This window comes from Variovorax sp. S12S4 (assembly GCF_023195515.1).
Taxonomy (GTDB): Bacteria; Pseudomonadota; Gammaproteobacteria; order Burkholderiales; family Burkholderiaceae_C; genus Variovorax.
Window position 1 is genome coordinate 888,929 of record NZ_JALPKR020000002.1, and the last position, 56,732, is coordinate 945,660.

The 56,732-nt window shown below is 66.2% G+C and carries 53 protein-coding genes and 1 pseudogene (2 of these 54 running past the window's edge); 29 read left to right on the top strand and 25 right to left on the bottom strand.

Going from position 1 to position 56,732, the window contains the following annotated elements; all coding sequences use genetic code 11:
- Positions 1-155 carry the 3' end of an adenylate/guanylate cyclase domain-containing protein gene (locus M0765_RS04710; RefSeq protein ID WP_258502293.1) on the top strand. It extends 1,513 nt beyond the left edge of the window, so 155 of the gene's 1,668 nt are visible here — the last part of the coding sequence; its start codon lies off the left edge, out of view; it ends in the stop codon at positions 153-155.
- A gap of 119 nt (positions 156-274) precedes the next feature.
- Positions 275-631: an alpha/beta hydrolase gene (locus M0765_RS04715; RefSeq protein WP_126747094.1), complete on the top strand. Its 357-nt coding sequence runs from the start codon at positions 275-277 to the stop codon at positions 629-631.
- A gap of 9 nt (positions 632-640) precedes the next feature.
- On the opposite strand, the gene rtcA is transcribed toward M0765_RS04715, so the two are convergent.
- From rtcA to M0765_RS04750, 7 genes are all read right to left on the bottom strand, one after another.
- Complete coding sequence (rtcA, locus tag M0765_RS04720; RefSeq protein WP_258502296.1) at positions 641-1,678, bottom strand: RNA 3'-terminal phosphate cyclase; 1,038 nt, start codon at positions 1,676-1,678, stop codon at positions 641-643.
- Positions 1,675-2,532, bottom strand: a complete 858-nt coding sequence (locus tag M0765_RS04725) for a nucleotidyltransferase domain-containing protein (RefSeq protein ID WP_258502297.1) — start codon at positions 2,530-2,532, stop codon at positions 1,675-1,677. The genes rtcA and M0765_RS04725 overlap by 4 nt, the downstream gene beginning before the upstream one ends.
- 33 nt (positions 2,533-2,565) lie before the next feature.
- On the bottom strand, positions 2,566-3,534 hold the full coding sequence (locus M0765_RS04730; protein WP_258502298.1) for a ribonuclease Z: 969 nt from the start codon (positions 3,532-3,534) through the stop codon (positions 2,566-2,568).
- On the bottom strand, positions 3,528-4,232 hold the full coding sequence (locus M0765_RS04735) for a zinc-ribbon domain-containing protein (protein WP_258502299.1): 705 nt from the start codon (positions 4,230-4,232) through the stop codon (positions 3,528-3,530). Before M0765_RS04735 ends, M0765_RS04730 begins: the two co-directional genes overlap by 7 nt.
- Positions 4,213-4,803: a DUF6988 family protein gene (locus tag M0765_RS04740; protein WP_258502300.1), complete on the bottom strand. Its 591-nt coding sequence runs from the start codon at positions 4,801-4,803 to the stop codon at positions 4,213-4,215. The genes M0765_RS04735 and M0765_RS04740 overlap by 20 nt, the downstream gene beginning before the upstream one ends.
- 2 nt (positions 4,804-4,805) lie before the next feature.
- Positions 4,806-6,029, bottom strand: a complete 1,224-nt coding sequence (locus M0765_RS04745) for an RtcB family protein (RefSeq protein ID WP_126747099.1) — start codon at positions 6,027-6,029, stop codon at positions 4,806-4,808.
- A gap of 808 nt (positions 6,030-6,837) precedes the next feature.
- A complete protein-coding gene (locus M0765_RS04750) occupies positions 6,838-8,391 on the bottom strand; it encodes a vWA domain-containing protein (protein ID WP_258502301.1) in 1,554 nt (517 codons plus the stop codon).
- Positions 8,392-8,607: 216 nt separating this feature from the next.
- Between M0765_RS04750 and rtcR the strand changes: the two genes are divergently transcribed.
- The 4 genes from rtcR to M0765_RS04770 all read left to right on the top strand — a co-directional run bounded on the left by rtcR (position 8,608) and on the right by M0765_RS04770 (position 12,439).
- Positions 8,608-10,221: an RNA repair transcriptional activator RtcR gene (gene rtcR / locus M0765_RS04755; RefSeq protein WP_258502302.1), complete on the top strand. Its 1,614-nt coding sequence runs from the start codon at positions 8,608-8,610 to the stop codon at positions 10,219-10,221.
- Positions 10,222-10,265: 44 nt separating this feature from the next.
- Positions 10,266-11,108, top strand: coding sequence for an alpha/beta hydrolase (locus M0765_RS04760; protein WP_258502304.1), 843 nt, complete (start codon positions 10,266-10,268; stop codon positions 11,106-11,108).
- Positions 11,105-12,052, top strand: a complete 948-nt coding sequence (locus M0765_RS04765; protein ID WP_258502306.1) for an ornithine cyclodeaminase family protein — start codon at positions 11,105-11,107, stop codon at positions 12,050-12,052. Before M0765_RS04760 ends, M0765_RS04765 begins: the two co-directional genes overlap by 4 nt.
- Positions 12,053-12,187: 135 nt before the next feature.
- A complete protein-coding gene (locus M0765_RS04770; RefSeq protein ID WP_258502308.1) occupies positions 12,188-12,439 on the top strand; it encodes a hypothetical protein in 252 nt (83 codons plus the stop codon).
- A gap of 43 nt (positions 12,440-12,482) precedes the next feature.
- Here the strand turns inward: M0765_RS04770 and M0765_RS04775 are convergent, their stop codons facing one another.
- From M0765_RS04775 to M0765_RS04785, 3 genes are read right to left on the bottom strand one after another with little or no spacing between them, the layout of a single operon-like run.
- Positions 12,483-14,273 carry a cytochrome c biogenesis protein DipZ gene (locus M0765_RS04775; protein ID WP_258502310.1) on the bottom strand — a complete coding sequence of 597 codons (1,791 nt, stop codon included), beginning with the start codon at positions 14,271-14,273 and terminating at the stop codon, positions 12,483-12,485.
- A gap of 28 nt (positions 14,274-14,301) precedes the next feature.
- Entirely contained in the window at positions 14,302-15,678 is a 1,377-nt protein-coding gene (locus M0765_RS04780; protein WP_258502312.1) for an ATP-binding protein, read from the bottom strand.
- Positions 15,679-15,710: 32 nt separating this feature from the next.
- Positions 15,711-16,130, bottom strand: a complete 420-nt coding sequence (locus M0765_RS04785; protein ID WP_258502313.1) for an organic hydroperoxide resistance protein — start codon at positions 16,128-16,130, stop codon at positions 15,711-15,713.
- Between the two features lie 209 nt (positions 16,131-16,339).
- On the opposite strand from M0765_RS04785, the gene M0765_RS04790 reads away from it, so the two are divergent.
- The gene (locus M0765_RS04790; RefSeq protein ID WP_126747108.1) at positions 16,340-17,080 is read left to right on the top strand and encodes a response regulator; all 741 of its coding nucleotides are present in this window, start codon (positions 16,340-16,342) and stop codon (positions 17,078-17,080) included.
- An 87-nt stretch (positions 17,081-17,167) separates the two neighbouring features.
- On the opposite strand, the gene M0765_RS04795 is transcribed toward M0765_RS04790, so the two are convergent.
- Positions 17,168-17,752: a thioredoxin family protein gene (locus M0765_RS04795; protein WP_258502314.1), complete on the bottom strand. Its 585-nt coding sequence runs from the start codon at positions 17,750-17,752 to the stop codon at positions 17,168-17,170.
- A gap of 241 nt (positions 17,753-17,993) precedes the next feature.
- On the opposite strand from M0765_RS04795, the gene M0765_RS04800 reads away from it, so the two are divergent.
- Positions 17,994-18,227 carry a hypothetical protein gene (locus M0765_RS04800; RefSeq protein WP_258502315.1) on the top strand — a complete coding sequence of 78 codons (234 nt, stop codon included), beginning with the start codon at positions 17,994-17,996 and terminating at the stop codon, positions 18,225-18,227.
- Positions 18,228-18,237: 10 nt separating this feature from the next.
- Here M0765_RS04800 and soxR read toward each other — a convergent pair whose 3' ends face one another.
- From soxR to M0765_RS04820, 4 genes are all read right to left on the bottom strand, one after another.
- Complete coding sequence (gene soxR / locus M0765_RS04805; protein ID WP_258502316.1) at positions 18,238-18,726, bottom strand: redox-sensitive transcriptional activator SoxR; 489 nt, start codon at positions 18,724-18,726, stop codon at positions 18,238-18,240.
- Positions 18,727-18,823: 97 nt separating this feature from the next.
- Entirely contained in the window at positions 18,824-20,029 is a 1,206-nt protein-coding gene (gene pcaF / locus M0765_RS04810; protein ID WP_258502317.1) for a 3-oxoadipyl-CoA thiolase, read from the bottom strand.
- A 31-nt stretch (positions 20,030-20,060) separates the two neighbouring features.
- Positions 20,061-20,714 carry a 3-oxoacid CoA-transferase subunit B gene (locus M0765_RS04815; protein ID WP_258502318.1) on the bottom strand — a complete coding sequence of 218 codons (654 nt, stop codon included), beginning with the start codon at positions 20,712-20,714 and terminating at the stop codon, positions 20,061-20,063.
- A complete protein-coding gene (locus M0765_RS04820; protein ID WP_258502320.1) occupies positions 20,711-21,412 on the bottom strand; it encodes a 3-oxoacid CoA-transferase subunit A in 702 nt (233 codons plus the stop codon). The genes M0765_RS04815 and M0765_RS04820 overlap by 4 nt, the downstream gene beginning before the upstream one ends.
- 140 nt (positions 21,413-21,552) lie before the next feature.
- Here M0765_RS04820 and M0765_RS04825 point away from each other — a divergent pair, with 140 nt between their 5' ends.
- The gene (locus M0765_RS04825; protein WP_258502321.1) at positions 21,553-22,356 is read left to right on the top strand and encodes an IclR family transcriptional regulator domain-containing protein; all 804 of its coding nucleotides are present in this window, start codon (positions 21,553-21,555) and stop codon (positions 22,354-22,356) included.
- A 17-nt stretch (positions 22,357-22,373) separates the two neighbouring features.
- Here M0765_RS04825 and M0765_RS04830 read toward each other — a convergent pair whose 3' ends face one another.
- Complete coding sequence (locus tag M0765_RS04830; RefSeq protein ID WP_258502322.1) at positions 22,374-23,390, bottom strand: Bug family tripartite tricarboxylate transporter substrate binding protein; 1,017 nt, start codon at positions 23,388-23,390, stop codon at positions 22,374-22,376.
- Positions 23,391-23,629: 239 nt separating this feature from the next.
- On the opposite strand from M0765_RS04830, the gene M0765_RS04835 reads away from it, so the two are divergent.
- From M0765_RS04835 to M0765_RS04910, 16 genes are all read left to right on the top strand, one after another.
- Entirely contained in the window at positions 23,630-24,757 is a 1,128-nt protein-coding gene (locus tag M0765_RS04835) for a L,D-transpeptidase Cds6 family protein (protein ID WP_258502323.1), read from the top strand.
- Positions 24,757-26,184 carry a L,D-transpeptidase family protein gene (locus tag M0765_RS04840; RefSeq protein ID WP_258502324.1) on the top strand — a complete coding sequence of 476 codons (1,428 nt, stop codon included), beginning with the start codon at positions 24,757-24,759 and terminating at the stop codon, positions 26,182-26,184. Before M0765_RS04835 ends, M0765_RS04840 begins: the two co-directional genes overlap by 1 nt.
- 423 nt (positions 26,185-26,607) lie before the next feature.
- Positions 26,608-26,805, top strand: coding sequence for a Flp family type IVb pilin (locus M0765_RS04845; protein WP_258502325.1), 198 nt, complete (start codon positions 26,608-26,610; stop codon positions 26,803-26,805).
- Positions 26,806-26,820: 15 nt separating this feature from the next.
- Positions 26,821-27,321, top strand: a complete 501-nt coding sequence (locus tag M0765_RS04850; protein WP_258502326.1) for an A24 family peptidase — start codon at positions 26,821-26,823, stop codon at positions 27,319-27,321.
- 65 nt (positions 27,322-27,386) lie between these two features.
- Positions 27,387-28,433 (top strand): Flp pilus assembly protein CpaB, encoded by a 1,047-nt coding sequence (gene cpaB, locus M0765_RS04855; RefSeq protein WP_258502328.1) that lies wholly within the window; start codon positions 27,387-27,389, stop codon positions 28,431-28,433.
- Positions 28,430-29,797 carry a type II and III secretion system protein family protein gene (locus M0765_RS04860; RefSeq protein ID WP_258502329.1) on the top strand — a complete coding sequence of 456 codons (1,368 nt, stop codon included), beginning with the start codon at positions 28,430-28,432 and terminating at the stop codon, positions 29,795-29,797. The genes cpaB and M0765_RS04860 overlap by 4 nt, the downstream gene beginning before the upstream one ends.
- A gap of 35 nt (positions 29,798-29,832) precedes the next feature.
- Positions 29,833-31,119 (top strand): AAA family ATPase, encoded by a 1,287-nt coding sequence (locus tag M0765_RS04865; protein WP_258502330.1) that lies wholly within the window; start codon positions 29,833-29,835, stop codon positions 31,117-31,119.
- A 9-nt stretch (positions 31,120-31,128) separates the two neighbouring features.
- Positions 31,129-32,448, top strand: a complete 1,320-nt coding sequence (locus M0765_RS04870) for a CpaF family protein (protein ID WP_258502332.1) — start codon at positions 31,129-31,131, stop codon at positions 32,446-32,448.
- Between the two features lies 1 nt (position 32,449).
- Positions 32,450-33,439 carry a type II secretion system F family protein gene (locus tag M0765_RS04875; RefSeq protein WP_258508123.1) on the top strand — a complete coding sequence of 330 codons (990 nt, stop codon included), beginning with the start codon at positions 32,450-32,452 and terminating at the stop codon, positions 33,437-33,439.
- The gene (locus M0765_RS04880) at positions 33,436-34,401 is read left to right on the top strand and encodes a type II secretion system F family protein (protein WP_258502334.1); all 966 of its coding nucleotides are present in this window, start codon (positions 33,436-33,438) and stop codon (positions 34,399-34,401) included. Before M0765_RS04875 ends, M0765_RS04880 begins: the two co-directional genes overlap by 4 nt.
- Positions 34,398-35,333: a hypothetical protein gene (locus tag M0765_RS04885; RefSeq protein WP_258502335.1), complete on the top strand. Its 936-nt coding sequence runs from the start codon at positions 34,398-34,400 to the stop codon at positions 35,331-35,333. The genes M0765_RS04880 and M0765_RS04885 overlap by 4 nt, the downstream gene beginning before the upstream one ends.
- Positions 35,330-35,716, top strand: a complete 387-nt coding sequence (locus M0765_RS04890) for a DUF3613 domain-containing protein (RefSeq protein ID WP_258502336.1) — start codon at positions 35,330-35,332, stop codon at positions 35,714-35,716. Before M0765_RS04885 ends, M0765_RS04890 begins: the two co-directional genes overlap by 4 nt.
- 81 nt (positions 35,717-35,797) lie before the next feature.
- A complete protein-coding gene (locus tag M0765_RS04895; RefSeq protein ID WP_258502337.1) occupies positions 35,798-36,238 on the top strand; it encodes a TadE/TadG family type IV pilus assembly protein in 441 nt (146 codons plus the stop codon).
- Positions 36,239-36,267: 29 nt separating this feature from the next.
- Positions 36,268-36,723 carry a TadE/TadG family type IV pilus assembly protein gene (locus M0765_RS04900; RefSeq protein ID WP_258502339.1) on the top strand — a complete coding sequence of 152 codons (456 nt, stop codon included), beginning with the start codon at positions 36,268-36,270 and terminating at the stop codon, positions 36,721-36,723.
- A gap of 13 nt (positions 36,724-36,736) precedes the next feature.
- Complete coding sequence (locus M0765_RS04905; protein ID WP_258502341.1) at positions 36,737-38,803, top strand: TadG family pilus assembly protein; 2,067 nt, start codon at positions 36,737-36,739, stop codon at positions 38,801-38,803.
- Positions 38,800-40,251: a sigma 54-interacting transcriptional regulator gene (locus tag M0765_RS04910; RefSeq protein WP_258502343.1), complete on the top strand. Its 1,452-nt coding sequence runs from the start codon at positions 38,800-38,802 to the stop codon at positions 40,249-40,251. Before M0765_RS04905 ends, M0765_RS04910 begins: the two co-directional genes overlap by 4 nt.
- A 15-nt stretch (positions 40,252-40,266) precedes the next feature.
- Here M0765_RS04910 and M0765_RS04915 read toward each other — a convergent pair whose 3' ends face one another.
- The 7 genes and pseudogenes from M0765_RS04915 to M0765_RS04945 form a co-directional block, all read right to left on the bottom strand.
- The gene (locus M0765_RS04915) at positions 40,267-41,823 is read right to left on the bottom strand and encodes a TolC family protein (protein WP_258502344.1); all 1,557 of its coding nucleotides are present in this window, start codon (positions 41,821-41,823) and stop codon (positions 40,267-40,269) included.
- Positions 41,820-43,136 carry an HlyD family type I secretion periplasmic adaptor subunit gene (locus M0765_RS04920; protein ID WP_258502345.1) on the bottom strand — a complete coding sequence of 439 codons (1,317 nt, stop codon included), beginning with the start codon at positions 43,134-43,136 and terminating at the stop codon, positions 41,820-41,822. The genes M0765_RS04915 and M0765_RS04920 overlap by 4 nt, the downstream gene beginning before the upstream one ends.
- Before the next feature lie 34 nt (positions 43,137-43,170).
- Positions 43,171-45,015, bottom strand: a complete 1,845-nt coding sequence (locus M0765_RS04925) for a peptidase domain-containing ABC transporter (protein ID WP_258502346.1) — start codon at positions 45,013-45,015, stop codon at positions 43,171-43,173.
- Positions 45,016-45,088: 73 nt separating this feature from the next.
- Complete coding sequence (locus M0765_RS04930; protein WP_258502348.1) at positions 45,089-45,394, bottom strand: hypothetical protein; 306 nt, start codon at positions 45,392-45,394, stop codon at positions 45,089-45,091.
- Positions 45,391-48,468 carry a glutamate ligase domain-containing protein gene (locus tag M0765_RS04935; RefSeq protein ID WP_446751537.1) on the bottom strand — a complete coding sequence of 1,026 codons (3,078 nt, stop codon included), beginning with the start codon at positions 48,466-48,468 and terminating at the stop codon, positions 45,391-45,393. Before M0765_RS04935 ends, M0765_RS04930 begins: the two co-directional genes overlap by 4 nt.
- Before the next feature lie 107 nt (positions 48,469-48,575).
- A complete protein-coding gene (pal, locus tag M0765_RS04940; protein WP_258502351.1) occupies positions 48,576-49,079 on the bottom strand; it encodes a peptidoglycan-associated lipoprotein Pal in 504 nt (167 codons plus the stop codon).
- Between the two features lie 81 nt (positions 49,080-49,160).
- A pseudogene (locus M0765_RS04945) lies at positions 49,161-52,137 on the bottom strand (hypothetical protein).
- Between the two features lie 290 nt (positions 52,138-52,427).
- Between M0765_RS04945 and M0765_RS04950 the strand changes: the two are divergent.
- Positions 52,428-52,859, top strand: coding sequence for a DUF1841 family protein (locus M0765_RS04950; RefSeq protein ID WP_258502352.1), 432 nt, complete (start codon positions 52,428-52,430; stop codon positions 52,857-52,859).
- A gap of 104 nt (positions 52,860-52,963) precedes the next feature.
- Here the strand turns inward: M0765_RS04950 and M0765_RS04955 are convergent, their stop codons facing one another.
- Entirely contained in the window at positions 52,964-53,962 is a 999-nt protein-coding gene (locus tag M0765_RS04955) for a LysR substrate-binding domain-containing protein (protein WP_258502353.1), read from the bottom strand.
- Positions 53,963-54,070: 108 nt separating this feature from the next.
- Here M0765_RS04955 and pcaH point away from each other — a divergent pair, with 108 nt between their 5' ends.
- Positions 54,071-54,802, top strand: a complete 732-nt coding sequence (gene pcaH / locus M0765_RS04960) for a protocatechuate 3,4-dioxygenase subunit beta (protein ID WP_126747138.1) — start codon at positions 54,071-54,073, stop codon at positions 54,800-54,802.
- Positions 54,803-54,813: 11 nt separating this feature from the next.
- Positions 54,814-55,425, top strand: coding sequence for a protocatechuate 3,4-dioxygenase subunit alpha (gene pcaG / locus M0765_RS04965; protein WP_258502354.1), 612 nt, complete (start codon positions 54,814-54,816; stop codon positions 55,423-55,425).
- Between the two features lie 95 nt (positions 55,426-55,520).
- On the opposite strand, the gene M0765_RS04970 is transcribed toward pcaG, so the two are convergent.
- Positions 55,521-56,216: a c-type cytochrome gene (locus M0765_RS04970; RefSeq protein ID WP_258502355.1), complete on the bottom strand. Its 696-nt coding sequence runs from the start codon at positions 56,214-56,216 to the stop codon at positions 55,521-55,523.
- Positions 56,217-56,378: 162 nt separating this feature from the next.
- Between M0765_RS04970 and M0765_RS04975 the strand changes: the two genes are divergently transcribed.
- Positions 56,379-56,732, top strand: partial view of an AAA family ATPase gene (locus M0765_RS04975; protein ID WP_157615886.1) — the 5' end (the start) only. Its footprint extends 501 nt past the window's final position; the window shows 354 of its 855 coding nt (coding positions 1-354); the start codon lies at positions 56,379-56,381; the stop codon falls past the right edge of the window.

Sequence of the window (56,732 nt, forward strand, 5' to 3'; positions counted from 1 at the left end):
CCGCCGCATCGCGACTGGTGGTTTCGCTGTTCGCGGCGCAGCAGGCCGGCCTGGCGCACCCCGCGGAGCAGGTCGATACGCTGGTGGTGCGCGGGCGCTCCGAACCACTTGCGGTGATCTGTTCGCAGCACGCCCCCTTGGCAGCGCCCCTGTAGCAGTTGCCAAAAGCGGTGCGCAAACGCACAGCGCAGGCTGCGGCGCGGTTTCACACTGCATCTGTGGCAACGACGAATGTCCGCCGACCACACCACTTTCAGTCAAGGGGACTCTCACCATGAACACGAAGCAACTCATCGCCGTTTCCGCCGCCGCACTCGCCATGCTGGGCGCCGCGGGTGCACATGCCGAAACCTACGAAGGCGTGCAGGCCCTCACGTCGTACGCCAACCGTGCGGACGTGCAGGCCGAAGCCGTGGCCGCTGCGCGCGGCGGCAACACGTATTCGGACAGCGCCGCCGAGGGCGTGGTGGCCGTCCAATCCACGCTCGACCGCAACGCGGTGCGCGCCCAGGCCGTGGCCGCCGCGCACGATCCGCTGCAAAGCCTGGACCGCCGCGCCTTCTATCGCGACCAGGTGCCATCGGCTTACAGCAAGCCCGCCGTTTCGTTCACGCAGCAAGCCGGCCTGTAAGGCAACCGCTCAGGCCCGCGCCACCTTCACGGTGGCCGCGCCAGCGGCTTCTTCGATGGCATAGCGCACCGGCAGAAAGCGCTCGATCACCGCGCAATTGGTTCGCGTGTGCTCCGTTACCTCGCTGCAGGTGAAGGCGGCCGCACCGCCGCTTTGCCATGTCGCCAGGCCCAGCAGCAGCGCCAACTGGTCGGCCAAGTGCGGCCCCACGGCCGCCTGGCTCTTCTGGAAGTCGCGCAGCTCCCTCACCAGCGCATGCGCCACCTGCTCTGCGCTGAGCGTCTTTTCGCCGAAGGCCGTGAAAACCTCGGTCGCGTGCTCGTAGGCCAGCGTGGCGAGCAGCGCGTTGCCCGGCCCTTCGTTCTGCCGCGCCGTGCCGACGCGCAGTTGCTCGCCCGACCAGCCCATCGCCTTGCCCAGCGTTTCCAGCTCGCGCGCGGCAATGTGCCGTGCGAGCCCCGGCGCCAGGCACTCGGCGTGGCCCGACAGCAATGCGCCGCGCTCGACCAGGTCGAAGGGCTTCAGCCCATCGGCCGACGGAACGATGGTCACGTCGACCTCGCCGCCGCCGGCGGGATAAAAGCCGCAGCGGCGCAGCACCAGTTGCAGGTCCGCGCCCAGGCGGCGCACCAGCGGCGCAAAGGCGCGCTCCAGAAAGTGGAACGGCGGCGCCATTGGGTTGTGCGTGCCGCCGCGCAGCTGCACTCGGCTCGGCGTGCCGGCCAGCAGCAGCGGCGGCAGTACCGTTTGAAGCACCAGCATGCAGCTGCCCGCGCTCGCAATCGTGAAGCTGTAGTCGCCCGCACGCACCGGACCGGGCACGAAGCGCAGCGATTGCGATCCGAGCTCGGCCCCTTCGACCTGCGCGCCGCTGATCTCGGCCGCCGCGTTGACGCACGCGAGATGCTGCCGCATCAGGCCCGGCTTGGCGCGGCCCGCGCGAATCTTCTCGATGGAGACGGGCTGGCCCGTTGCCACCGACAGCGCGAGGCTGGTGCGCAGGATCTGGCCTCCGCCCTCGCCTTGAGAGCCGTCGAGTTCAATCATGCGCGGCCTCCTTTCTTCACTGCGGACGCGGCCGCGTCGAAGCGCAGCACGGTCTCGCAAAGAAACGCATCGAGCCCGGTGCCATCGGCCTGCGGCAGCGGCGTGACAGGTTCGGCTGCGTTGGCCGCCAGTTCGCTTTCGATAAACGCGTGAATGCCCGGCCAGCGCGGGCTGGTCGCCGCTTCGCCGGCGCGCATCTTCACTTCGAGCAGCGCGTTGATTTCTTCGATCAGCGCGGTGTCGCGCACGGGGTCGAGCGTTTTCTGCGCCAGGTCGGCAAAGCGCATCGGCGGCACCCCGGGCTGCGTGCGGATCCACCGCGCGGCCAGCAGCGGGCGCAGCACATAGAGGTATTTCTTGTAGCGCACCTCGTCGGCCTGCAGGTGCTCGCGGAAGTTCTTCTTTGCCATCGACGCGTAGTGATGCCAGCCGCGCGCGTTGGAGAACACCGCTTCGGAGAGCGCACGAAAACGCGGCATGGCCGCTTCGTCTTCGCGGTACACGACCGGCGAGCGCAGCCATTCGAGCAGCGTGGGGTTCGACTCGCGCATGAGGCCCAGCGCCTTGCGCAGGTCCCAGCCGTTCACGTCGAGGTCGCCACTGATCGGCAGCTCGATCACGTCACGCCGCGGGGTGACCGTGAGGTACCACGGCAGACGGTTCACGTAGATGAAGCGCACGTCGTAGTCGCTGTCGGGCGAGGCAAAGCCCCAGCCGCGGCTGCCGGATTCGCAGGCGAACAGCACCGTGACGTCGTGGCGCGTTTCGATGTCGCGCAGGGCATCCATGATCTGCACGCGCATGGCGGGATCGATGGGGTGCGCCGAGCGCAGGAATTCTTCTTTGTTGCTCATGAATAAAAATCTTCTTCTAGCCGCCGGATGTTCTCATTCATCCGATCGGGCACGGGTGACAGCCACGTTGCCGGCGCTGTCGAGTTCAAAAACGTCCAGGTCGTTGGCCAGGAATGCGTTGCCGCGGTAGTGGGCCTGGGTCTCCACCATCAACGCGGCCACGCCCTCTTCGTTCTGATGGCGCGGACTCACGTGCGTCAGCACCAGGTTGGGCACTTTGGCGGACTGCGCAAACTCCGCCAGCAGGCGCGCGGAGCTGTGCATGGGGCCGGGCCCGACCTTGTCGAGCGCTTCCTGCGTGTAGGTGGCCTCGTGCACCAGCAGTTGCGCACCTTCGCAGGCCGCGCGCAGCAGCGCGGGCTCGGCGTTGTCGCCTCCCAGCACAGCGCTTGCCGTGTCGATTTGCGTCTCGGCAAAGTCGGCACTGCGCAGCACCGCGCCGTTGAAAGGTACGTCTTCGCCGTTCTGCAGCGCGCGCCATGCGGGCCCGGGCGGCAGGCCGGCCGCACGCAAGGCGTCGGCCTTGAGCCGCACGCGCCGGGTTTGCACCTGCACGCGGTAGGCGTGGCTGGGCACCCGGTGCCGCAGCCCATGGCGCTCGATGCGCAGGCCCGGGGCTTCGTAGACCAGCGCCTCGGTTTCCAGATCGACATGCTCCACTTCGTACGGCAGATGCAGGTCCGTCAACCGGTGCGTGGTTTCGAACCACTGCCACACCGGCAGCGGCGCGACCAGCTTCAGCGGCTTGGTGCGCTTGCCCATGCCCGCGCTGGCGAGCAGGCCCGGCAAGCCGTAGCAATGGTCGCCGTGCACGTGCGTGATGCAGACCGCCGCCATGTCATGCAAGGACAGCCGCGTCTGCTGCAGCCGGTGCTGCGTGCCTTCGCCGCAATCGACAAGGAACCAGTCGGTGCCGAGCACGGTCTGCACCGCAAGGCCGGAGACGTTGCGCTGGCGCGTGGGGACTCCTGAGGACGTGCCCAGGAAGGTGAGCTTCAACATTCCCCGCTCTCCTCCTCGGCCCGGCGCGCCAGTGCCTTCGTTGCGGCATCCGCTGCTTCGCGTTCCCACGTTCCGTAGCTGCTCGTGCGGTTCGCTGCAAATGCCTGCAGCCGCTCGACCTGCTCGGGCCCGCCCCACTTACCCATGACTTCGATGGCGACTACGCGGAGGCTCCGCCACTTGCTTTGCAGGGCAGCTTCCACTTGCGCGAGCGCGTCGGCGCCAGGCTTTTGCACCGCAAGCGCGCGCAACCGGGCCACCTCCTCACCCAGCAGGTTGGCGCCTTCGTTCCGAAGCGCCGCATCACGCAAGGCGCGACGGGCCTGCCGGCATGCACGGCATCGCACGGCGTGGCTGTACACCGAGCCTTGCGCAACCTCATGCCACCACTTCTGCTGCTTTGCCGTCCACACCTCCTGGGCGCGGCAATCGCGGCAGGTGAAAGCCTGGTCGAGGTAGAAATCCGGCACCTCGCCGAAGGTGGTGTTGTAGTGCGCAAGCCGCGACTTGTCGGCCATGACCATGCCAGGCACGAGTCCGCCCGCCGAGAGCTGACGGGCGTCCTGCGTGCGCAGCTGCGCCTTCAGCGCGGCGGCGCGTTCGAGGCGGTGCGCCTTGATTTCGGCGCGGCGTTGCTTGTTGCTTTTCACGGTCAGAACCTCGCGCCGGAGATATCCCTCATCGACGCCGTATTGCACTCATCCTCTCCAAAGCTTCATGCGCAATCAATTGCTCATTGGCCATGACCGCTGCTTGTGCCAATGAACTCAGCGCTATCGAATCGACGAACTCCAAGATGCTCTCCACCTGCTCAGGCTCCTGACGCGCACAAATCTCCTCGTCGTTCCACTGCTGAAGAAGCTGCGCGATTCCTGTGTGCGTCAGATCGCATAGCTCGGAATAGTGCGCCCGATGGAAAGCCGACAGGATGTCAGGAGGGAGCTCGTCCGCGACTTCCAATGCAGCTACGATTTCTTTCTGAGGCGGCGGACTCCCGCCTGCAAGAAATGCCGCGACCGCCTCGTCCCCGGCAGCTCGGCTCAGCCACATCCCGCGGATGTAGGCATCCCAAGCACAACGCAAAAGTGCAGTTGCGGGCGCAATGAGACCTTCCTGATAAAGGCGCGAAACAGCGGCTTGGTGTTGCCACACTACGTAGTAGCAGGTAGCGGCGAACTCACTTCGGCCGTCTCTAACAACGCCGATGCCATCGAATTTCGATGCAATCCAATCCGCAATGTCACGGCTCTTTTTCAGTCGTTCATTCATTTTTACCCCTTCACGCAAACCACCTGCTTGAGCGTGTAAACCACCTCCACCAGGTCCTTCTGCGCTTCCATCACCGCGTCGATGTCCTTGTAGGCCATCGGAATCTCGTCGATCACGTCGGCGTCCTTGCGGCATTCGACGCCCTCGGTCGCGGCGATCTGGTCGGCAATGGTGAAGAGCTTCTTCGCCTTGGTGCGGCTCATCTTGCGGCCGGCACCGTGGCTGCAGCTCATGAAGCTCTCGGGGTTGCCCTTTCCGCGCACGATGTAGCTCTTGGCCCCCATGCTGCCTGGAATGATCCCGAGTTCGCCGGCCTTCGCGCTCACCGCACCCTTGCGCGTGACGAGCACGTCTTCGCCGAAGTGCGTTTCGCGGCTCACATAGTTGTGGTGGCAGTTCACCGCTTCCACATGCGCCTCGAACGGCTTTGCGATGACCTTGCGCGCGGCCGCGACCACGCGCTGCATCATCACCTCGCGGTTGGCACGCGCGAACTTCTGCGCCCAGCCCACCGCGCGCACGTAGTCGCCGAAGTACTTGGCGCCCTCCTCGAAGTACGCCAGGTCCTGGTCGGGCAGGTTGCGCTGGTGCAGCTCGGCGTCCTTCTTCGCGAGTTCGATGAAGTGCGTGCCGATGGCATTGCCCACGCCGCGCGAACCCGAGTGCAGCATGAACCACACCGCGCCCGCCTCGTCGAGGCACACCTCGATGAAGTGGTTGCCGGTACCCAGCGTGCCCAGGTGCTTGTGGTTGTTGGTGTTCTTCAGGCGCGGGTAGTCCTCGCAGATCAGGTCGAACTCATCCACCAGCCTGGCCCAGGCCGCATCGGTTTCGTCGGGCGGCGTTTCCCACGAGCCCTTGTCGCGGCCCATGCGCTTGGGGTTCGATCCGTGCGGCACGGCCTTTTCGATGGCCGAGCGCAGCGGGCCCAGGTTGTCGGGCAGGTCGCGCGCGTTCAGCGTGGTCTTGCACGCCATCATTCCGCAGCCGATGTCCACGCCCACCGCGGCCGGGATGATGGCCTTGAAGGTCGGAATCACCGAGCCCACGGTCGCGCCGATGCCGTAGTGCACGTCGGGCATGGCCGCGATGTGCTTGAACACGATGGGCAGGCGCGCCGCGTTCTCGAGCTGCTTCTGCGCCTCGTCTTCCACGGGCACGCCGTTCGTCCACATCTTGACCGGGACGCCGTTGGCTACTTCATGCAGTTTGTAGTTCTGTTCCATATTCTTTTCTCTCCGACTGTCTATCTATCTATTCTTACGACTGATGGTGGACACGGTGGGATTCGAACCCACATCAATACGGCGACCATGGTGTTTGAGTCCGATGGCCCAGTCGACGATTGGAAACGCGCGCCAGTGGCAGACCCGTCATCTGAGCCAGCACCTGCATCCTCAACCTTGCTCGTCAACCGGCTGGCCCGCCGCATCCGGTGCTACCCGGACTGCCGGCAATAACAACATTTTTGGCAGTGGCGCTCCCTTCTGTGCCTGCGTGCCCGATATACAAAAAAGAGGTGACGAGGAGCGACGGGTTGTGTACTGAGCTATCTGCCGAAACAGACCGGGGATTGAACCCGGGACCTTCACGGCCAAGACCATGACGCTCTATCCTGTAAACCCGCCTGCATTCACCTCAAAACAAAAAAAGCAGCGACAAAAATCGACGAAACGTTTTCGTGCTCTAACCACTGAGCTACGGTCTTTCGACCGGCGGGATTCGAACCCGCGACCCCGAGCGTTGAAGGCTGTAGTTCCGCCAGCATTCGCTGCAAAAAACAGTGCGACGAGGATGGCAAGACGTAGACCACGCCGGAGAACCGGCGCCGGGAGTCGAACCCTGGTCGCACCAATGTAGTCCTGCCTGCATTCGCACAAAACCGCTCTCATCCCCGTTCGGCGACAAACAATCGATGCGAGGAAGAACATGGTTGGATGTACTCGCATCTGCATTCGCCGAACGACGACGTTCAATTCATTTCGAGTCGGGCACCACAGGCCGAAGCCTGGGGCGTCCTCTCTTTTTCTTCTCTCAGATCGAAGTCTCTTCGATCACACCCACCCAGTGCTCGGCGCCCAGGCCGCCCGCGGCATACACCGCCAGCAGCTTGAACACTTCGTCGCTGAAGCCGCCGATGTTCAGCACATCGTCGCGCTCCTGCGCCTGGGTGGTCGCATAGGGCTGGATGTCGATGCACACCAGCCGCGCCTTCGGATTGCGCTGCTTGAACGCCTCCCACTCCTGCATGGTCGCGGTTCCACGGCCACGTGCAGCATCGGCCCACGATTCGTTGTCCGACACCAGCACCACCAGATCGGCTTGCGCCTTCTCCTTGTTCAGCAGCGCCAGCGGCGCGCTGCAAGAAGTTCCGCCGCCGCCCACCGCCGCCAGCTTGGCCGCGTTGGTCATCACCGAATCGCGTGGATTCAGCTTCAGCGGCACCACCTTCGTTTCGAAGGGCAGCACACGCGCATCCGCATTGCGGCGCAGCACGGCGGCAGCCACCAGCGCGGCCACGTCGATGCAGCGCACCGCCGAAGTCGCCGAACCGCGGTGGCCCGTCACCGGCGAGCTCATCGAGCCCGACACGTCGGGGCACACCACCACACGGCCCTCGAACACCGGCACGTTGGCCAGCGCGAGTTCCATCGCGTCCTGCAGCGCTTCCTTCACTGCAACCGGCACCTCGGCGCCTGTTGCGGTGTAGGCCGCCATCAGCTGGTACGGCAGCACGCGTGCCTTGGCCACGGCCTGCGGGTCACGCAGCTTGGCAGCCACCGCTTCCGCGAGGCCGGGCAGCTCGAACACGCCATGGCGGGCGAAGGTGTTCAGGTTCTGACGCACCATCTGCCACGATCCGCGCTGCGCGATCTGCGCCCAGGCCTGGGCGTCCAGCTCCAGCGCGGTCAGCATCTGGAATGGCACGTCGGGCACCGGTTGTGTCCGGTCGCGCTTGAAGCGTTCGAAAGCCTGCGTCACCGGAGGCAGCGCCTCCAGCGCATACGGACGATCGATCAGCCATGCGAACCATGCGGCGCGCCAGGCTTCGGCGGGCTTGGGGTGAACCATCTTCACCACGTCGGCCAGCGACGGCGTGTTGCCCACGGCGGCATTGAGCAGCTGCGCCTCGGTCGCATCGAGCAGCCATTGCTGCACAAGCTTCTTCGGACGCGTGCCGAGCGACTTGCGGCCCACCGCGCCGCTGCGCAGCATCTGCACGAAGTTGCGCAGCATCTTGCCGTTGTCGACCACGCGACCGAACACCTTGGCGAGCAGCGCCACGTCGCGCACGGCGAGCGTGGCGGCCAACAGCGCGGGCATGTCCTTCATGTGGCCGGCAGAGCGTGCATACACGGCCGTCTTGGCGACGAACACCGGATCGACTTCACGGGCCAGCGCCAGCACGGTGTCGAGCTGGTCCTGCGCCTGTGCATAGAAGGTGCTGTTCAGGCAGCCGGTGGCCGCGAGCTGCGCCAGCTGGTGCTTGGGCGACAGCACGTAGGCCGCGCCGCCCGCTTCGTTGAGCGTATTGGCCAAAGGCAGCAGTGCGCCGCGCAGGCTCTGGAAGAGTTGAAGGTTGACCATGTGACTTCTCCTTGTGGCGTTCTTTTTGTTCGTTCGCTTTATTGAATGTGTGATCCTTATTGCAACGGGTGTGCCAGCCAGCAGCCTCGTAGCGCCAGCCGAATTTAAGTTGTTGATTTAAAAAAGATTTTTCTGTTTTCCTGCTGCCCACACCAAATTCAGCAGACTCAAACGGACAGCAGTTCTTATAATTTTGGATAGTCATTTATCCAGATAATGAAGAAATCCACCGTCGTCATCGGTTTCCTCGGCACCCAGCTCGACGCCGGCCAAGGCACAGGCCGCTGGGAAAAATGGCGCCCGACCATCTCTCTTGCGCAGCACGAGGACATGGTCATCTCGCGCATGGAGCTGCTCTACACGCTCAAGCACAAGGCGCTGGCCGAGGTGGTCAAGGCCGACATCGCCACCGTCTCGCCGGAGACCACCGTCAACCTGGTGCCGCTCGACCTGGCGGACCCGTGGGATTTCGGCGAGGTGTACGCGCGCCTCTACGACTGGGCGCGCACCTACACCTTCGACACCGAACGCGAGCAGTACTGGACGCACATCACCACCGGCACGCACGTGGCGCAGATCTGCATGTTCCTGCTGGCCGAATCGCGGGTGATTCCGGGCGTGCTGGCGCAGACCTCGCCGCCCAAGCGGCAGCGCGCGGGCAACCCGGGCGAAGTAGCGCTGATCGACCTCGACCTGTCGCGCTACGACGCGATTGCGCGGCGCTTCGATGCCGAGCAGCGCGATGCGGTGGCCTTCCTGAAGAGCGGCATCGCCACGCGCAATGCGCGCTTCAATGCGCTCATCGACGAGATCGAACGCGTGGCGGTGCGATCGCGCGCGCCGATCTTGCTGGTGGGGCCGACCGGTGCGGGCAAGTCCTTCCTGGCGCGGCGCATGTTCGAACTGAAGCAGGCGCGGCACCAGATGACGGGGCCGTTCGTGGAAGTGAACTGCGCCACGCTGCGGGGCGACGGCGCCGCGTCCACATTGTTCGGCCACAAGAAGGGCGCGTTCACCGGCGCGGCGGGCGAGCGCGCGGGCCTGCTGCGCACTGCGCACCAGGGCGCGCTTTTTCTGGACGAGATCGGCGAGCTCGGCCTCGACGAACAGGCGATGCTGCTCAAGGCCATCGAAGAGAAGCGTTTCTTCCCGGTGGGCGCCGACAAGGAAGTGGAGAGCGACTTCCAGCTCATTGCCGGTACCAACCGCGACTTGCGCAGCGACGTGGCGGCCGGTCGCTTTCGCGAAGACCTGTTCGCGCGCATCAATCTCTGGACCTATGACCTGCCGGGCCTGGCAAAGCGGCCGGAAGACATCGAGCCCAACCTCGACCACCTGCTGGCCATTCACGCGGCCGAAAACAACCGCGTGGTGCGCTTCAACGCCGAGGCCCGCGCCGCCTACCTGCGGTTTGCGCAAAGCGCCGAGGCGCTGTGGTGCGGCAACTTTCGCGACCTGTCGGCCAGCGTGACGCGGCTCGCCACGCTGGCGGACGGCGGGCGCATTCCGGTCGCGCTGGTCGAAGCCGAGATTGCACGGCTTCGTTGGCTATGGAACCGCGAGAGCCCGAAAACCGATGGCAGTGGCGCCGAGGACGTGGACCTCGACGCATTGCTGGGCGATGAACGCGCGGCGGCGCTCGACCTGTTCGACCGGCTGCAATTGGAGGCGGTGGTGCGCGTGTGCCGTGAATCGCGCAGCCTGTCGGACGCGGGGCGGCAGCTTTTCCAGGCGTCGCGCGCGCAGCGCAGCGTGGTGAACGATGCCGACCGGCTCCGAAAGTACCTTGCGAAGCATGGGCTCGAGTGGAGCCGCATTGCCGCGGGCTGAGCTATCCTCCGCCGCAACTCCGCCGCACTGGCGACACCCCGCGCATGACACCCATGAACTGGAAGCTGGCCTTGCTCGCGCTGCCCGTGTTCCTCACCGGCTGTGTTCAGTCGATGTTCTATTACCCCGACCGGGTGCGCTACGAAACGCCCGATGCGCTGGGGCTGCGATATGAGGCGGTGCAATTTGCCAGCGCCGACGGCACGCGCCTGAGCGGCTGGTTCATTCCCGCCGCAAGCCGCCAGAACCCGAAGGATGCCAAGGGCACGGTGGTGCATTTCCACGGCAACGCGCAGAACATGTCCGCGCACTGGCGCTTCGTTGCGTGGCTGCCGAAGCAGGACTTCAACGTGTTCGTGTTCGACTACCGCGGCTATGGCGAGTCCGAAGGCAAGCCGGAGCCCAAGGGCGTGTTCGAGGATTCCAATGCCGCGCTGGACCATGTGCGCTCGCGCGCCGACATCGACCCCGGGCGCCTTTTCGTCTTCGGCCAGAGCCTGGGCGGCACCAACGCCGTGGCGGCGGTGGGTTCGGGCAACCGGGCCGGCGTGAAGGCAGCGGCCATCGAAGCGACCTTTTATTCGTACTCATCGATTGCCAGCGAAAAGCTCCCGGGCGCCGGCCTTCTGGTAACTGACGAATACGCCGCATCGAAGTACATCGCGGCCGTTTCGCCGATTCCGCTGCTGCTCATCCATGGCACGGCCGATGCGGTGATTCCGCATTCGCATTCGCGCCGCCTGCTCGAAGCCGCACGCGAGCCCAAGCGGCTGATCGAAGTGGCCGGTGCCGCTCATCTGGAGCCCATGACCCATCGCTTCGGCACCACTTACCAGCGCGCGCTGGTCGAATTCTTCGACGCCGCGCTGCAATCACGGCAACCATGAAGCACTTCGACGAAATCGCCACCCGCGAACCGCTGGCTTTTGCACGGCTCGTACCCGCGCTGCGAGCCGCCTTCGCCGCCGAGGCGCAGGTGCCACCGCGGCATGTGCACAGCATCGAGACGGCCGGCGGAAACAAGGGCACCGTGCTCATCATGCCGGCATGGAGCGACGCGGGGTTCCTCGGCATCAAGACCATCAACGTCTTTCCGGGCAACAGCGCGCGCGGCCTGCCCGGCCTGCATGCCACCTACGTGCTGTACGACGCGCGCACCGGCGTGCCGCTGGCGATGATGGACGGCAACGAGCTCACCGCGCGCCGCACGGCGGCCGCATCGGCGCTGGGCGCAGCGTTTCTGGCGCGGGCTGATGCACGCCGGCTGCTGGTGGTGGGCACCGGCCGCATCGCCAGGCTGCTGCCCGCCGCGCATGCGAGCGTGCGGCCCATCGACGAGGTGCAGGTGTGGAACCACCGGCCCGAAGGCGCCGAGGCCCTGGCCGCGCAGTGGCGCGAAGAGGGTTTGAATGCCCGTGCCGTCACCGCGCTCGAAGCGGCCGTGCGGCAAGCCGACATCGTGAGTTGCGCCACTCTCGCGACCGAGCCGCTGGTGCGCGGCGAATGGCTGAGCGCGGGCTCTCACCTGGACCTGATCGGCAGCTTCACCCCCGCCATGCGCGAGGCCGATGCCCGCTGCTTTGCGGGCGCGCGCACCTTCATCGACACCACCGAAGCATTGCAGAAAGCGGGCGAGCTGCTCGATGCAATGGCGGTCGGCACGCTGCGCGCCGATGAGGTGCAGGGCACGCTCGCCGCACTCTGCCGGGGCGAATGTGCGGGCCGCACAAGCAGCGGCGAGCGCACCGTTTTCAAGGCCGTGGGCAGCGCGCTCGAAGACCTGACGGCCTCCACGCTGGTCTGGCGGCATGCCGAATCGACGCCAGCCTAAGGCTTAAGGCCTAGAAAACCGCGGCTGTTTGCCGGCATGGATAGCCATTTACTGACAAGCACATACGTCAAGCGGCTGATGGCACGCGTCTTGCGCCATGGCTAATCTGATGCCCATATTCCAGAGGCCAGCCCCATGCTCACCATTCTTCAGAAAGCCACCATCCTCAGCAAAGCCGGTTTCGAGGTTCCCGCCTGCCCGGCCGAAGACCCGTCGGCAAACTCGACCAGCGTGGTTTCGCAAAAGATGCACGAATGGGGCAAGGCCATCGAGACGATGTACGTGGCCTACGTGGCAGCCCGCGCGGCCAAGAGCCTGCGGGACGCCGAAGAGTCGCGCCAGACGGACATGCTGCGGCGGCTTTCGTTGACCGCCTGGGCTGCGTAAGGCGCATTCGCCCTTTCGCCAGCCGCCCGGGCCGCGTCAGCGCTCAGCCGAAGGTGAACGCGTAGGCCTGCGCGCCCGCGTCCAGAAACTCGATCTCGAACAGCCTGTCTTTCCCGTCAGTCCCATTGGTGGCTTGGCGCACCAGCTGATAGAGCTTCTGCGCATCGACGACCCCATAGCCCTGCGCGTCGGTGTCGGCGCCATGATCCGCCAGCGGCGGCTTGCCATCCACCAGCACCCTGAAGCGCACCGGCTTGCCGTTGGCCGAGGGGCCGAGCACCAGGTGCAGGTCGCGCGCCTGAAAGCGATAGGCGATGCGGCCGTTCGCACTGTTGAGCACCGCGCGCTCGGCCTCCACGGTCCAGTCGCCGGCCAGCGCCCACTGATTGGTGCGCAGCGAAGAAGCCGCCTGGTAGACCTTTGCATGATCTCGCACCACACCGCCGGGCGAGGCAAAACCGTGCGCGCGCTCGTGGCCCAGGTAGGTTTCGCCGGACAAGGCGGGCTCGGGGCCGGGCTGTGCCTGGGTACCCTGGCCCGAGGGAGCGACCAGCCCGGCAGGCACGCGAGCCTGTCCGGCCTCGGCCAGCAGTTGCTGGATGACTTGTTCGGCCTTGTCGTAGCGGCCCTCGCCGAACTGGTGATGGCGGACACGGCCCTCGGCATCGACGAAGTAGAACGCGGGCCAGGCGCGGTTGCCGAAGGCGCGCCAGATCGCGAAGTCGTTGTCCGTGGCTACGGGAAAGCCGATGCCCAGGTCCTTGGTCGCGCGGCGCACGTTGGCCGAGCGTTTTTCGAACGCGAACTCCGGCGTGTGGACGCCCAGCACGACGAGGCCCGCGTCCTTGTACTTCTCGGCCCATGCATTCAGGTAGGGCAGCGTGCGCAGGCAGTTGATGCACGAATAGGTCCAGAAGTCGACCAGCACCACCTTGCCGCGCAGCGCCTCGGGCGTGAGCGGCGGGGAGTTGATCCATTCGGTGGCGCCGGCCAGAGAAGGAAAGTTGCCCTCGACCCTGAGTTCGCGCGCAGGCACGGCGGCCGGGCGGTTGTCCGACACCCGCACGAAGCCCGCGTCTTCCTGCGCGGCAACCGGCTCCCCATGCGGCTTGCCGGGCTTGATCTTGTCCACCAGCGCCTGCTCCAGCGCCGAGGTGGTGCCGACCGACAGGCGCGCGAGCAGGCCGGTGTCCAGCCCCAGCGCGATGGCGCCCACGCCCACCAGCACGGCCGCGCCGGCGGCTCGCCGCACCCATTCGCCGCCATGCAGCGACCGCTTCATGACCGAGAACACGCGCCCGCCGAACAGCAGCGCGGCCGCCAGCGACGTGCAGGCACCCGCGGCATAGGCCAGCAGCAGAAGCGAGGTACCCACGCTCGCGCCATTGAGCGCCGCGCCGGTCAGGATAAGGCCGAGGATCGGGCCCGCGCACGGTGCCCAGAGCAGGCCGGTGCCCACGCCCAGCATCAGCGGGGAAAACACCGCGCTCGGCGCCGCATTGCCTTGCGGCTCGGACATGCGCATGCCCAGCGCCACCAAGGGGCGGGTCATGCGGTCGGCGACGCTTGGAAACAGCAGCGTCACCCCGAACAGCGCGAGCATCGCAATGGCGGCATAGCGCCCGTACTCGTTGAGCGTGACGATCCAGCCGCCGCCCACCGCCGCCAGGGTGGCAACGGCGGCAAAGGCCAGCGCCATGCCCACCAGCATCGGCAGGCCGTGCGAGCGAAACGGGCGGTCGGCGCGTGCGAACACGAATGGCAGCACCGGCAGGATGCAGGGGCTCAATATGGTGAGCACCCCGCCCAGGTAGGCGATGAGGAGGATGAGCATGATCGGGGTCGTCCGTGAAAAGATGTGTTCAGTGCGCGGGCGCGGTGCCCAGCGTGAGCCGGGCTTCCAGCCCGCCTTCGGCGCGGTTGTTCAGCGTGAGCTCGGCGCCCATGGCCATGGCAAGCTGGTGCGCAATGGCCAGGCCCAGGCCGGTGCCGCCGGTGCTGCGGTTGCGCGAGCTCTCGACGCGGTAGAAGGGCTTGAGCACCGCTTCGAGCTCGTCGGGCGGAATGCCCGGTCCGTTGTCGAGCACGGCCACCACCAGCTTGCCGCCCTCGGCATGCACCTGCACGCGCACGTCGGTGCCGAACTTCAGCGCGTTGTCGATCAGGTTCATCAAGATCCTGCGCAGCGCGTTGGGTCGGCTCACGATGGGCGCGCCGGCCTTGCCTTCGAGCCGCACCTGCTGGCCCACGTCTTCATAGTCGGCCACCATGCTCTCGAGCAGCGCGTCGGCGTCGATGCGCAGCGGCGGCTCGGTCGCGCCGTGCAGCGTGCGTGCGTAGGTAACGCCCTCGCGCACAAGGGAGTTCATGGCGTCCAGGTCTTGCCGGAACTTCTCGCGGTCGTGCTCGTTGTCCATCAGGTCGGTGCGAAGGCGCATGCGCGTGATGGGCGTCTGCAGGTCGTGCGAAATGGCCGCCAAGATCTCGACGCGCTCGGCCATGTAGCCGGCGATGCGCTGCTGCATGGCGTTGAACGCGCGTGCCGCATGCGCAACTTCGCTGGGCCCGTCTTCCGCGAGCGCCTGGCCTTTGAGGTCAGGCCCGAGCTCATCGGCGGCGGCGGACAGTTGCGCAAGCGGCCGCGTGACCAGCCTCACCGCATACCATGCGCAAATGGCCAGCACCAGCAGTTGAACGACCAGCAGCCACATCACCCAGCCCGACACAGGCATGCCCACGCGCCTGGCATGCACCACCACGGTAGACCCATCACCCAGCCGCACCTGGATCTGCAGCCCCTCGGGCGGCCAGGCCACCTCTCCCACCTTGACGATCTCGAACGGGCGCATCGCTTCCACGATGGCGGCGGCAAACTGGCGCGAAGCGGGCGAGCCGGGCTCGGTACCCTCCGCGCTGCCGCCCAGCACAAAGCGGTAGTTGCGCCGCTCCAGCCGGTCGAGCCAGCTTGCGCGCTCGGCCGCGGGAAGGCGGTCGAGAATGGCGACCGAGCTGGCGATGTCGCGCTCGATGCCGATCATCATCAGCTCGCGAAGCGCCATGTTCCGCTCGTAGCGAATCGCGGCGAAAGTGAGCAGTTGCGCAACGGCCAGGCCCACCACGATGATCAGCGTCACGCGGTAGAACAGCGAACCCGGCAGCAGCCTGCGCCACCCCTTGGCGGCATTCGCGACATTCGCGGCACGGGCCGTGTTCGCAGAAGGGTTCGCAGGAGTGGGCATGGGCGCTTTCTTCTATGGGCGGCGTGACCGGGTCACACCAGGTTGATGGCAACGTCGATGTTGCCTCGTGTGGCCTTGGAGTATGGGCAGGTCTGGTGCGCCGCGTCGGTCAGGGCCTGTGCCACTTCGCGGTCCAGGCCCGGCAGGCTCACGTTCAGGCGCGCCTGCAAGAAATACTCGCCGCCGGCCATGCCCAGGTCGACTTCCGCGTCCACCGCCAGGTCGGACGGCAGCGTGACCTTCATCTTGCCGGCCGCCTTGCCCATGGCGCCGATGAAGCAGGCGGACCAGCCGGCGGCAAACAGCTGCTCGGGGTTGGTGCCGGCGCCGGCGCTGCCGGGCGAAGAAAGCTTGATGTCCAGGCGGCCGTCGGAGCTGCGCGCTTCGCCGTCGCGGCCGCCTGAAGAGGTGTGGGTCTTGCCGGTGTAGAGGACTTTTTCGATGCGGGTCATGGTGATTCCTTGATGGAGGTTGACATACGTTGGTTTGCGAACGAACGGATTGTTGGGCCGCCCCTGCCCTGCCAAACCGCATTGCGTATGCCTATGTATCCGCGCAAGAAATCAACACACTACGTTTCACTGTTCGCAGCCTTCGGGCGGCGGTGACGCTACATTGCGGCTGCGGCGCCTTCCGCGCCATCCTTCTCCTGTTCACTGCCATGACACCCAAGACTTCCGATCACATCCTCATCGTCGACGACGACCGGGAAATCCGCGAGCTGCTCACCACCTACCTGGTGAAGAACGGCCTGCGGGTGGTTGCGGTGCCCACCGGGCGGCACATGCGCGCCGCGCTCGAGGAGTCGGGCCCGTTCGACCTGATCATTCTGGATTTGATGCTGCCCGGCGAAGACGGGCTCACGCTGTGCCGGGACCTTCGCACCGGCAAGTACAAGGCCACGCCCATCCTCATGCTGACCGCACGCAGCGAGGAGGCCGACCGCATCCTGGGCCTGGAGATGGGCGCCGACGACTACCTGGCCAAGCCCTTTTCGGCGCGCGAACTGCTCGCGCGGCTGCGCGCCGTGATGCGCCGCACCCGCATGCTGCCTCCCAACATGAATGCCGCCGAGCCGGCGCAGAAGCTGGCGTTCGGCGAGTGGGAGGTCGACACCGTGGCGCGCCACCTCATCGACGAAAGCGGCGTGATGGTGGCGCTGAGCGGCGCCGAGTACCGGCTGCTGCGCGTGTTTCTGGACCACCCGCAAAAGGTGCTGAGCCGCGACCAGTTGCTGAGCCTGACCCAGGGCCGCGAGGCCGAGCTCTTCGAGCGGTCCATCGACCTGCTCGTGAGCCGGCTGCGGCAGCGGCTGCGCGACGATGCGCGCGAGCCGCGCTACATCAAGACCGTGCGGAGCGAAGGCTACGTCCTCGCTTCGTCGGTCGAGGCGAAAGACTGACCGACGCAATGCACTGGCAGTTGGTCGGGTTGCGCACCTCGTGCGCCACGCCGCCCGCAAAAAAAAGCAGCGCAAACCAGAGCTTCTTCATTTGGCGCTCCCGCCCGGCGCCGAGGCAGCGGCCGCAACGGCCGAAGGTTCCGCAAGCAGCGCCTGGATCTTCTTCTCGGTGGCGCCGTAGCTGCCTTCGCCAAAGTGCGAGTAGGCGATGCGCCCCTCCTTGTCGATCAGGTACACAGCGGGCCAGTACTGGTTGTTGAAGGCCCGCCAGGTGCCGTAGCTGTTGTCCTGCGCTACGGCGTGCTTGATCTGCAGGCGCTGGATGGCGTCCTTCACGTTCTTCGTCGATTTCTCGAACGCGAACTCGGGCGTGTGCACGCCCACCACGGTCAGGCCCTTGTCCTTGTACTTCTCGTGCCACTCCTTCACGTGCGGCAGGTGGTTGAGGCAGTTGATGCAGGTGTAGGTCCAGAAGTCGACCAGCACCACCTGGCCGCGCAGCGCTTCGAGCTTGAGCGGTGGCGAGTTGAGCCATGTGTCGATGTTCTGGAACTCCGGCGCGGGGCGCACCACGCCCGCGGGCGTGTCGCCGCCGAGCCGTGGCGCGGCAAACGTCAAGGCGCCCACCGATGCGGCAATGGCCGCACCGATGGCAATGAGGGAGAGCTTCATGGTGGTTCCTTCGTGCGATGCGCAAGGGCGCAGTTGATGACCTGTGGATTGTTTTTCGCCCACCGGCCACACGGCCCACATTGCGTATGCCACTGTGTCGAGATTGGGAAACCAACACACTACGTTGCACAACGACGGTCGCCCCGCGCCTGGCTTCGGAGCGCCGATCACCCATGAGTCGCAGGGCTTCTCGATCCGTCGGCTTGACCTCAAGTTAGGTTGAGGAAGCACATTGCGTCGCATGAACAGTGACCAGCAACCCTCCAGCCGTCCAGGCCGCATCGAGCAGGCGCTCGAAATCCATCGAAGCATTGCCGCATGCAATGAGTACCTTGCACGCAGCGACAACGTTCATTCGTTGACGGCGGCATTGATGCTGCCTTGCTACCGCGTCGAGTTCGGCCGGCTGACGCTCGCGATGTCTGCCGCGGAGAAGAACGAGCTGATGTCGTTGCTCCCCGCTGGGACGCAGTGACGCGGCGTTCTCAGTCTTGCGCGGGCTCGAGCCTGACCATCAGTCGGCGTGCGCCCGGCCCTTGCGATGCCAGCTTGTCGGCGGGATTGCGGAGGCGGCATCGGTCGATGGACAGGCAGCCGCAGCCGATGCAGTCGTCCAGCGTGTCGCGCAGCTTCTTGAGCTGGGCCATGCGCTCGTCCAGCTCTGCGCGCCACGCGGCCGAAAGCCGTGCCCAGTCGGCTCGGCTGGGCGCGGCGGAGGTGGGGAGCGTGGCAAGGGCGTCGGCAATGTCGGCCAGCGCAATGCCGACGCGCTGCGCCACGCGGATGAAGGCCACCCGCCGGAGTACGTCACGTGCATAGCGGCGGTGGTTGCTCGGCGCCCGATGGCTCGCAATGAGCCCCTTCGACTCGTAGAAATGAAGGGTGGACACGGGCACCCCACTGCGCTGCGCGACCTCGCCCACCGAAAGGGTGGCGGAAAAGTCGGGCGGTTCTGCTGGCTTGGATTTCTTCATCGAGACCTCTCGATCTCGACTTTAGTTGAGGTTTTTCTTCCCTCAAAAACCCGCGCGGCGAATCAGGCCACGCAGCAGACCGCGCAGCGGTGGTTCGTCAGACGCGTTCCAGGATCACGGCAATGCCCTGCCCCACGCCGATGCACATGGTGCACAGCGCATAGCGTCCGCCGCCCTTATGCAGCTGGTTCACCGCGGTGGTGGCAAGGCGCGCGCCGCTGGCGCCCAGCGGATGGCCGAGCGCAATGGCGCCGCCGTTGATGTTGACGCGCGCGTCGTCGTCCTTCAGGCCGAGCAGGCGCAGCACGGCAAGGCCCTGGGCCGCGAAGGCTTCGTTGAGTTCGATGACGTCGATCTGGTCGATGGTGAGGCCGGTGAGCGCCAGCACCTTTTGAGTGGCAGGCGCGGGGCCGATGCCCATCACGCGCGGCGCAACGCCGGCGGTGGCCATGCCGACCACGCGGGCGCGCGGTGTGAGCCCGTGCTTGGCGGCGCTGGCTTCGTCGGCCAGCAGCAGCGCGCAGGCGCCGTCGTTCACGCCGCTGGCGTTGCCGGCGGTCACGGTGCCGTCGGGGCGCACCACGCCCTTGAGCTTGGCGAGCGATTCCAGGCTGGTTTCGCGCGGATGCTCGTCCTTGTTGACGATGAGCGCATCGCCCTTCTTCTGCGGCACGGTCACGGGCACGATCTCGGCGTCGAAGAAGCCGGACTTCTGCGAGGCCACGGCGCGCAGTTGCGAGTTGAGCGCCATCAGGTCTTGCGCCTCGCGCTCGATCTTGTAGTCGGTGGCCACGTTCTCGGCCGTCTCGGGCATGGAGTCGACGCCGTACTGCGCCTTCATGAGCTTGTTGACGAAGCGCCAGCCGATGGTGGTGTCGTACACCGCGTTGTTGCGGCTGAAGGCGCTTTCGGCCTTGGGCATGACAAACGGTGCCCGGCTCATGCTTTCCACGCCGCCGGCGATCATCAGCCCGGCTTCACCGGCGCGGATGGCGCGCGCCGCGGTGCCCACCGCATCGAGGCCCGAGCCGCACAAGCGGTTGATGGTGGCGCCGCCGAGCTCGATAGGCAGGCCCGCCAGCAGCGCCGACATGCGCGCGACGTTGCGGTTGTCTTCGCCGGCCTGGTTGGCGCAGCCGTAGAGCACATCGCTCACGGCTTGCCAGTCGACGTTCTTGTTGCGTTCCATCAGCGCCTTGAGGGGCACGGCGCCGAGGTCGTCGGTGCGCACGCTGCTGAGCGAACCGCCGTAGCGGCCGAAGGGGGTACGAACGGCGTCGCAGATGAAGGCTTGGTTGGTCATGTCTTTTGTCTCAAAAGTGAACGAATCCGCTTCAGGCGGCAATGGGAAGGCCCACGAGCTTCTCGAGTTCTTCTCGGCTGAGGCCGTCGACCAGGTCGACGAGCTTCAGGCCCTGGGGCGTGCATTCGAGCGTAGCAAGGTCGGAGTACACCCGCTTCACGCAGCCGATGCCGGTGAGCGGATAGGTGCATTCCTGCACCAGCTTGCTCACGCCCTGCTTGGTGAGCAGGTCCATCATCACCCAGGTCTGCTTGGCGCCGATGGCCAGGTCCATGGCACCGCCGACAGCGGGAATGGCGTCTTTCTCGCCGGTGTGCCAGTTGGCAAGGTCGCCCGTGGCCGACACCTGGAAGGCGCCGAGCACGCAAATGTCGAGATGGCCGCCGCGCATCATCGCGAAGCTGTCGGCATGGTGAAAGAACGAGCCGCCCGGCAGCAGCGTGACGGGCTGCTTGCCGGCATTGATGAGGTCGTAGTCTTCTTCGCCGGCCGCGGGCGCGGGGCCCATGCCGAGAATGCCGTTCTCGCTTTGCAGGATGACCTCGCGGCCTGCTGGCAGGTGGTTGGCCACGAGCGTGGGCTGGCCGATGCCCAGGTTGACGACGGCGCCGTCGAAGATGTCCTGCGCCACGCGGGCGGCGAGCTGGTCCTTGGTGCGACGTTGGTAAGTGCTGCTCATGTTCATGCTGCCTTCTTGAAGCCGCCGGCTTGCGTCGCCACGCGTTCGATGCGCACCACCTGGTGCACGAAGATGCCCGGCGTCACGACGGTCTCGGGGTCGAGCGTGCCGAGTTCGGCAATGTCGTGCACGGTGGCAATGGTCTTCTTCGAAGCCATGGCCATCACGGGGCCGAAGTTGCGCGCGGCCTTGCGGTAGACCAGGTTGCCCCAGCGGTCGCCGCGCTCGGCCTTGATGAGCGCCACGTCGCCGTGGATGGGGTACTCCAGCACATATTGCTTGCCGTCGATCTCTCGCGTTTCGCGGTCGCCAGCGAGTTGCGTGCCGTAGCCCGTCGGGCAGAAGAAGGCGCCAATGCCGGCGCCCGCCGCGCGAATGCGCTCTGCCAGGTTGCCCTGGGGCACCAGTTCGAGCTCGAGCTTGCCGCTGCGGTAGAGCCCGTCGAACACCTGGCTGTCGGCCTGGCGCGGAAAGCTGCAAATGATCTTGCGCACGCGGCCGGCCTTGAGCAGCGCGGCCAGGCCGGTTTCGCCGTTGCCGGCGTTGTTGTTGACGACGGTGAGGTCCTTGGCGCCCTGCTCGACGAGGCCGTCGATGAGTTCGCCGGGAATGCCGGCGGTGCCGAAGCCGCCGATGAGAACCGTGGCGCCGTCCTGGATGCCTTCAAGGGCATCGGCGACCGAGCGCGCGATCTTGTTGATCATGAAGCCTGTCTCCGGGAGTGAAGAAAGAAACCGAACTGCCTGCGATCCGCTCGGCCGACCCGATCGATCCTGCGAATCGCTGATTTGTTCGTCTAAAGAACATTTGTTCGTATAATGAATTCTAAAGAGGATCACCCCGCATGGCAACCCACGCTCTGAAAACCGCTACGCTCAGGACGCCCGAGGCACCCGCCCCCGGCGACAGCTACGTGCAGTCGTTTGCGCGCGGCCTGCAGGTGATTCGCTCGTTCAGCGAAAGCGCCCCCAGGCAGACGCTGAGCGAGGTGGCGGCCGCGAGCGGGCTCACGCGGGCCGGCGCGCGGCGCATTCTGCTCACGCTGCAGACCCTGGGCTATGTGGTGACCGACGGCAAGCTCTTCACGCTCACGCCGCGCATCCTCGACCTGGGCTTTGCGTACCTCTCGTCGATGCCTATATGGAACCGCGCCGAGCCGGTGATGGAAGCGCTGGTGCAGCAAGTGCAGGAGTCTTGCTCGGCCGCTGTGCTCGACGCGACCGACATCGTCTATGTGATGCGCGTGCCGACCAAGAAGATCATGCACATCAGCCTGGGCGTGGGCTCGCGGCTGCCGGCGTACTGCACTTCACTGGGCCGGCTGCTGCTGGCCGACCTAGAAGATAACGAGGTGCGCGCGCGGCTCGAAGCCTCGAGCATCGAGCCGCTCACCAAGCACACGGTGACCGACATCGATGCGCTCATGACGAAGGTGGCGCAGGCAAGAAGGCAGCAGTGGTGCCTTGTGAACCAGGAGCTTGAGGAGGGTCTCATCTCGGTGGCCGCCCCCATCGTCAATCGGCAGGGCCGCATGGTCGCGGCACTGAACATCAGCGGCCAGGCCAACCGCACCAGCGCCAAGGTGATGCAGGAGACCATGCTCCCGGCGCTGATCGACGCCGCAAAGAAGGTCTCCCAACTGCTTTAGGCGCACTGGAGGGCGTGCTAGCCCTCCGACTGGATGCCCTTCATGATGATCACGCCGCCCAGGCGCGCCGTGTCGGAGCGCATGCGCTTGGCCAGCGCATCGGGCGTGCCCGGCTGCGCCTGCCAGCCGGTCTTCAGCAGGGCCTGGCTCACATCGGGCGAGCTGGTCACTTCGACCAGCGCGGCATTCAGCTTGGCAACGGCCGCCGGCTTCATGCCCGCAGGCGCGGCCAGCGCGGTCCAGATCTCGAGGTCGGCGCCGCGCACGTCGGCATCGCGAATCGTGGGAAGCTCGTTGGCCAAGGGGCTGCGCTCGGGCGAGGTCACGCCAATGCCCTTGATCTTTCCCGACTTCACATGCGGCAGTGCCAGGCCGGGCGGCAGCAGCGCGAGCTGGATCTCGCCGGCCAGCAGGCCGGCAATGACTTGCGGGTTACCGGTGTAGGGCTTGTGCTGCGCGGTAATGGCGGCGCGGCTCTTGATGAGCTCCATGCCCAGGTGGCCCACCGTGCCCACGCCCGGCGTGCCGTACTTGCCGCTGCTGCTCAGGTTGCGCGTCCACAGCAGCAGCTCGGCCGCGGTCTTGCCGGGCGCGTTGCCCGAAACCACGAGCACCAGCGGTGCGGTGCCGATCATGCCGACCGGCAGGAAGTCTTTCTCGGGGTCGAAGCTGAGCTTGGGGTTGAGCAGCTTCGCAATCGTGAGATTGCCGTTGATCAGTGCACCGATGGTGTGGTCGTCTGTGGCCTTGGCCACCTGGTCGGCCACGAGGTTGCCGCTGGCGCCCGGCTTGTTCTCGACCGTGACCGGCTGCCGCAGGATCTTCGACAGCGGCTCGGCGATGGCGCGGGCCGCCAGATCGGGCGATGCACCGGCGGGAAAGCCCACGAGGATGCGAACAGGCTTGGTGGGCCACGCGTCGCCGCCGGCCGCGCCGGCTGCGGGGCGCTGCTGCGCCAGGGAACCCGGCGCAAAAAGCGACGCGGCAAATGCTGCTGCGCCGCTTTCTAGCAAGCGGCGTTTGGTGATCTTCAAGGTGGCTCCAGAGAGTGAAGGAACTGGGAGATTGCTGACAATCTGCTTACACAACGTTACATGATCGTGCTGCGTTGCGCAAGTCGATGCGTATTCATCGATGTGGGCATGCATCGGCCTGTTGACGGCTGCGCAATCCGGTGCATTGGCCCTCGGATTTACCGTGTATCCGCAAGTTAACCGCCCACATACAATCCCTGCCGCATCTCCCTTTCCCCTCCTACGAGGTCTTGTCCGCAATGCCCAAGAGCCCCCTCCCGCGCGCCCGTTTCAGCCTTACTCCTGCCGTGCGCGCCCTGCTCCTGGCAACCGCCTGCGGCATGGCACTGCCCGCGCTCGCCGCGGCCGAGCACGATGAAGTCGACCGGCTCATTCAGGCCGGCAAGCTCGACGAGGCGATGGGCCGCGCCGACGCCTTCCTGAAGGACAAGCCGAAGGACCCGCAGATGCGCTTCCTCAAGGGCGTGATCCAGCTCGACATCGGCAAGCGCGCCGAAGCCATTGCGGCTTTTACGCAACTCACGCAAGACGCACCCGAGCTTCCCGAGCCCTACAACAACCTGGCGGTGATCTACGCGAGCCAGAACCAGTTCGACAAGGCGCGCAGCGCGCTCGAAAGTGCGATTCGCACCAACCCGAGCTACGCCACGGCGCAAGAGAACCTGGGCGATGTGTACGCGCGGCTGGCCAGCCAGGCCTACAGCAAGGCATTGCAGCTCGACCAGAACAACACGGCAGTGCAGCCCAAGCTCGCGGTGATCCGTACCTTGTTCACTCCCACGCCGGCCGGCAAGCCCACGGCAGCGGTGGCGGCGGCAGCGCCCGCTGCCGTGGCGAAGGCACCCGTCGCGGCGGCACCGGTGCCTGCGCCCGCACCCGCTCCGGTCGCCAAGGCGGCGCCCCTCGCACCGGCGCCCGCGGTGGTTGCGAAAGCGCCGGAAGCTTCGGCACCGCCCGCTTCGGCACCTACGGCCGCACCCGCACCCGCACCCGCATCCGCATCCGCACCGTCCGCAGCCTCCCCCGCCGCAACAGCCGAAGTGGAATCCGCCGTGCGCGGATGGGCTTCTGCGTGGGCGGGCCAGGACATGGACCGTTATCTCGCCGCCTACGGGCCCGACTTCAATCCCGGCGCCGGCCAAAGCCGCAAGAGCTGGGAAGAAGAGCGCCGCGCGCGCATCGTCGGCAAGTCGAGCATCAGCGTGAACATCGAAAACCTGGTGATCAACGTCAACGGCCAGGCGGCAACCGCCAAGTTCCGGCAGATCTACCGCGCCGACAACCTCAACATCTCGAGCCGCAAGACGCTGGAGGTGCAGCGCTCCGGCAACCAATGGCAAATTCGCAAGGAAAGCGTCGGCGGATAGTGGCGGACATCGTCCGGCACGCCCGGCCACAGAACTCTCCGCTGCAACTCGGCCGCACAAGGCTTGCCGCGCTCCTGGCGGCATCGGCCCTGCTGCTGGCGGCGCCCGGCGCGTCCGGCGCGTCGACGCAGGCCCCATCGGGCAGCGCCAAGGCGAGCAGCGCGAAGCCCAAGTCGTCTGGCGCCGCACGCACGGCTGCACACGGGGCCGGCAAGGCAGCAAAAGCCGGTACCCGGAAGGCCTCCGCAGCCGCAACCAAGACAGCGGCGGCCAAGCCCGCACCGCGTAAAGCCGCTGCATCGGCCGCCATCCAGGAAGCCACGGGCGCCGAAGCCCGCCTGATTGCTGTCTATGAACTGTTCGGCCGCGGCAAGACGCGGCCTGCGCTCGCAAAGGCACGCGACCTGGTGCGCGACTATCCCAACTTCCAGCTCGCCCAGCTCGTCTATGCCGACCTGCTGGCAACGCAGGTGCCGCCCGCCCACGCCTTCTCCGACGCCGGCATTGCGCGGCTGCGCAGCGATCCGGCCATGGCCGACCTGCGCGAAGAATCCCGGCGTCGCCTGCAGGCCCTGCGCGAGCGGCCGCCGGCCGGCACCGTGCCCTCCCAGTTCCTGGCGCTGTCGACGCGCAGCCGCTATGCCATTGCGGTCGATGCCTCGCGCTCCAGGCTTTACCTGCTCGAGAACTCCGACAAGGGACTGCAGCTCGTGGCCGACTACTACGTGTCGGTCGGCAAATCGGGCATCGACAAGGCCACCGAAGGCGATGCACGCACGCCGCTGGGGGTGTACTACATCACCAGCAGCCTGGACCCCAAGTCGCTGCGCGACTTCTGCAGCGCCGGCGCGCTGCCCATCAACTACCCCAACCCGTATGACGTGCGGCGTGGCAAGACCGGCGGCGGCATCTGGCTGCACGGCACTCCGTCGCAGCAGTTTGCCCGCGCACCGCAGGCCAGCGACGGCTGCGTGGTCATGGCCAACCCCGACCTGAAGCAATTGCTGCGCAAGGTGCAGATCGGCGCCACGCCGGTAATCACGGCGCGAAGCCTGCAATGGATCTCGCCGCCGCAGGCCGAAAAGGAAGCCCAGGCGTTCACAAGCACCATCGCGGCCTGGAAAGAGGCGCGGGCCGCCGGCAATGAAGCGCAATTGAAGAAGTTCTATTTGCCGGATTTCCAGCGCAGCAACAATAAAAAATCCACTGAAGGATTTGCAGCCCTCCACGACGAAGTGGAATACGCGCAGGGCAAGCGCGTCCAGTTCAAGGATGTGTCCTATCTGCATTGGCGCGACGGCGACGACACCATGGTCGCCACCTTCGGCGAGGTCTTCGAAGGCGAAAAGAGCGGGCGTACACGCCGCCAATACTGGCTGCGCCAAGGCAGCGATTGGAAGCTTTTTTACGAAGAAGTACTGGGCTAGGTACCCACTTAGGCCCTCCTGCTGACGGGGTTGTGCCCGAAAAATGTGATTTTTTCCTCAGACGGAACACCAAACTTGGGTGTTACATCTGGCTTCACATCGTCAGTGTTACGTAACACGTAACCCATTTGTTCCCGTAACAAGAATCTTTCGCACGTTCCGCGAAGCCGTAACGTGCGTCCCACATTCATGGGATACGGGCGCTCGGCCACAGAGGGAAGAATGCATTCCCAAGACGCCTGCTTCCCTCTGAGGGAGAAACTTCCAAGAGTTCGCCAGAAGGCTGGCCGCTATCGTGCTTACACCTTCTTGCTAGCACAGTAACGGCAGTGCCTCACGGGTTCACCTCCTTGATACACGGAGTTACGCTGTATAACATTCACCTTGCCAGTCGTTGTAACAACTTTCAAAAAGGGGTAAATCATGCTCAATTCAATTACTCGTTTTCTGCGTGACGAAGAAGGTGCCACCGCAATTGAATACGGAATTATTGCGGGACTGATTTCGGTTGTGATGATCACGGCAATTATCGGAGACGGTGGAATCGGAAAAAGCCTAGAAGCCATTTGGGGAAGCATTAAATCCTCCATTGCAACCGCCGCCACCCCGCCAGCACCTTGAGGTGTCGGAAAAGCAATGAAATCAGTCTTTTTGATCTGGTTGCTACTCATTGCCATCTATGACTTCCGGCAGCGCCGCGTTCCCAATTGGCTTGTGCTTGCAGGTGCCTTCCTGGCTCTTGCGGCGCTTGCAACGGGAATGGCTCCCATCGAGCAAGACTGGACTGGCGCCCTGCTCGGCGCAGGCATCGGCTTCGGCTTTCTGCTTCTTTTCTATGCACTCAGAGTCATGGGAGCCGGCGACGTGAAGTTCGCCGGAGCTCTCGGACTCTGGGTGGGCCTTTCTGCGCTGCCGCCGATATGGCTCGTCGGCAGCCTCCTTGCCGGTCTTCATGCCGCGCTTTGGCTCGCGCTCCAGCGCTGGCCCGTTTTCCCCCGGCTTTCGCTGGCGCTCTTCGGGCCGTCGTCTTCGCCGGAGGGCCAGCCGGCGCCAGCCCGGGTTCGATTTATTCCTTATGCGGCCTACCTCGCGCTGGCCGCCGCGGTGTGGATGGTTTGGGGTCGACAGGGTAGCTAGCCGCCCCGTCACCACGAGTTGTTCATCAATGACTCTCGAATGGCCCCTTCCTTGACCTGCCGCCCATGATCAATCTCACCAAAATCGTTGCCGCCGTCCTCGTGCTCCTGGCCCTCGCGCTCGGCGGCTATGCATGGCTGCTCAGCCGGCAGCCGCCACCGCCGGTCGCGGTCGCCCCTTCGGCCACCGCCGCGGCCAAGACGGCCCAGGCGCAAACCTTCCGCGTGGTCGTGGCGTCCAAGCCCCTGCCCGCGGGCCGCGCGATTCCGGCCGACGCGCTTCGCGTCGAACGCCTGACCATCAATCCCGCAGGCGCTTTCCAGGAGACGGCGCCGCTTGCGGGCCGGGTGCCCGTCATCGACCTGGGCGAGGGCACGCCGCTGGTCGAAGGGCAGCTGGTGTCCGGCCTGGCCCTGCGCGTCGGCGAAGGCGAACGCGCGGTCGCCATCAAGGCCGACGAGGTCATGGGCGTGGGCAACAAGGTACGGCCCGGCGATTTCGTCGATGTCTTCCTGATGCTCAAGTCCGACGGCAAGGACATCGACCGCAGCCAGGCGCGCCTGCTGCTGTCGCGCAAGCGCGTGCTGGCCTACGGCGGCGCCTCCATCGACGGCATGCCCACCGGAATGGACAAGAACGGCGCGGCCCAGCAGCAGGCCCAGCGCGCCGAGGCCGCCCGCACCGCCGTGCTCGCAGTGCCCGTCGATGACATCAACCGGCTGACGCTCGCCGAGAGCAGCGGCCGCCTGCTTCTGGCGCTGCGCAACCCCACCGACATGTCGGAACCCGATCCGAAGCTTTTTGCCGAACTGCCCACGGCGCTGCAGCCGGTGGCGCAAAAAGCCGGCGAAGCCCGCAGAGCCCCGCTCGAAGGCCTGGACCGCGCCCAGGCCGGCATGACCGCCGTCGACTTTGTGACGGGCGGCAAGGCGGGCAGCTCGCGAGTGCCGACCGTTGCCGCCGCAGCCCCGGCAAATCCCCGGCCCGCACGGGCGGTTCCCGCGGCGGACTGCAGGTCGAGGTCATTCGCGGCGACCGCAGCGAAACCATCAACTACTGATCAGCAACCAGTGGCACGCACATGCAAGCCACCCACGAAACGAACACCATGACGATCGCCCCTTGTGCGAAAACAACCGGCACGGCGCGCTTCACGCGCCCGACCCTTGCGGTGCTGTGCCTGCTGGCCTCGGGCGTCTGGGCGGTGGCGCCCGCAACGGCGGCCGATGCAGCGGCGGCGCCTGCGCGCGCTGCGCTTCAACTGCGCATCGATGCGGGCACGCAAAAGGAACTGCTGATCGGCAAGGGCATCGAGCGCATGGCCATTGCGGACGAAACCGTGGCGGGCGTTGCGCTCACCCGCCAATCGCCCAACTCGCCGGCGGCGCGCCTCATCGTCACCGGCAAGGCGGCCGGCCGCACCACGCTCATGGTCTGGGAAAAGGGCCAGGCCAACGCCATCGTCTATGCCCTTGAAGTCCGGCGCCGCACCTCCACGCTCAATGGCTCGCTCAACAGCATGGAGGCGCACCAGGAGGCGCGCGATGCGGCCATGTCGGCCGGCGGAGAAAAGTCGGCGCTGATCGATCGCTCGGTGGTCAATGTGCGCAGCAACACGGTGCAGGTCGAGGTCAAGATCGTCGAGTTCAACCGCAGCGTGCTCAAGCAGGCCGGCCTCAACATCTTCAGCACGCGTGCCAACTCCAACGGCTTCAGCTTCGGCGTGTTCACGCCGTCGTCGCTGCGTTCGGCCTCGTTCGCTCCGGACGGCTCGCTCAGCGGCGAACACAACAACCCGCTCGCGCAGGCATTCAGCCTTCTGTTCAATTTCGGCAAGGCCGGCATTGGCCTGAACGTGGGTTTTCTCGAGGGCAACGGCATGGCCCGCGTGCTCGCGGAACCGACGCTGGTGGCGCTCTCGGGCCAGAGCGCAAGCTTTCTGGCGGGCGGCGAACTGCCCGTTCCGGCGCCCCAGGGCCTGGGCACCACGAGCATCGAATACAAGCCCTTCGGCATCGGCCTCACCCTCACGCCCACGGTGCTGTCGAACGATCGCATCGTGCTCAAGGTAGCGCCGGAGGCCAGCGACCTGGACTACACCAACTCGCTCAGCATCGGCGGCGTGGCCGTGCCCGCCATCAGCACGCGGCGCGCCGACACCACGGTGGAACTCGGCGACGGCGAGAGCTTCATCATCGGCGGCCTCGTGAGCCGCACCACCACGTCGAACGCCGACAAGGTTCCGCTGCTCGGCGACATCCCGGTGCTCGGAACCTTCTTCAAGCAGAACAAGTACCAGATGAGCGAGAAGGAGTTGGTGATCCTCGTCACGCCGCACCTGGTGAAGCCGATCGCGCGCGGCACCGATCTGGGCCCGTACCTTCCCGGCGGCGCCGAGCAGCGCGACGGACCTGTATGGCGCGCTCATCTTCTGGGGCCCGCTTCGGGCACCACTGTTCCGGGCTTCTCACGTTGACTGAAACAAACCCCACAGATCCGGTGGCAGACGCCATGAACGCTCCCCGCGACAGCCTTCCAGACATCGGTGCGGAGACCTACCTCTTCGCATCGCCCAACAGCGGCCACATCAACTGGCTGACCGATGCACTCGCCCGGCTGGGCACGGTGGTGAACCTTCCCGCCGAGGCCAAGTCGCTGGACGAGCGCATGGCCATGCTCGGCCCCGCCGCGGTGTTTCTCGATTTTTCGGGCGACCACGCCGCGGCGGCAAGCGAGCTTCACCAGCGCCTCAAGCGCGAATGGCCCACGCTGCCGGTGCTGGCCACCGGCGTTTCGGCGGAGCCCGCTTCCATGCTGGCCGCATTGCGCGCAGGCGTGGACGACTTCGTGGACATGGCCGCGCCGCCGACGGACGCGGTCAACACGCTGCGCAAGCTGCTCGAGCGCCAGAGCAGCCTGCCGGGCCGCACGCGCGGACGCACGCTGGCCCTGCTCGGCGCGCGCGCCGGCATCGGCGTGACCACGCTCGCGGCCAGCCTGTCGCTCGTGCTCAAGGACCAGCTGTGCCAGGCCGGCGCCCTGCCCCAGGCCGGCCGCAACACGCGCGGCGGCGTCGCGCTGCTCGACCTCGGGCTTCCGGCGCGAGACGGTCTGCTTTATCTCGACACGCAAAGCGGCTTCAGCTTTGTCGACGGCGTGCGCAACCTGCGCCGCCTCGACCAGACGCTGCTGCACACGGCGCTGGCCCATCACGCGAGCGGTGTGGCCGTGCTCCCGCTTCCCGCGAGCCTTGCGCAGGTGCGCGAGATCTCGCATGCGGATTCGGTGGCGCTGATCAAGCGGCTCGGTGATTTTTTCGATTTCCAGATTGCCGACCTCGGAGGCTTTTCGACGCTGGACTTCGTCGCGCAGACGGTGAAGGCGGCGCCGCGCAGCTGGGTGGTGTGCGACCAGAGCATCGGTGCCATCGTTTCCACGGCGACCATGCTCAAGGAACTGCGCACGCGCGGTGTGGAGACCCAGCAGCTGTCGCTCGTGGTCAACAAGTTCGACAGCCATGTGGGCCTGTCCGCCAAGGACGTTGCCGAACGGCTCGAACTGCCGCTGCACCACGTGGTGCCGGCGCGCAGCACGCAACTGCTGGCGGCGGCAAGCCGCGGCGAAATGCTGGTGCGCACCGCGCGCAACGACGCCTATTCGCAAGCCGTGGCCGAACTGGCGCGCGGCCTGCACCAGGAATTCGTGTCCGGCACAGGCCAGCCACCGGCCAAGGAATCCCGCTGGGCGGCGCGCATGCCGCGAATTGCCGGTCTCTGGAAAAGCTCTAGCGAAGGTTGAACCGCCCTTATGTCCAACGATCTCGAATTCGCCGACGACGACCAGGCGTTCATCAACTCCCAGCAGTTCCAGGACATCAAGAGCTGGACGCACGACCATCTGCTGAGCCGCATCGAAGAGCTCGGCGCGGAGTTCGGCCGCTGGTCGCGCGCCTCGATCCAGCAGTTTGTCGAACTGGAAGTCGACAGCTTCGTGCGGCTGCGCCGGGTGCCGATCAACGACCGCGAGATGCAGCTCATCTCCGACGCGCTGACCAAGGAGCTGGCGGGTTTCGGCCCGCTGGAAGACCTGCTCAACGATTCGGCCGTCGAAGACATCCTGATCAACGGCTACCAGAACGTGTACGTGTCGCGCCACGGCATGCTCGAGCGCGAGACGGTGCGCTTTGCCGATGCGGAGCACGTGATGCGCATCGTGCGCCGCATTCTTGCGCCGCTCGGCCGGCGGCTGGACGAATCCAACCCGATGGTCGATGCGCGCCTGCCGGACGGTGGCCGCATCAACGTGATCATCGAGCCGCTGGCGATCGACGGGCTCTCGGTTTCCATTCGCAAGTTCCGCAAGGAGCCGCTCACGCCGGCCGACATGGTGAAGCTCGGCACCTTCGACGCGGGCATGGCGCAGCTGTTGGAGATCGCGGTTCGCGCGCGCTGCAACATTCTTGTGAGCGGCGGCACCAGTTCGGGCAAGACCTCTCTGCTCAATGCGCTGGCCACCTTCATTCCGCCGCGCGAGCGCGTCATCACCATCGAAGACACGGCGGAGCTTTCGCTCGGCACCAGCCACGTGGTGCGGCTCGAAAGCCGCCCGGGCGGATTCGACGGCACCGGCGTGGTGTCGATCCGCGACCTGCTGCGCAACAGCCTGCGCATGCGGCCCGACCGCATCATCGTGGGCGAGGTGCGCGGCGCCGAAGTGATCGAGATGATGCAGGCAATGAACACGGGCCACGAAGGCTCGATGGGCACCATCCACGCCAGTTCGCCGCGCGAGTGCCTGTACCGCCTTGAAATGCTCGCAGGCTTTGCGGGCTACCAGGGCAGTGAAGTGAGCCTGCGCCGGCAGATTGCCAATGCCATCGATTTCATCGTGCAGATCGGGCGCCTCTCGAATGGGCAGCGCCGCATCCTCTCGCTGAGCGAAGTCACGGGTGTCAACGACAACGTGGTGGCCATGCAGGAGCTCTATCGCTACGAGCCCATCACGTCGCCCGACGGCGAGGAGCGCGACCGCTGGATATCGCTGGGCATTGCGCCGCATTCGCCCAAGATCACGCGCTTCAGGCAGTCGCTGACACGCGCGCAGCAGGGAGACAACAACCGTGCGTGAAATGCTGCTCGCGGTGGCCTGCCTCGCGCTGCTGTTCGCAGCCGCGGGGCTGCTGCTGTGGCAATGGGCCAAGGGCCGCCAGGCACGCCAGGCGGCTGCGCGGCACCTGAACCAGCAGATCCAGGCCAGCACGGCCGCCGGTGCACCGACGCCGATGCCCATCCCCTTGCGGGACCCGGCCAACGACCACCTCATGGCCGGCGTGACCTCGGACCCATGGCTCAACGCAGACGCAGGCACTCCGGCCGCCGCACCCGCAGGGTTGCTCGAGAAGGCCTTGCCCGAATGGCTGATCGGCGTGATCGCTCCGCGCACGGCCGCGCTGGGGCTGGCCGCCGTCGTGGCTGCGGCCGCACTCGCCGGCCTGCTTGCCGGCTGGGTATCGGGCCTGAGTGCGCTCGCGCTGCTGGCTGTTCTCTCGGCGTTCGCGGTCTGGCTGCGGCTGCAGAAGTTCCGCCGCAAGCTCGTGAGCCAGCTGCCCGGGTACATCGACGCGATGGTGCGGCTGATCACCATCGGCAACTCCACGCAGGCGGCTTTCCAGCTTGCGATTGCCACCACCGAGGCGCCGCTGCGCGGCCAGCTGGAGCGCTCTGCAGCGCTGGTGCGCGCGGGCATGGACCTGGACCGCGCCCTGCACCAGACGGCCAGCAATGTGCGCATCGAGGAAATGTTCCTGCTGGCGTCCATCCTCGGCCTGGGCGTGCGCTACGGCGGGCGCTCCGACCTGCTGCTGGAGCGCGTGGGCAACTTCATGCGCGATCGCGAGCAAGCCGAGCATGAGCTGCTCGCCCTGTCGTCCGAAACCCGGCTTTCGGCCTGGATTCTCGGGTTGCTGCCGGTGAGCGTGGGCGCCTTCTTCATCCTCACCAATCCCGGCTACTTCATGGGAATGTGGAACGACGGGACCGGCCGCATCATGGTCCTCTCGGCCGCAGGCTTTCAGCTGTTCGGTGCGGCGCTCCTTTACCGGCTGGCGAAACTCACATGACCTTCACCACCAACCAGCTGGCGATCATCAGCCTGGCGCTGCTGGCCCTGGGCCTCATGGCCGGTGCCGGCGCGCTGATTGCGGCCGAGCTGCGGCGCTCGCGCAGCGGCAAGGTCATCGGCCGCGCCATCCAGCAGGTCACCACGGCGCCGGGCGGATCCGCGGTGTCCGTCGATGCGGCCGACGTGTTCAACGCCTCGGCAAAGCCGGACATCGAGTTGCCGTTTCACTGGCTCGATTCGCGGATCGGCCGCGCACTCGTGGCCAACGAGGACCGCAACCTCATCGATCAATGCGGCTTTTCCTCGAAGCGGGCGCAGCTGGTCTTCCTGGTGGCCCGTATCCTCTTCACGTTCCTTCTTCCCTTTGCCGTCTACGTGCTGTGGAGCGCGGGCCGGTCGCAGCGCACGGTCACCATCGTGCTGGCGGTCGCGTTCGTCATCGGCTTCATGGCACCCAAGTGGGTGCTCGGCCGCATCGCCGCCAAGCGCCGCGAGCGGGTGAACCAGGAACTGCCGCTGTTCATCGACCTGCTTCGCCTTCTGCAAGGCGTGGGGCTGAGCCTGGACCAGAGCCTGCAGATCATGGTCAGCGACTTCTCGCACGTGCTGCGCGTGCTCGGCTACGAGCTGACCTTTGCCAACAACCAGTACAGCCGCGGCCGCAGCCGCGAGCATTCGCTGCAGCGCCTTGCAACCCTGCACAAGAACGAGAACCTCCGCGGGCTCGTGTCCTTGCTGGTGCAGGTCGACAAGCACGGCGGCGCCGTGCAGGAGCCGCTGCGCGTCTTCAGCGACCGGCTGCGCGAACACCGGCGTTCCGAAATGAAGGAACGCATCGGAAAAATCACCGTGAAGATGACCGCGGTGATGGTGACCACGCTGCTGCCGGCGCTGGTCATCGTCACTGCGGGGCCGGCCTTTCTGGCCATCTTCCGTTCACTGGGAACCGCCGCCAAATGAAGCCACTCGACCTTTGCGCAAGCCCGCGTCCTGCTTGCCGCCTGCTGGCCATCGCCTGCGCGGCGGCTGCGGCGTTTGCCCTCACCGGCTGCGCCGGCCCCAAGGACCAGTACGCCGCCAGCGCCGATGCGCAGCAACGCATGGCCGCCGAAGCCGCCGCGGACACCAAGGCCGGTGCGGCCGTGGACACCCAGCCCACCTATCTCAAGCTCGTCGAGCAGATGCAGAAGGAAGACCTGTGGTTTGCATCGCTCGCGCACATCGACGCCCTGGAGCAGCGTTGGGGCGTGTCGCCCGAATCCACACGCACGCGCGCCGAAGCGTTGCGCCACACCGGACAGGCCGCAGCCGCCGAAGCCGCCTACAAGCGCCTGCTGGCCACGCCGCTGGCAAGCGCGGGCTACCGTGGCCTCGGCCTTCTGGCGGGCATGCGCGGCAACTATGCCGAGGCGGTCCAGCTGCTGGCGCAAGCGCAGCGCCGCACCCCGACCGATGCGCTGCTGCTGAGCGATCTCGGCTACGCGCACCTGGGCGCCGGCCAGATCGAGGAAGCGCGGCTGCCGCTGATGCAGGCCCTGCAACTGCGCCCCGACAGCACCCAGGCGCAAGCCAACCTCGCGCTCTATCTCGAAGTGACCAACCAGCCCGACCGGGCGGCAGCGCTGATGGACGCGCACCGCATGCCCCAGCCCACGCGCGCGGCCGTACGCGAAGCCGCACTGCAGATGCGCGCATCGGGCAGGCTGCCCGCACCCGTTGCTGCTGCCGCAGCGGCGAGCACTCGCGTCGAACCCGTTGTGGCACCCCTTGCGCTCAAGCCGTCCCGATGGACCGGTGCGGGCGGCATGAGAACCGCGAGCCAGACCAACCCTTCGGCCTCCGCACCTGAAGCGCCGCTTTCACTGAACTCGACCTCGCGAGGTACACCATGAACCACCAGCTTGCCGAGCGGATCGCGTTGACGGCCGCATTCTTCTTCATGACGACCACCGCTTGGGCGCAAGCCGTGCCGCCAGCGTCGCACCCCACGGAGGCGCAGAAGACGCAGGAGGCGCGGGAGGTCGAAGCTGAGGCCGAGGCTGAAGAGTTCGAATCGCCGCCACCGCTGCTGATGGGCGATGCCACGCAGAGCCTGCTCGCCTGGCAACGCAGCGGAGAAATCGCCTCGCGCACACCCCGGCCCATTGCCGGCAGCGTGGCCAGCCGCAGCTATGAGCGCTACATCAAGAGCTTCGAGCACCCGATCCCCGAGCACCTCGGCTCCACGGTGAGCAAGTCGAAGGGCGGCGGCGCCTCTTCTTCCGGAGGACGGTAGGCAAAACGCCGACCCTCGCCGCGCAAGAGAACCACAATGGAAACACGCAGCCACGCAAACCCCGGACGCGCCCAACACGGCGTGTACGCGATCGAGTTTGCGTTCGTGTTCCTGATCATCTTTGCGCTGCTGTACGCGGTGATTTGCTACGGCTTCTTGTTGACGATGCGCATGAGCCTGCAGAACGCGGCGGAAGACGGCGCCCGTGCAGGGCTGCGTTACCAGAGCAGCCTCGAAGCCAGAAAAACCAAGGCCAACGACATTGCCGTAGAGCGCAGCGACTGGCTGCCCGCGGGCCTGAAAGCGAACCGGAACGTCGAGGCAAGAATCTGCCTGGCTGGAACGGACGACTGCTCGCAGGCGGCGCCCCCATGCGGCCCGGAATGGAACAACCGGTGCCAGGTGGTCGTGACCGTTGCTGTCAGTGGGATAGACACGCTGTTTCCCGCGTTCCCGAGCTTTGCGGTTCCCGCACGGATTGCGGGCCAGGCCAGCATGCTGCTCGACGGGAGGTCGTTGTGAAGCCCGGCCGGCTCAAGCTCGAACGGGCCATGGCTCGCCGCCAGCGAGGCGTGGCCGCCATCGAGTTTGCGCTCGTCTTCGGTGTTCTGTTCCTCGGCATCTATGGGCTCGTGACGTTCTGCGGCGTTTTGTATGTGCAGCAGGTCATCTCTCGCGCGGCCGAAGACGGGGCGAGAGCCGCTCAGTCTTTCCGCAGCGACACGCCGGCCGCAGAACTGCAGACGAATGTTCGAACGGCGGTGTACCGGTCGCTGGCACTCTCGACGATTACCCCCGCTTCCGCAGGCAGCGCGCCTTCTTCAAAAGAAACTTGGCTTCGCGCGAAGATGGCGTCACCGGAAGTGACAGTTTCGACTGGAGAAATCGCGGTGAGGGTGACATACCCCTACCGCGAAAACCCGCTGCTGCCGGCCGTTCCGCTGACCGGCAGCTGGATGCCTGAGCACCTGCTTGGCAAGGCCACGGCCGCCAGATCTTCTTCATAAGCAGATGCGAACGATGCGCGCATTCAATCGAAGAACAGCACGGCGGCAACGCGGGTCGGTGGTCATCACTTCGGTCATCGCATTGAGCCTTCTGGTCATCGTGCTTGTCGGCGTTGAGTTGGGCTACATGTTCTTTCTGAAACGCGAGCTTCAGAAGACGGCTGATCTTGCTGCGCTGGCGGGTGCGCAGGCCTTGCTACCCGCAAGCTGCGGCGAGGCAACAACCGCGGCAGTGGCGAATGGTGGGCAAAACATGCCGCAACTGATGACGCCGATCACAGCAGCAGAAGTCCAGTGCGGCAACTGGGACCCGACCCTGCGCCCAGCGCCCCTTCACTTTGGCACACCGGAGAGCGGGCAGATCCTCAATGCCGTGCGGGTAACACTCACCAGGACCGCACCACGCCTGCTGCCGAATCTGCCGGGCAATCAGTCTTCCGCCATCAGCGTCGAAGCACTCGCAGCCAAGAAGCAGCCACTCGCCTCACTGAGTATTCGCAGCACGATCGCAGCCATCGACACCCAGCGTTCGTTGATCTTGAACGCCCTCTTCGGCGGAATGCTCGGGGGTGCCGTCGATGTTTCTGTCGGCGGCTGGCAAGGGTTGCTCGACACCAATATCAAACTGCTCGATTTCCTCGACCAGCTCAAGCTGGATCTCAACATCAATGCCGCCAATTACGACGAAGTGCTTGGCACCAATGTAAACGCCGGCATCCTTCTGCAAAGCATGATCACGGTCATGGAACGCGGCGGCACCAGCGCCAGTGTCGCGGTGCAGGCGTTGCAGCAACTTCTGACAGCGTCGGCCGGGTCGGCCCAGCCTCTCACCGTCGGTGAACTGCTGAACATTGCTACAGGAACGGAGGCCGCGGGATTGCAGACCGACCTGCAGCTCTTTCAACTCGCTCAGGGTGTGGTGCAACTCGCGAATGGCAAGAACGCACTGGCCGCCGATCTTCCGGTGAATGTTCCCGGGATTGCCGGTGTCACCGCCAAGGTCCGTGCGATCGAGCCACCGCAGGTTTCGGCGGTTGGGGATCCTTCCTTGATCAACGCAAGTCTGGGTGTGAACGATCCCAACAAGATCTATGTGCGGACGGCACAGATTCGGTTGTTGCTTTCTCTGAATCTGAGCGGTTTGGGAACGGTTGTTTCGGACGTCGCATCGGCCGCATTGAGCGCACTGACTCCGATCGCCAATTTTCTGAAAACTGTGGCGAGCCTAGACCTTCCGAACATCGTTCCGAATCTGGTTGGCACCATCGCGTGCGGCGGCTTTCTCTTGCCTGAGTGCGCGGAAATGCAAGTGATCTATACCTCGGCATTGACTACGCCCATCGACGTCAGCGTCAGCTCCGGCAACGGTTCGGCCCTTGTAACGGACCACACATGTGGCGCAAGCGACAGTAAGACACTCGACGTTCAGGCCTCGACCAGCATTGCGCGGCTCAACATCGGCAGAGTGTCGAACGCTCTCTCATCTTCCCAAGCCGCGACGGCGGAGCCCGTCGAAATCCTCGAGATCGGCTATCGCGTAGCCAAGCCTTCCTTTTGCCTGCTTTCAGTGCTCTGCACCGGCACGAAATGGAAGAACGCAGCAGGCACGTTCGTGAACGACGAAACGAGCGCCAAAAAGAACATCATTTCGGGCTTGGGGCTGGTGATCAATTCGGACGTGGGAGGAAGCGCCAGCAACCGAACCCTGACCTATACCGCACCCGCTGCCGAAAATCTGCCCGAGATCGATGCCGCGCCGTATGACGGCGCCGGTGCTGATCCTTCATTCCAGCCAATCAGCGCGCAATCGCTGGTCCAGAGCCTAGGCCCCACACTCGCCGGCATACAAATCATGCCGTATTCAAGCGCCGCCAGCGGCATTCTCGGACCGCTGCTCAACGGCACTTTGAACATCGTGAGCGGCCTGCTCAACACCGTAGAGACCATCATCACGAATGCGCTCTCTCCTTTGCTCGATCCCGCAGTCAACCTGCTTCTGGATTCGCTCGGCATCGACCTCGCCAAAGCGGAGGTCGGGGCTCGCCTTTCCTGCAACCGGGGCGCCGAGCTTGTCTATTGAAATACGTATTCCCCTGTCATGAGCGCTCCCCCAACTTCGACGAACTCGACCTCTTTGTCTGGGAAGGCAAGGCCGACATCCTCGACCGTATCGCGCGGTGCATGGCGAGCTTCGACGTGGAGGTGATTCGCGCCGATGGCATGCCGGCGCCGCAGCAGGAGCGCGGCACTGCCCTTCGGCCTTCGGTTGCCATCATCAGCGTCACGGTCATCGACAGCGGTGCGCTGGCGCATGCGACGGAGTTGCTGCAGGGCATGCCGGTGATCTGGGTGGCGGCGGCTTCGCGCGAGCGCGATTCGCGCACTTACCCGCCGGAGTACCTGCACGTTCTGCCGTATGACTTCACCTGTGCCGAGCTGCGCACGATGGTGGCAAAGCTGGTGCGGCAACTGCGGGCGCGCGACGTAGCGCCGCAGGCGCCCGATGTGCTGGTGGCGCATTCAGACGCGATGAAATCGCTGCTTGCCGAAGTGTCCGCCTTTGCCGACTGCAACCACAGCGTGCTGGTGCGCGGCGAAACGGGCGTGGGCAAAGAGCGCATTGCACAGCAGTTGCACCTGGGGCACCAGCACTACAGCAAGGGCGCGTTCGTGGCGGTGAACTGCGGCGCCATTCCCGACGGTCTGTTCGAATCGCTTTTCTTCGGCCACACCAAGGGCTCGTTCACCGGCGCGGTGCATGCGCATCGCGGTTATTTCGAGCAGGCGACGGGCGGCACGCTGTTTCTCGACGAGATCGGCGACTTGCCCAAGTACCAGCAGGTCAAGCTGCTGCGCGTGCTTGAAGACAACGCGGTCACGCGGCTGGGTGCCACGGCGCCGGTTCGCGTCGACTTTCGGCTGGTGGCCGCGACCAATCGCAACCTGCGCGAGATGGTGGCCAATGGCGACTTCCGTGCCGACCTGTTCTACCGGCTCGCGGTCATCGAACTGCATGTGCCCAGCCTCGAGGAGCGCGGCGAGATCGACAAGATCGCGATCTTCAAGGCACTGCTCGCCAACGTGCTGGGCGACGAGCTCGAGGCCTTGGGTGAAACGCCGCACTGGCTGAGCGATGCGGTGGCGGAAACGTACTTTCCCGGCAATGTGCGGCAACTGCGCAACCTGGCCGAGCGGGTGGGCGTGATTGCACGGCAGCTGCATGCATGGGACCAGAACCTGATTCAGCGCGCCATTGCACTCACGCGCGGTACGCCGACGCCCACGCCGGGCTCGGCCGAAAGAAACGGACACAACGGCGGCGCCAACGGCGTGGCGCTCGACAGCAACGGCGACCGCAAGGGATGGAACGGCAGCGAGCGCAACCGCATCATCGCGGCGCTGGAAATCAACGACTGGAAGCGTCAGGACACCGCGCAGCATCTGGGCATCAGCCGCAAGGTGCTATGGGAAAAGATGCGCAAGTATCAAATCCTCGACGGCGAGCCAGGCATCCCCGAGGACGCCTGAGCCCCTCGCCGCTCGTCAGCGCTCGGCCAGGCGGGCGGTGCGACGCAGCGGCGGGTTCGCCGCAGCCGCGGTGGCACCGCGATCGACAACAGGCTCGCTGGCACAGCTCGCGTTACTCGAAATGCACAGCGCGGTGAGCAGGCCGTCCTCGCTCAGGGCCGGCCGGCTCGGCGGGCCGAAGATGCGGTCGATCCACGCGTTGCTGGCTTCGGGATCGATGCGCAGTTCGCCGGTGGTGCGCGCCAGGCGCAGCTCCGAAATGCGCAGGTCGAACACGGCGTCGACATAATCGAACAGCAGGTTGTAGTAGTCGAGCTGCGCATCGAGCACGGCGGGCAAGGTCTCGCGCCCGAACTCCATCAGGCGCCGCCGGCCGCGAAAGGCCTGGCCCGATGTGCTGACCGCTTCCATCAGCTGACGCTCGCGCTCGCGGCCGGACACCGTGCGCGCCCACGAGGCCGAAGTGAGCTCCAGCAGATTGAGCTTCACGCCTTCGAGCTTGGCTTCCTGGTTGGCAACCTCGGCCAGTGCGGACTTCAGGCGCAACTGGCGATCGAAGCCGTTGCCGAAGTTCCAGTTCAGCTCGAAGGCGGCGCGTGTCGGGTCTTGCGACGACACGCCGCGCGGGTCCTTGCTCTTCACGAACACCGCATCCACCGTCGGATAGATGCTGGCCTCCTGCTGGTCGACGAGCGCCTGGGCCCGGGCGACGCGGCCCTTGGCCTCGGCTATCTCGGTGCTGCGCTCTTCGGCGCGGCGCAGGGCCTCTTCATGCGAAGCGATGCGCCAGAACGTGGGCGCGGCGAGCACAGGCAGCGAATCGGTGTTGGGCGTGAACTTGAAGTAGGTGTTGAACTTGGCCACCGCCTCGTCGCGCTGCGCCTGAAAGTCGGATTCGCGCGCAGCCACGCTGGCCCGGCGCGCGGCCGCCATGTTCAGGTCGTTCTCGCCCGCGGCACCGAGTGCAACGCGCCGGGCCTCGGCCTTCGACAACTCGGCCACCACTTCGGTGGACTTGCGCGCGATCTGCTTCTTCAGGTCGAAGCGCTGCACCTGCAGGTAGGCGGTCAGCGCGTCGAGCACCACCTTCTGCGACGTGGTCACCACCGCCTCGTCGTCGGCCTGGTTGCCGGCTTCGGCCGCGCGCACCGCCGCGCTCATGGCGCCGCCGTCGATCAGGCTCACGCGCGCCTCGGCGGTCAGCACGGTGTAGTTCTCGGTCTTGGCGTTGGCCGCGCCGCTGTTGTAGTTGCCCGAGGCGGTGCCCATCTTGAAGCGCGGAAAGCGCGCCTTCTTGGCAGCGTCCACGCTGAAGCTGCTGGTGTTGGCGGCCGCCTGCGCGGTCTGCACTTCAGGGTATTCCTGCGACAGCGCGACCAGCGCCTGCTTCACGCGCTGCGCATAGCTTGCGGCGCCGATCGACGGAGTGGAAAGGCGGCGCGCCGGCACCAGTTGCGCGGGCGGCTCCTGCGCAATGGCGGCGCCCGGCGGCAGCGCAAAGCTCGCGCTCAGCGCTGCACAGAGAACGCCGCGGCCCATGCGGCGCGGGCTTGCCGATTTGCTGCTCCTCATGGTTCGCGAAACGCTTCGCGCCGCAGCTTGAGCACGGGGCGAAGGATGTACCAGATGAACGGATCGGTTCCCACTTTCAGGTCGACCTCCGACTCCATGCCGGCGGTGACGCGGTTGTCCTGATGGCCTACATAGGCCTGCCCGGTGCTCACCAGGATGCGGTAGTAAGGCGCCGCGTTGGCAACGGCCGGATCGCGGTCGGCATCGGCGGCCACCAGCGTGACCTTGCCGTCGATGGCGCCGTAGCGCAGGTAGTCGTAGGCGGTGATCTTCACGCGCGCCGCCTGCCCCACTTCGACAAAGCCGCGGTCGTTGGGGTTCAGGCGCGCCTCGATCATGACCTCGTCCTTGTCAGGCACCACTTCCATGATGGCTTCGCCAGGCTTGATGACCCAGCCCGGACTGGCACTGCGCAGGCCCTTCACGATGCCGTCGGCCGGCGCCTTGACGATGGTGCGGGAGCGCTGGGTGCGCGCGCGCGCAAGGTCTTCGCTCAGGCTTGCGAACTGGCGCTCCACGGTGGCCAACTCGTCGGAGGCGCGGCGGCGAAAGCGCCCTTCGGCTTCGGCCATCTTGGCCTGTGCCTCGGCAATGGCGGCACTGGCGGAAATGGCGCCCTGGCGTGCCACGGCCAGTTCGCTTCGCACGCCCTCTACCAGCCTGCGCTTTTCGAGCACCTCGACCTGCCCGACAAGTTTTTCAGCCAGCAGCTGCTCCGAAATCTCGAGCTCCTTCTGCATCAGCGCCAGGCGGTCGTTCAGGCCCTTGACCTTGGCCTGCTGTTCGAGCTCCTTGCTGCGCGCCTGTTCGAGCCCCGACACCGCACCGGCCATCACGCCGCGCTGCTCGAGCGCGCGTGCTTCATAGGCACCGGTTTCGCCGTCGAGCACGCTCTCGTCGATATCCGCCGCAAAGCTCTCGCGCTTGAGCGGCTTGCCGCGGCTCTCGGCAATCAGGCGGATGCGCGTGGCTTGGGTGGCCGCATAACGGGCGGTGAGCTCCTCGAAGTTGAGGCCGCTGCCGCCCAGGTCGATCTCGACCAGCGACTGGCCCTGCTTCACGCGGTCGCCTTCCTTCACCAGCACGCTGCTGACGATGCCGCCTTCCAGATGCTGGATCGACTTGACGCGGTCGGACGGAATCACGCGGCCGGGCGCCACCACCACCGTCTCCATCGGAAAACCCAGGCCGACCACCGCCAGCACGGCCACCACGCCGCCGATCACCCACTGTCGGCGCCGGCCCTCGGGCGATGCATGCGCCGCGCGCTTGTGCTCTTCGTCCTGGAGTATCTGCGGCAGATCTGATTTCAAGTCGCGGTCCCTGTTTGGTCTTTGATCGACTGGCTCACGCCATCGAACGGGTCGCTCCGGCGGCGCCCTGCGAGTGCGCATCGGCGTCGCCGTCTCCCGCGGCCGGGTCGGTCAGCGCCACCAGCGCCTTCTTCACACCGAAAAGCTTCGGCACCATCACCGCGGCCGTTCCCTGTTCGACATTGCCCTGCCCCGTCACGTGATAGACCACCGTGGCGGCCGATACGATGCGCAGCGAATGCGTGACCACCACCACGGTGCGCACCTTGGCCACCGCGAGCAGCGTGGCGAGCAGCGTGCGTTCGCTCTGAAAGTCGAGATCGTTGCTCGGCTCGTCGAGCACCAGCACCGAGGGTTTGCGCAGGAAGCTCATGGCCAGCGCCAGCTTGCGCCGTTCGCCCACCGAAAAGCCGGTGCCGCCTTCGCCCACCACGGTGCGGTAGCCGTCGGGCAGCTTCGAGATGAAGTCGTGCGCGCCCGAGAGCTTGCAGGCCGCCACCACCTGCTCGTCGCTCTGCCCCGGGGCCGTGCGGCGCATGGTGTCGATCAGCGGCCCGCCAAACCAATAGACCTCTTGCGAGAGATAGCTGATCCAGCGCGAGAGCTCTTCGCGGCCGAACTGCGACAGGTCGTACTCGCCGATGCTGATGACCCCGCGCGTGGGCGTGTACAGGCCCGACAGCAGCTTGACGAGCGTCGACTTGCCGGCGCCGTTGCGCCCGACGATCACATGCAGGCCGCCGGGTCCGATGTCGAGGTCCACGTTTTCAAGCACCGGCTTCTGCGCGGTTTCGGTAAAGCTGAAGCTCACGTCCTTGAACGTGACGCGGCCCAGCGGTTGCGGCAGCGTCATGCCGCTCGGCGGCTTTTCGACGGGCTCGGAAAGCACCTTCTCGAGCCGCTTTGCCGCCTCTTTCGCCGCGGCCAGCGAGCGCCAGCTCGAGACCAGGCCCGCCACCGGCTGCAGCGCCTTGAGGGCCAGCATGTTCGATGCGACCAGGCCGCCGACCGTCATCCATTGCTCCATGACGGAGACAGCGCCCACCGTCACCACGATCACCGAGAAGACCGTCAGCAGCACGGTGGTGCCGTCGCGCGCGGTTTCGATCTGGCCGTTCTTGCTGAAGCTTTCGCTCAGCCAGGCGTTGTAGGTCTGGCGCCACATCTCGATGGTGGGGCCGTCGTTCGACTGCGTCTTGAGCGTTTCGCGCGCATTGCAGATCTCGGAGGTCATGCGGTCGAGGCCGCGGCCTCGCTGCACTTCTTCCACCCGGCCGGTGCGCACTTCGTCGGCCCACCACCAGGCCAGGAAGGCCATGACACCCAGGAACAATGCGACCACCGGCAACACCGGCAAGGCGACGATGCCGATCACCACCAGTGCGAAGATCGCCATCGGCAGATCGAAGATCGATTGCGCTAGGCCGCCGGTGACCGTGCCGCGCACCGAAGCCACGTCGCGAAAGAACTGATGCCAGATGGAGGCCGGCCGCGCTTCGAGCGCGCGCAACGGGCGGTTCAGCATCGAGTTGAGCAGCGCACCCGACACGCCGTGATCGATGATGGCGCCCGCATTGCGCAGCAGGCGCGAGCGTCGCGCGCGCAGCCAGAACTCGAGGCACAAGAAAAACAAAATGCCGCTCACCAGCGCGGCCAGCGTCGAGATGCCGCCGCGCGAGAGCACGCGGTCATACACCTGGAGCAGGAAGATCGACGGCAGCAAACCGAAGAGGCTGATGGGCAGCGAGCGCCACGCTGCGCTCTTCACCAGCGGATAGGCATCGCGAAAAGCCTTGTTCAGCGCACCTGCATACGGACTCGCGCCCGGCTCTTCGGGCGCATCGGCAACCAGTTGGCTGGGCAAGAGAAACTTGATCATGGGAAATGGCCGATCCGTCGGGCAGTGACGCCTCGAAGATTATCAACTGTTACCCTTCTGTTACAAGCAATATCTACCCTTGTATGCCGAGGCAGCGCGGCGTTCGTGTGTATTCCTTCACAGCCAATCCGTCGGGCTTGGCGACAGCTTTGTTACCGCGCTCCGCCTGCAAGCAGCCCGAGGTTTTTCTCGCAGCCGGACGGGCCTCGTCGGTCGGCAGCCCCTTGGCCAACGCCAGCGCGACATTCGCGCACAGCAACATGCAAAGGAGCCAGGCGCCAAGCAACTGCAGCCAGCCGAGCCACCAGCGGCGCGCGGGCGCCGCCGCCTCTGCCGGATAGCGTTGAACGGGCAATGGCAGATATGCGCTGAATTTCATGGCAGTGCTTTCAAAACCCGGGCCAGCCGGGACAGGCCGACGCCTGCGGAACTCTTGGCCAACACCCAGTCACCGGGCTGCACCAGGCCTCCGAGCGCGGTCGACAAATCGGTCACATCGACGAACCAGTGCGACCGGACCTTGGTGCGGATGCGCGCATGCAGCGCCCGCATGAGCGGGCCGCACAGCAGCACGCGGTCGGGCTGCGAGGCGAGCAGCTCCGGCTCCAGGTCCAGGTGATGCCGCTGCGCGGCGGGGCCGAGCTCCTGCATGTCGCCGAGGATCGCCACGCGGCGCGCCGGCTCGCAAGGCGCCTGCGACAGCAGCTCGAGCGCGGCGCGCATCGAGCTCGGGTTGGCGTCGTAGGTCTCGTCGATCAGCTTGAAGCTGCCGCCGCCGATGTGAATGGTGTGCAGCGCGCCGCGCCCGCCCGGCGGCTCGAAGTGCGCAAAGGGCTCCACCGCGGCGGCAAGCTTCAGGCGCATGGCCTGCAGCGCCGCGAGCACGGCCACGGCGCTCGCGCCCATGTGGCGCCCGGGCGCATTGAGCCGCAACTGGAACGGTTCGCCCAGCACCAGGGCCTGGACCTCGCCGTGGTCGAAGGCGAGCAGCCGCACGTCGGCGTCCTCGTGCTCGCCGTAGGTCACGATCTGGAGCTGCTGCGCCATCGCGGCTTCCGCGAAGGTCGCGAATTCGGGAATGTCGCGGTTCAGGACGGCGCTGTCGCCTGGCGCCATGCCCTGGAAGACGCGGCTGTCCAGGCGTGCCGCGGCCTCCGATGGGCCACGCGTTTTTTGCGCAGCCGCCGAGAGCCCCGTGACCACCGCCAGCATGGGGCGCACCAGCTGCGCCGAAGCCAGCATGTGCGGCGAGCCCATCTCGAGCACCCAGTAGGCGGCATGCCGCGGCATGCAGGTGAGGTTCCAGGCAATGCCCGAAGGCAGGCTCACATTGCCTTCAGGCCGGGCCACTTCACCCCACACGGCCAGCGCATCGGCGAGCATCGCGGCCACGGTGCTGCTGCCGGTGCCGCTGCCCAGCACGCCGCACACGCGCCCGCCGAACTCGGTGCGCGCATGCGCGCCCAGCGCCAGCACCGCCTGCAGCACGTCTGGCACCTGGAGCACGGGCACGCGCTTGTCGAGGTGCGGCGCGGCATCGGTACACAGCACAGCGGCGGCCGGCTGCAACACGCCCTTGAGCGCCACCGCGGCCAGCGGAGTCTTCGAGGGGCGCACCTGGTGCTCGAACACCACGCGCCCCTTGCGCAGGAAAGAGCGCTGCGTCACGCCGGTGGCGCGCCAGCCCTCCTCCGGCCGAACCACCCATTCGCCACCGGTCACGCGCGCCATCTCGTTGGCGGTCCACGCGGCGCCGTCGTCGCGGGTACTGCCGGCGGTGGCACCAGGCACTGCGCGACGCTCTTGCAGGTAGCGGTGGTAGGCCGCAAGGCCCGACACGTACTGCGCCACGTCGTCCACGCGCACGCGAAAGGCGTGGTGCCGGGTAAAGAAAGACCCGACGACGGTGGACGGCCGCCGGAAGTACATCGCCATCTCGGGCCAGAAGAAGCCGTTGAGCAGGTAGTGGGCGCGGTATTCGAGCGCGCGGTGAAACTTTTCGGTGTCCAGCTCTTCGAGCAGGTGCCGCATGGCGGGCATGCCCTCTAGCCGCTGCAGCATCTGCTGTGCGGCCAGCATGAGCTCGAGCAGCGTCGGAAACGTGGTCTTGCGGTCGAGCACGAAGTCCAGGTAGCCGGCCACGTTCTGCAGGCCGAAGCGAAAGTACTTTTCCTGCGGGCTCCAGCGCGTGAGCTCGTTGACGCAGCAGCTCAGCCCGTGGTCGTGCGCCTGCCAGTGCTGGCTTGCAATGAAATGCTCGAACGCTTTCTCGACCGCCGCGAGCCATCGCGCATCGCGCGTGAGGCCGTACAGGCGCATGAGGCCCAAGGCCGCCTCGCCGTCGTAGTAGGCGGCGCGCGAGGCCTGCTTCACCGTCAGGTCGGCGGCATGCAGCACGTGGTTGAACCGCCCCGTGTCGGCGTCCTGCATCGCCACGAGGCCCAGCGCCAGCTTTTCGAGCAGCGGCAGCCAGTGGCGCGTGTCGGTCGCTTCGCAGTACTTTGCCAATGCGAGCACGCAGGCCGCGGTGCCGCTCAGCTTGATCTCTTCACCGGCTTCGACGAGAAACGCGGCTTCGCTGCCGTCCGCGAGCCTGTAGCCGCGTATGAGCCAGTTGGACAGATGGTCCAGCGCGCGGTCGATGGCGGTCCGCAGGTTGTCTTCACGCGTGAGCTCCCACGCCTCGATCATGGCGTGGAGCACGCTCGGATGGCGCGTGGGGTCCGAGGTCGGAATGCGGCGATCGAAGCACGGAAAGTAGCCGTACGCAAACCGCCCGTCGACCTGGACCTGCCGCGCAAGATAGGAGGCGCCGCTGCGCACGAGTTCGAGTGCCGACTGCGGCGTGAGCGCGGGCGCCTGGCGCCGCCCTGCATCGAGCCCCGTTCCCACCAGCTTGTGCACCACGCAATCAGGCTGGCAAAAAACACCCACCGTGGCCAGCAGGTAGACCGGCTGGTCCGCCGGCAAGTCGAGCATGAGCGTGCGTGCGAAGCGTGCCTGGCTGTAGCTCTCGAAGTTGCGCATGTTCACCACCGCATGCGCGATGGTCGAATCGGCATAGAGCATGGCGTTGGCATTGAGCTCCTGCTCGGTGAATGCCGTCTCGAAGTTCTTGTCGAACGCCAGGCCGAGCCGGAAGTAATTGCGCTTGACGGCCGCGAGCTGCGCCTTGAACTGGGCCCAGTCGATGGGGCTTGCGCCCTCGACCCAGTCGATGCGCAGCCACGGCGACACGATGCCGTTTTCGCGCACCCAGCGCGCGATGATTCCGGAGCCTTCGCGCCACGCGGTCTCGAACTCGGCCGCGCGCGCATGCACCACGTGCGCTCGCTGCGACCCGTCGCTGACCGAGAAGAAAAGCGTGAACGCCGGATAGGGCGCCGGCAGCGCCGCGCACACCGACACCAGGCGCTCGTGGCAGGCATGGAGCTGGTCGGAGAAGGACATCATTCGGCCTCGATCGAATACGGGAGACCGATCGCGCCCGTCATGTGCTCTCGCTTTTTTGACGCAGCGGACCGAAAGCTCCCCTCGAAGGCATCGCAGATCTCCGGATTTCAGCGGTAGCTGAATTCGGCTCGGCGATTGAGCTGATAGCCCTCCTCGGTGGTTTCAGGAGACGCGGGCTTTTCGATGCCCCAGCTGACGGCCTCGATGCGATCGGCCGGCACGCCCAACTGCGTGAGCGCGCGCTGCACCGATTCGGCCCGGCGCTGGCCCAGCGCAAGGTTGTATTCGCGGCCGCCGCGCGAGTCGGTGTGGCCCTCGATCATCACCTTGCTCGCAGGCCGGTTCCGCAGGAAGTTCGCATGCGCTTCCACCACGCTGCGGTACTGCGCCTTGATGTCGTATTTGTCGAAGTCGAAATACACGATCTTCGCTGCGGCCGGGCTCTCCTGTACCGGCGGAGCGGCCGGAGGCGGCTCCACCTTGGCCACCGGCGCGGCCTTGTTCGAGTAGTAGTACGTCGCGTCTTCGCGTCCGCTCTTGGGGCCTGTTCCGCAGGCGGCAAGGCTTGCCCCGAGTGCGACGACGGCCAGTATCCGGGAAGTGTTTTTCATGTTCGGTCCTTTTCGCGCGGGGCAGGCCGGTAAGGCCTGCCCCTTGCTTTGTTTTTCTTCTCCTACTGCTGCCCTTGTTCCTTAGCCGAGCAAGCCGTGCAGGATGTTCGTGACCGGAGTCAGAACGCTGCCGGTGCCGGCCGCCTGATCGACCAGGCTCGTGATCGGGGTCACGACATCGGTGACGATCGGTGCGGCTTGTTCCACGGTGTCCACCAGGCCGGCGACCGTTTCGACCACCGGCGCAAGCGTCGGGGCCGTACCGGCCAGGATGTCGGTCACCGGCTCGGCCACTTCGGACACCGCGGCGACCACCGGTTCGAGCGTCTCGCCCACGGAGCCGGCGGCGTCGAGCACCGGATCCAGGATGTTGGCGACCGGGCTGGTGTCGCCCAGCACGCCGCCAAGCAGGCCGCCATTGCCGAGCAGGCTGCCGACGAGGCCTTCGTCACCCAGGAGACCGCCGAGGAGGTCGCCACCGAGGACGTCGCCCCCAGCAGATCGCCGCCGAGCAGGCCGCCTACGACGCCGTCTTCGCCGAGCACACCGCCCAGCAGGTCGCCGCCGAGGAGATCGCCGCCAACCAGGCCGCCGACGATGCCGTCTTCACCGAGCACGCCGCCCAGCAGGTCACCGCCGAGCAGGTCTCCACCAACCAGGCCGCCGACGATGCCGTCTTCACCGAGCACACCGCCCAGCAAGTCACCGCCGAGGAGATCGCCACCGACCAGGCCACCGACGATGCCGTCTTCGCCGAGCACGCCGCCCAGCAGGTCGCCGCCGAGGAGGTCACCATCAAGCAGGCCACCCACGACGCCGTCGTCGCCCAGGAGGCCGCCGACAATGCCCTCTTCTCCCAGCAAGCCGCCAAGCAAGCCGTCTCCGCCGAGGACGCCGCCCAGCAAGCCGTCGTCGCCAAGCAGGCCGCCCACCACGCCCTCGTCGCCGAGCACGCCGCCGAGGAGGCCGTCTTCGGCAAGGAGGCTGCCCAGCGGGCCGGTACCACCCAGCAGGCCATCGTCGCCGAGCAGGCCGCCCACCACGCCTTCGCTGCCGAGAACGCCGCCCAGCACACCGTCGGTGAGGCCACCGAGCAGGCCGTCTTCACCGCCCAGCAGCCCGCCGAGCGGACTGCCTTCGATCAGGCCGCCAACCACGCCGTTCGCCCCGAGCAGGTTGTCGACCACGCCCTCCTGGCCCAGCAATCCGCCGGTCAGGCCTTCGCTGCCGAGCAGGCCGGCCAAGGTGCCTTCTCCGCCGAGCAGGCCACCCACCAAGCCGTCCCCCAGCAGACCGCCCACCAGGCCGTCGCCGCCGAGCACACCACCCAGCAGGCCCTCATCGCCCAGCGGTCCGCCGAGCACGCCGCCCAGCAAGCCGTCATCGCCGAGCAGGCCACCTGCGAGGCCGTCTTCGCCCAGCACGTTGTTCAGCAGGCCGCCCACAGCGCTGTCTTCTCCGATGAGATTGCCCAAGGCACCGTCTTCTGCGAGAAGGCCCCCACGAGGCCGTCCTCGCTCACCAGAGTCTGGAGCAGGCTGCCGTCGCCGAGAACGCCTTCGACCACGTTGCCAAGCGCGCCGCCGTCGCCGACGAGGTCTTCAAGAACACCGTCCAGGCCCAGGGCCGTGGTTGCGCCGCTGAGGATGCCGTTTTCGCCCACGAGATTGTCGAGACCGTTCTGGAGAGCGTCTGTGACGTGGTCGACCTGGCCCACCACCGAATCGAGAGCGCCTTCGCCCAGAAGGGCGCTGGCAATGGGGCCTGCCACGCCGCCCAAGCCGTCGACAACGGTTTCGGCGAAATCGTCGACCGGGTCGAGTTGGTTCGGATCGTTGCGCGTGAAGTTCTCGCCGAGCAACGGGGAGACCAGGTCATCGACGAGGTCGGTTGTGCTGTCGATCACACCCGGCACCGGGTTGAGAGAACCACCGAGGCCCAAGTTGCCGTCTGTCGTGCCGACTGCGCCTTCAAGGAGGTTGTCGCCCGGGTTGAGGAGGCCATTGCCGTCGGCATCGGAGTCCGAGTCTGCGTCTGCATCGGCGTCTGCATCGGCGTCTGCATCGGCGTCTGCATCGGCGTCTGCATCGGCGTCTGCATCGGCGTCGGCGTCGGCATCGGCATCGGCATCGGCATCGGCATCGGCGTCGGCGTCAGCGTCAGCGTCAGCGTCGGCGTCAGCGTCAGCGTCAGCGTCAGCGTCAGCGTCAGCGTCAGCGTCAGCGTCGGCATCGGCATCGGCATCGGCATCGGCATCGGCGTCAGCGTCAGCGTCAGCGTCAGCGTCCGCGTCCGCGTCAGCGTCAGCATCGGCATCGGCATCGGCATCGGCATCGGCATCGGCGTCGGCATCGGCATCGGCATCGGCGTCGGCGTCAGCATCGGCGTCAGCGTCACCGTCCGCATCTCCATCCGCGTCGGCGTCCGCATCCGCGTCGGCATCCGTCTCACCCGCGCCGACGAAGAACGGAATCGTTCCACCATCGCCGCCGCCGCCACCGCCGAGTGCGGCACCCAGGCCTGCGGCGCCCAGTGCGCCCAGCGCGAATTCGCCCAGGCCGAGGCCGCCGCCTGCGGCAACCTTCTTGGTGACGGCCAGCGCGGCCGCATCGGCATCGCTGTCGGGAGGGGTCACCTGCAGGTCGCCCGAGGCGACGTCCACGTTCACTTGTTCGAGGCCGCCGGGCAGCTTGGTCGAGCCGATGGTGGCGTCGGTGCCACCGGTGAAGACGCCGGCCAGCGGTGCCTTGTTGGTGGCCGAGCCGGGGAACAGCACGTTGGCCTGGCCGCCTTCGGGAACGATCACGCGGTCACCCGCCATCAGTGTCTGGTTGCCGTCCACCGGAATGCGGACGCCTTCGCGCATCACAGCGACGCCCGGCGTAGCATTGGACAATGTGCCAATGCCGGCGGGCGCCGCGGTCGCGGCGGGCGCCATCGCGCTGGCTGCGGCGGGGGCGCCGAGCGGCATGCTGGTGGCTTGGGCGATGACCACAGGAGCCACGCCACTGGCGGCGGGTCCTTCGGTCGAAACGGTCGATGCTTGGGGTGCGTTCATGGTTGGCCTCTGTGACAAAAGATGCATGTACAGGGGCAACTGGCGTGCCAAATCGTTAACAGATGTTCGCCGCCGCATCACAAACGATGCAAGTCTTTGATTTACATGGCTATTTTTTTAATTTCCGGGTCAAGAGGTCCGGCCAAAAACAGGCCTCGTGGAGGTGTTTTGGCCTTTCGTTACGTAACGATGTAACGTCGTGCTACCGGAACATCGGGCACGTTCAGAGCCCGCCCGCACGCGGATTTCTCCCTCTCCCTTCTTCTCTTTTTTCGGTCCCTCATATAGATATGTTCAATCCCTCCCAGGAAGACGTGCGCCGCTTCTTCTGCGACGTGTATGCGAAGCACCGGCAAGGCTTGCCGATGGAAGCCCTCGAGACGATTGCCGCGGGATGGATCGACGCGCACCCCGAATACCATGCGGATCTGGCCGACGCCGACGCGGCGGTGGCGCGCGTTTACGACGGCGCGAACGGCCGCGAGAACCCGTTCCTGCACCTTTCGATGCACCTTTCGATCAGCGAGCAATGCTCGATCGACCAGCCCCGCGGAATCCGCCAGGCGGTCGAACTGCTGGCCGCGCGCCGCGGCTCGCTGCTCGACGCACATCACGAGGCGATGGAGTGCCTCGGCCAGATGATGTGGGAGAGCCAGCGCGCCGGCCGCCCACCTGACGGCGATGGCTACGTCGCGTGCGTGCAGCGCCGGGCAACAAAATAAGGCTCGCCCCCAGGCTTCGCGCACTTCGTGTCGCTACTCCCACCCCTACCGGGGGCAACACCTGTGGCCCGGCGAAGCCGGTTCCACGGTGTTTCGCGAATGGATCAAGCCTGTGGCTTTTTTAAGGATCGGGCTGGAAGTGCTCCCTGCTGCTTCGCGCCTTCACGCAGCAGGGTGGCCATGGCGCCGCGCAGGGCGGAAGGCTCGGCCTCGCTGCGCAGCAGCAGGCCCACGGGCTCGTCGGTGCCGGCGGTTTCGATACGCAGCCTGACCAGGCGCGCGTCGGCCAGTTCCCCGCGCGCGGCGCCCAGAGGGGTGATCCACACCGCATCGGAAACCGCCAGCAGGCCGCGCGCCACCGCAACGTCGAGCGTCTGCAGCGCATTGGCGGGCAGCGCCAGGCCGCGCGCGGACAGGAAGCTTTCGGTGTTGTGGCGCGGGATCGTGCCCTCGCCGTACACCACGAGCGGATAGCCGAGCACCGCCTGCACCGACACCGCCCGGGCGGGCCGCACCGCGAGCGGATGGCCGGTGCGCACGGCAAACACCAGCGGCTCGGTGTAGAGCAGCTCGAAGCTGAGCCCGCCCATCAGGCGCGGGTCGCTCATGCGGCCGACCACCAGGTCGAGCTCGCCGGCGCGCAGTTCATCGAGCAACACCGGGTTGGCCGCAGTCTTCACCACCACCTGCACCGCGGGCCAGCGCTCGCGAAAGCGCGCAAGCGCCATGGGCAGCAGGGCCGGCGCCACGCTCGGCAGCGCGCCGATGCGCAGCCGCTCGACGCGCTCACCCGAGGCGGGCGCCACGGCCTCGGCGCTGGCGTCGAGCGCCTCGAGCACGCGCAGGGCATGGGCCAGCAGTTGCTCGCCGGCCGGTGCAAGCCCCTGAACGCCGCGCCGGCCGGCCTTGCTGCGCTCGACCAGGCGCGTGCCGACGATGGATTCAAGCTCGGAGAGCGTCTTGGAAACCGCCGGCTGGCTCAATGAAAGGCGCTCCGCGGCGCGCGCCAGATGGCGCTCCTGCGCCACGGCGACAAGGCAGCGCAGGTGGCGCAACTGCACGTTGCGCACAAAATCCTGGCGAAGGTCAGCTGTGTTTTTCAATTACCGTTGGTTATTCAGAACGAATCAATCTTCAATTTACATCATCGGACCGGACTTCTAAAGTCCGGGTTCCGGATTCGATCCGTCCCCACGACAGGAGACAACGAGATGTTGACCAATACCAAGGCCAAGACCCCCTCGGCCATCCTCACGCCGCGCGACTGGGAAGCCCATCCCTCCTACGTCTACCCCGGCTACAAGTCCACCGTGAAGCGCGGCCCGCAAAAGCCGCTGGTGCCGCTGAAGGCCTCGCTGGGCGAGCTGCAGCAGCCGGTCTACGGCCACGACAGCATCGGCGAGTTCGACCATGACCTGACGCGCAACGCGCGCAAGAACGGCGAGCCGCTGGGCGAACGCATGATCCTGACCGGCCAGGTGCTCGACGAGCGCCGCCGCCCGGTTGCCAACACGCTGGTGGAGCTGTGGCAGGCCAATGCCTCGGGCCGCTACGTGCACAAGGTCGACCAGCACGACGCACCGCTTGACCCCAACTTTCTGGGCGCGGGCCGCTGCCTGACGGACAGCGAAGGCCGCTACCGCTTTCTCACCATCAAGCCCGGCGCCTACCCGTGGGGCAACCATCCGAACGCCTGGCGTCCGCAGCACATCCACCTGTCGCTGTTCGGCCAGAGCTTTGCGAGCCGCCTGGTCACGCAGATGTACTTTCCCGGCGACCCGCTGCTGCAGTACGACCCGATGATCACCGGCACGCCCGAGCGCTACCGCAACCGCCTCATCGCCGATTTCAGCCTCGACATCACCGAAGAGGGCTACGCGCTGGGCTACCAGTTCGACATCGTGCTGCGCGGCGCAGACGAAACGCCGTTCGAGAACCGCTGAAAGGATTTCCCATGCCATTGATGACCGCCCAGGAAGCCGACTTCGGCCAGACCCCCTCCCAGACGGTGGGCCCCTACTTCGCCTACGGCCTCACGGCCACGCAGTACGGCTACGACTTCAACCAGCCCTTCGACGCCACCGTGGCGCTGGACAATGCCGCGGGCGAGCGCATTCGCCTCGAAGGCCGTGTGCTCGACGGCGACGGCAACCCGATCGGCGACGCGCTAGTCGAAATCAGCCAGGCGGACGGCGAAGGCCGCTACCCGCAAACCCCGGCCGAGGCGCGCGAAATAGGCTTTCGCGCCTTCGGACGCGCCGGCACCGGCACCGATCCGCAGAGCCGCTTCGTGTTCCACACGGTAAAGCCGGGCGCTGAAACGCCGGGCGAAGCCCCGCACATCAACGTGATCGTGCTGATGCGCGGCCTGCTGCTGCATGCGTTCACGCGCGTGTATTTCAGCGACGAGGCCGAGGCGAACGCAAAAGACGCCGTGCTGGCCAGCGTGCCGGCCGAGCGCCGCCACACGCTGATTGCCGAGCGCGTGGAGCGCGGCGGCGCGGTGAGCTACCGCATCGACATCCGCATGCAGGGCGCCGACGAAACGGTGTTCTTCGACGTCTGACCGCGGGGAAACCCGCAGGCGCAAAAAAGCCCGCTCGAAGCGGGCTTTTTTCGTGTGCGGCAGGCAACTGGGTTGCTGCCGGGCCTTGGGGCCGGTTATTCGCCGCCGCTGCGGTGCAGGCGCGATTCAGGCACCGTTTTGAGCTCGCCCGGCAGTGTGCTGATGTAGTTGGCGAGCGTCTTGAGTTCGGCGTTGGTGAACTTCTTGGGCTCGACCTGCTGCGCCATGACCGCGTTCGAACGGCCCAGGTGCAGGTTGTTCTTGACGCGGTACGACTTGAGCGCCACGAAGAGGTAGTCGGCATGCTGGCCGGCCAGCTTGGGCACCGTGCCGTCGTTCGGCGTGTTGAAGTTGGCGCCGTGGCACTTGGTGCAGCTGTTGTCCTTGTCGCGCGACACCAGGGCCTGGATGTTCTCAGGCATGGGCTTGGCCGTTGCGGCCGGGGGTGCGTCGCCTTCCTTGAGGCCCAGTTGGCTGTAGTAGGCGGCAATGTCGGCAATGTCCTGCTCGCTCAGGCTGTCGGCAATAGCGCGCATGGTGGGGTGCTTGCGGTCGCCGCCCTTGTAGGCGGTGAGCGCGGCCGAGATGTAGCTGGCGCTCTGGCCGGCAATCATCGGTACCTTGTGGATCTCCGGAAAGCTGGCCTGGTAGCCAATGATGCCGTGGCAGCCCACGCACATTGCCACCTTCTTGGAACCGTCCTGGGCCTTGCCCGTGACTTGCTGGGCTTGCGCCGAGACCGTCACGCAAGCGACAGCGAAGGCAAACATCGTGGTCAACAACTTGTTCATTTTGCGCGCACAATCTCGTGGAGATACAGTTTTTCGAATCAACATTCGATTATATGCAAGGGTCTTCCAAGACCCCCGGCAAGCCGCCCAAGAGGTTGCGCGAAGCGAATCGAGTGTGTTCTTTTCTCCACCCTGCCTCCTCCACTTGCTTCCCGTTCACTCATGAAATTCAAGGGCTCAGACAATTACGTTGCCACCCAGGACCTGATGCTGGCCGTCAATGCCGCCATCACCCTCAAGCGCCCGCTGCTCGTCAAGGGCGAGCCCGGCACCGGCAAGACCATGCTGGCAGAGGAAGTGGCCGAATCGCTCGGGCTGCCGCTCCTGCAGTGGCACATCAAGTCGACCACCAAGGCGCAGCAGGGCCTGTATGAATACGACGCGGTGAGCCGCCTGCGCGACTCGCAGCTCAAGGACGTGGACGGCGGCGAGCGCGTCAAAGACATCCAGAACTACATCGTCAAGGGCGTGCTCTGGCAGGCCTTCACGGCCGACCAGCCGGTGGCGCTTCTCATC

Coding starts and splice junctions, on each gene's coding strand:
- M0765_RS04715 (WP_126747094.1), top strand. CDS start 275: ATGAACACGAAGCAACTCATCGCCGTTTCCGCCGCCGCACTCGCCATG.
- M0765_RS04845 (WP_258502325.1), top strand. CDS start 26,608: ATGCTCAATTCAATTACTCGTTTTCTGCGTGACGAAGAAGGTGCCACC.
- M0765_RS04915 (WP_258502344.1), bottom strand. CDS start 41,823: ATGAGGAGCAGCAAATCGGCAAGCCCGCGCCGCATGGGCCGCGGCGTT.
- cpaB (WP_258502328.1), top strand. CDS start 27,387: ATGATCAATCTCACCAAAATCGTTGCCGCCGTCCTCGTGCTCCTGGCC.
- M0765_RS04935 (WP_446751537.1), bottom strand. CDS start 48,468: ATGATGTCCTTCTCCGACCAGCTCCATGCCTGCCACGAGCGCCTGGTG.
- rtcA (WP_258502296.1), bottom strand. CDS start 1,678: ATGATTGAACTCGACGGCTCTCAAGGCGAGGGCGGAGGCCAGATCCTG.
- M0765_RS04930 (WP_258502348.1), bottom strand. CDS start 45,394: ATGAAATTCAGCGCATATCTGCCATTGCCCGTTCAACGCTATCCGGCA.
- M0765_RS04860 (WP_258502329.1), top strand. CDS start 28,430: ATGACGATCGCCCCTTGTGCGAAAACAACCGGCACGGCGCGCTTCACG.
- M0765_RS04925 (WP_258502346.1), bottom strand. CDS start 45,015: ATGATCAAGTTTCTCTTGCCCAGCCAACTGGTTGCCGATGCGCCCGAA.
- M0765_RS04725 (WP_258502297.1), bottom strand. CDS start 2,532: ATGAGCAACAAAGAAGAATTCCTGCGCTCGGCGCACCCCATCGATCCC.
- soxR (WP_258502316.1), bottom strand. CDS start 18,726: ATGAAGAAATCCAAGCCAGCAGAACCGCCCGACTTTTCCGCCACCCTT.
- M0765_RS04950 (WP_258502352.1), top strand. CDS start 52,428: ATGTTCAATCCCTCCCAGGAAGACGTGCGCCGCTTCTTCTGCGACGTG.
- M0765_RS04745 (WP_126747099.1), bottom strand. CDS start 6,029: ATGGAACAGAACTACAAACTGCATGAAGTAGCCAACGGCGTCCCGGTC.
- M0765_RS04790 (WP_126747108.1), top strand. CDS start 16,340: ATGACACCCAAGACTTCCGATCACATCCTCATCGTCGACGACGACCGG.
- M0765_RS04890 (WP_258502336.1), top strand. CDS start 35,330: ATGAACCACCAGCTTGCCGAGCGGATCGCGTTGACGGCCGCATTCTTC.
- M0765_RS04815 (WP_258502318.1), bottom strand. CDS start 20,714: ATGAACATGAGCAGCACTTACCAACGTCGCACCAAGGACCAGCTCGCC.
- M0765_RS04765 (WP_258502306.1), top strand. CDS start 11,105: ATGAAGCACTTCGACGAAATCGCCACCCGCGAACCGCTGGCTTTTGCA.
- pcaF (WP_258502317.1), bottom strand. CDS start 20,029: ATGACCAACCAAGCCTTCATCTGCGACGCCGTTCGTACCCCCTTCGGC.
- pal (WP_258502351.1), bottom strand. CDS start 49,079: ATGAAAAACACTTCCCGGATACTGGCCGTCGTCGCACTCGGGGCAAGC.
- M0765_RS04775 (WP_258502310.1), bottom strand. CDS start 14,273: ATGCTCATCCTCCTCATCGCCTACCTGGGCGGGGTGCTCACCATATTG.
- M0765_RS04750 (WP_258502301.1), bottom strand. CDS start 8,391: ATGGTCAACCTTCAACTCTTCCAGAGCCTGCGCGGCGCACTGCTGCCT.
- M0765_RS04800 (WP_258502315.1), top strand. CDS start 17,994: ATGAACAGTGACCAGCAACCCTCCAGCCGTCCAGGCCGCATCGAGCAG.
- pcaH (WP_126747138.1), top strand. CDS start 54,071: ATGTTGACCAATACCAAGGCCAAGACCCCCTCGGCCATCCTCACGCCG.
- M0765_RS04780 (WP_258502312.1), bottom strand. CDS start 15,678: ATGCCCACTCCTGCGAACCCTTCTGCGAACACGGCCCGTGCCGCGAAT.
- M0765_RS04825 (WP_258502321.1), top strand. CDS start 21,553: ATGGCAACCCACGCTCTGAAAACCGCTACGCTCAGGACGCCCGAGGCA.
- M0765_RS04795 (WP_258502314.1), bottom strand. CDS start 17,752: ATGAAGCTCTCCCTCATTGCCATCGGTGCGGCCATTGCCGCATCGGTG.
- pcaG (WP_258502354.1), top strand. CDS start 54,814: ATGCCATTGATGACCGCCCAGGAAGCCGACTTCGGCCAGACCCCCTCC.
- M0765_RS04760 (WP_258502304.1), top strand. CDS start 10,266: ATGACACCCATGAACTGGAAGCTGGCCTTGCTCGCGCTGCCCGTGTTC.
- rtcR (WP_258502302.1), top strand. CDS start 8,608: ATGAAGAAATCCACCGTCGTCATCGGTTTCCTCGGCACCCAGCTCGAC.
- M0765_RS04900 (WP_258502339.1), top strand. CDS start 36,268: ATGGCTCGCCGCCAGCGAGGCGTGGCCGCCATCGAGTTTGCGCTCGTC.
- M0765_RS04835 (WP_258502323.1), top strand. CDS start 23,630: ATGCCCAAGAGCCCCCTCCCGCGCGCCCGTTTCAGCCTTACTCCTGCC.
- M0765_RS04905 (WP_258502341.1), top strand. CDS start 36,737: ATGCGCGCATTCAATCGAAGAACAGCACGGCGGCAACGCGGGTCGGTG.
- M0765_RS04730 (WP_258502298.1), bottom strand. CDS start 3,534: ATGTTGAAGCTCACCTTCCTGGGCACGTCCTCAGGAGTCCCCACGCGC.
- M0765_RS04850 (WP_258502326.1), top strand. CDS start 26,821: ATGAAATCAGTCTTTTTGATCTGGTTGCTACTCATTGCCATCTATGAC.
- M0765_RS04770 (WP_258502308.1), top strand. CDS start 12,188: ATGCTCACCATTCTTCAGAAAGCCACCATCCTCAGCAAAGCCGGTTTC.
- M0765_RS04880 (WP_258502334.1), top strand. CDS start 33,436: ATGACCTTCACCACCAACCAGCTGGCGATCATCAGCCTGGCGCTGCTG.
- M0765_RS04865 (WP_258502330.1), top strand. CDS start 29,833: ATGAACGCTCCCCGCGACAGCCTTCCAGACATCGGTGCGGAGACCTAC.
- M0765_RS04885 (WP_258502335.1), top strand. CDS start 34,398: ATGAAGCCACTCGACCTTTGCGCAAGCCCGCGTCCTGCTTGCCGCCTG.
- M0765_RS04970 (WP_258502355.1), bottom strand. CDS start 56,216: ATGAACAAGTTGTTGACCACGATGTTTGCCTTCGCTGTCGCTTGCGTG.
- M0765_RS04875 (WP_258508123.1), top strand. CDS start 32,450: ATGCTGCTCGCGGTGGCCTGCCTCGCGCTGCTGTTCGCAGCCGCGGGG.
- M0765_RS04740 (WP_258502300.1), bottom strand. CDS start 4,803: ATGAATGAACGACTGAAAAAGAGCCGTGACATTGCGGATTGGATTGCA.
- M0765_RS04870 (WP_258502332.1), top strand. CDS start 31,129: ATGTCCAACGATCTCGAATTCGCCGACGACGACCAGGCGTTCATCAAC.
- M0765_RS04820 (WP_258502320.1), bottom strand. CDS start 21,412: ATGATCAACAAGATCGCGCGCTCGGTCGCCGATGCCCTTGAAGGCATC.
- M0765_RS04785 (WP_258502313.1), bottom strand. CDS start 16,130: ATGACCCGCATCGAAAAAGTCCTCTACACCGGCAAGACCCACACCTCT.